General features: G+C 66.2%; 33 protein-coding genes (1 of these 33 running past the window's edge). 16 read left to right on the top strand and 17 right to left on the bottom strand.

Annotated elements, in window-relative coordinates; genetic code table 11:
- Positions 1 to 78: 78 nt before the first annotated feature.
- The 3 genes from VSR34_RS10190 to VSR34_RS10180 form a co-directional block, all read right to left on the bottom strand.
- On the bottom strand, positions 79 to 753 hold the full coding sequence (locus VSR34_RS10190) for a LysE family transporter (RefSeq protein ID WP_342962422.1): 675 nt from the start codon (positions 751 to 753) through the stop codon (positions 79 to 81).
- Between the two features lie 126 nt (positions 754 to 879).
- On the bottom strand, positions 880 to 2,349 hold the full coding sequence (locus VSR34_RS10185; protein WP_028211562.1) for an NAD-dependent succinate-semialdehyde dehydrogenase: 1,470 nt from the start codon (positions 2,347 to 2,349) through the stop codon (positions 880 to 882).
- 163 nt (positions 2,350 to 2,512) lie between these two features.
- Positions 2,513 to 4,096, bottom strand: coding sequence for a UbiD family decarboxylase (locus tag VSR34_RS10180; protein ID WP_028230520.1), 1,584 nt, complete (start codon positions 4,094 to 4,096; stop codon positions 2,513 to 2,515).
- 635 nt (positions 4,097 to 4,731) lie between these two features.
- Here VSR34_RS10180 and VSR34_RS10175 point away from each other — a divergent pair.
- Complete coding sequence (locus VSR34_RS10175; protein WP_028211564.1) at positions 4,732 to 5,964, top strand: lytic transglycosylase domain-containing protein; 1,233 nt, start codon at positions 4,732 to 4,734, stop codon at positions 5,962 to 5,964.
- 103 nt (positions 5,965 to 6,067) lie between these two features.
- Here VSR34_RS10175 and VSR34_RS10170 read toward each other — a convergent pair whose 3' ends face one another.
- The 5 genes from VSR34_RS10170 to VSR34_RS10150 all read right to left on the bottom strand — a co-directional run bounded on the left by VSR34_RS10170 (position 6,068) and on the right by VSR34_RS10150 (position 11,438).
- On the bottom strand, positions 6,068 to 7,261 hold the full coding sequence (locus tag VSR34_RS10170) for a pyridoxal phosphate-dependent aminotransferase (protein ID WP_342962421.1): 1,194 nt from the start codon (positions 7,259 to 7,261) through the stop codon (positions 6,068 to 6,070).
- 95 nt (positions 7,262 to 7,356) lie between these two features.
- Entirely contained in the window at positions 7,357 to 7,791 is a 435-nt protein-coding gene (gene nusB / locus VSR34_RS10165; RefSeq protein ID WP_342962420.1) for a transcription antitermination factor NusB, read from the bottom strand.
- Positions 7,788 to 8,303, bottom strand: a complete 516-nt coding sequence (gene ribH, locus VSR34_RS10160; RefSeq protein WP_028211567.1) for a 6,7-dimethyl-8-ribityllumazine synthase — start codon at positions 8,301 to 8,303, stop codon at positions 7,788 to 7,790. Before ribH ends, nusB begins: the two co-directional genes overlap by 4 nt.
- A gap of 57 nt (positions 8,304 to 8,360) precedes the next feature.
- A complete protein-coding gene (gene ribBA / locus VSR34_RS10155; RefSeq protein ID WP_028211568.1) occupies positions 8,361 to 9,527 on the bottom strand; it encodes a bifunctional 3,4-dihydroxy-2-butanone-4-phosphate synthase/GTP cyclohydrolase II in 1,167 nt (388 codons plus the stop codon).
- Positions 9,528 to 9,608: 81 nt separating this feature from the next.
- A complete protein-coding gene (locus VSR34_RS10150; protein ID WP_036018814.1) occupies positions 9,609 to 11,438 on the bottom strand; it encodes an ABC transporter ATP-binding protein in 1,830 nt (609 codons plus the stop codon).
- 59 nt (positions 11,439 to 11,497) lie between these two features.
- Here VSR34_RS10150 and VSR34_RS10145 point away from each other — a divergent pair, with 59 nt between their 5' ends.
- Positions 11,498 to 11,785: a hypothetical protein gene (locus tag VSR34_RS10145; RefSeq protein WP_342962419.1), complete on the top strand. Its 288-nt coding sequence runs from the start codon at positions 11,498 to 11,500 to the stop codon at positions 11,783 to 11,785.
- An 80-nt stretch (positions 11,786 to 11,865) separates the two neighbouring features.
- Here VSR34_RS10145 and VSR34_RS10140 read toward each other — a convergent pair whose 3' ends face one another.
- The 3 genes from VSR34_RS10140 to hemL all read right to left on the bottom strand — a co-directional run bounded on the left by VSR34_RS10140 (position 11,866) and on the right by hemL (position 15,076).
- A complete protein-coding gene (locus VSR34_RS10140) occupies positions 11,866 to 12,504 on the bottom strand; it encodes a riboflavin synthase (RefSeq protein ID WP_028211570.1) in 639 nt (212 codons plus the stop codon).
- A 34-nt stretch (positions 12,505 to 12,538) separates the two neighbouring features.
- Positions 12,539 to 13,657 carry a bifunctional diaminohydroxyphosphoribosylaminopyrimidine deaminase/5-amino-6-(5-phosphoribosylamino)uracil reductase RibD gene (ribD, locus tag VSR34_RS10135; protein ID WP_342962418.1) on the bottom strand — a complete coding sequence of 373 codons (1,119 nt, stop codon included), beginning with the start codon at positions 13,655 to 13,657 and terminating at the stop codon, positions 12,539 to 12,541.
- Positions 13,658 to 13,750: 93 nt separating this feature from the next.
- Complete coding sequence (gene hemL, locus VSR34_RS10130; protein ID WP_342962417.1) at positions 13,751 to 15,076, bottom strand: glutamate-1-semialdehyde 2,1-aminomutase; 1,326 nt, start codon at positions 15,074 to 15,076, stop codon at positions 13,751 to 13,753.
- A 451-nt stretch (positions 15,077 to 15,527) separates the two neighbouring features.
- Between hemL and VSR34_RS10125 the strand changes: the two genes are divergently transcribed.
- Positions 15,528 to 16,760 carry a Bcr/CflA family multidrug efflux MFS transporter gene (locus VSR34_RS10125; RefSeq protein ID WP_342962416.1) on the top strand — a complete coding sequence of 411 codons (1,233 nt, stop codon included), beginning with the start codon at positions 15,528 to 15,530 and terminating at the stop codon, positions 16,758 to 16,760.
- A 71-nt stretch (positions 16,761 to 16,831) separates the two neighbouring features.
- On the opposite strand, the gene VSR34_RS10120 is transcribed toward VSR34_RS10125, so the two are convergent.
- The 3 genes from VSR34_RS10120 to zwf form a co-directional block, all read right to left on the bottom strand.
- Positions 16,832 to 18,748 carry a bifunctional transcriptional regulator/glucokinase gene (locus VSR34_RS10120; RefSeq protein WP_342962415.1) on the bottom strand — a complete coding sequence of 639 codons (1,917 nt, stop codon included), beginning with the start codon at positions 18,746 to 18,748 and terminating at the stop codon, positions 16,832 to 16,834.
- Positions 18,729 to 19,430, bottom strand: a complete 702-nt coding sequence (gene pgl / locus VSR34_RS10115; RefSeq protein WP_028211575.1) for a 6-phosphogluconolactonase — start codon at positions 19,428 to 19,430, stop codon at positions 18,729 to 18,731. The genes VSR34_RS10120 and pgl overlap by 20 nt, the downstream gene beginning before the upstream one ends.
- 93 nt (positions 19,431 to 19,523) lie before the next feature.
- The gene (zwf, locus tag VSR34_RS10110; RefSeq protein ID WP_028211576.1) at positions 19,524 to 20,990 is read right to left on the bottom strand and encodes a glucose-6-phosphate dehydrogenase; all 1,467 of its coding nucleotides are present in this window, start codon (positions 20,988 to 20,990) and stop codon (positions 19,524 to 19,526) included.
- Positions 20,991 to 21,578: 588 nt separating this feature from the next.
- Between zwf and VSR34_RS10105 the strand changes: the two genes are divergently transcribed.
- The 4 genes from VSR34_RS10105 to ugpC all read left to right on the top strand — a co-directional run bounded on the left by VSR34_RS10105 (position 21,579) and on the right by ugpC (position 25,940).
- Positions 21,579 to 22,826 (top strand): ABC transporter substrate-binding protein, encoded by a 1,248-nt coding sequence (locus tag VSR34_RS10105; protein ID WP_028211577.1) that lies wholly within the window; start codon positions 21,579 to 21,581, stop codon positions 22,824 to 22,826.
- A 142-nt stretch (positions 22,827 to 22,968) separates the two neighbouring features.
- A complete protein-coding gene (locus VSR34_RS10100; protein ID WP_028211578.1) occupies positions 22,969 to 23,910 on the top strand; it encodes a sugar ABC transporter permease in 942 nt (313 codons plus the stop codon).
- Positions 23,900 to 24,757 (top strand): carbohydrate ABC transporter permease, encoded by an 858-nt coding sequence (locus VSR34_RS10095; protein ID WP_028211579.1) that lies wholly within the window; start codon positions 23,900 to 23,902, stop codon positions 24,755 to 24,757. The genes VSR34_RS10100 and VSR34_RS10095 overlap by 11 nt, the downstream gene beginning before the upstream one ends.
- Before the next feature lie 64 nt (positions 24,758 to 24,821).
- On the top strand, positions 24,822 to 25,940 hold the full coding sequence (gene ugpC, locus VSR34_RS10090) for a sn-glycerol-3-phosphate ABC transporter ATP-binding protein UgpC (RefSeq protein WP_028211580.1): 1,119 nt from the start codon (positions 24,822 to 24,824) through the stop codon (positions 25,938 to 25,940).
- Positions 25,941 to 26,033: 93 nt separating this feature from the next.
- On the opposite strand, the gene VSR34_RS10085 is transcribed toward ugpC, so the two are convergent.
- Complete coding sequence (locus VSR34_RS10085) at positions 26,034 to 26,804, bottom strand: Smr/MutS family protein (protein ID WP_028211581.1); 771 nt, start codon at positions 26,802 to 26,804, stop codon at positions 26,034 to 26,036.
- Positions 26,805 to 27,026: 222 nt separating this feature from the next.
- Entirely contained in the window at positions 27,027 to 28,022 is a 996-nt protein-coding gene (gene trxB / locus VSR34_RS10080) for a thioredoxin-disulfide reductase (protein WP_342962414.1), read from the bottom strand.
- 381 nt (positions 28,023 to 28,403) lie between these two features.
- Between trxB and VSR34_RS10075 the strand changes: the two genes are divergently transcribed.
- Positions 28,404 to 30,725, top strand: a complete 2,322-nt coding sequence (locus VSR34_RS10075) for a DNA translocase FtsK (RefSeq protein ID WP_028211583.1) — start codon at positions 28,404 to 28,406, stop codon at positions 30,723 to 30,725.
- Between the two features lie 121 nt (positions 30,726 to 30,846).
- Complete coding sequence (gene lolA / locus VSR34_RS10070) at positions 30,847 to 31,527, top strand: outer membrane lipoprotein chaperone LolA (RefSeq protein WP_042289200.1); 681 nt, start codon at positions 30,847 to 30,849, stop codon at positions 31,525 to 31,527.
- A 92-nt stretch (positions 31,528 to 31,619) separates the two neighbouring features.
- On the opposite strand, the gene VSR34_RS10065 is transcribed toward lolA, so the two are convergent.
- Positions 31,620 to 32,690: an MBL fold metallo-hydrolase gene (locus tag VSR34_RS10065; protein ID WP_028211585.1), complete on the bottom strand. Its 1,071-nt coding sequence runs from the start codon at positions 32,688 to 32,690 to the stop codon at positions 31,620 to 31,622.
- Positions 32,691 to 32,968: 278 nt separating this feature from the next.
- Here VSR34_RS10065 and VSR34_RS10060 point away from each other — a divergent pair, with 278 nt between their 5' ends.
- From VSR34_RS10060 to bioA, 7 genes are all read left to right on the top strand, one after another.
- Positions 32,969 to 33,409, top strand: a complete 441-nt coding sequence (locus tag VSR34_RS10060; RefSeq protein WP_028211586.1) for a MerR family DNA-binding transcriptional regulator — start codon at positions 32,969 to 32,971, stop codon at positions 33,407 to 33,409.
- 31 nt (positions 33,410 to 33,440) lie between these two features.
- Entirely contained in the window at positions 33,441 to 35,243 is a 1,803-nt protein-coding gene (gene aceK, locus VSR34_RS10055) for a bifunctional isocitrate dehydrogenase kinase/phosphatase (protein ID WP_342962430.1), read from the top strand.
- 44 nt (positions 35,244 to 35,287) lie between these two features.
- Positions 35,288 to 36,484, top strand: a complete 1,197-nt coding sequence (locus VSR34_RS10050; protein WP_028211588.1) for an acetyl-CoA C-acetyltransferase — start codon at positions 35,288 to 35,290, stop codon at positions 36,482 to 36,484.
- A gap of 87 nt (positions 36,485 to 36,571) precedes the next feature.
- Positions 36,572 to 37,249, top strand: coding sequence for an SDR family oxidoreductase (locus VSR34_RS10045; protein ID WP_028211589.1), 678 nt, complete (start codon positions 36,572 to 36,574; stop codon positions 37,247 to 37,249).
- Positions 37,250 to 37,362: 113 nt separating this feature from the next.
- Entirely contained in the window at positions 37,363 to 37,809 is a 447-nt protein-coding gene (locus VSR34_RS10040; protein ID WP_342962413.1) for a YchJ family protein, read from the top strand.
- A gap of 557 nt (positions 37,810 to 38,366) precedes the next feature.
- The gene (locus VSR34_RS10035; protein ID WP_042289154.1) at positions 38,367 to 39,767 is read left to right on the top strand and encodes a CocE/NonD family hydrolase; all 1,401 of its coding nucleotides are present in this window, start codon (positions 38,367 to 38,369) and stop codon (positions 39,765 to 39,767) included.
- 432 nt (positions 39,768 to 40,199) lie between these two features.
- Positions 40,200 to 40,403, top strand: partial view of an adenosylmethionine--8-amino-7-oxononanoate transaminase gene (gene bioA / locus VSR34_RS10030; RefSeq protein ID WP_028211591.1) — the 5' portion only. The gene runs 1,167 nt beyond the window's last position; the window shows 204 of its 1,371 coding nt (coding positions 1-204); it begins with the start codon at positions 40,200 to 40,202; its stop codon lies off the right edge, out of view.

Below are 40,403 nucleotides of genomic sequence, written 5' to 3'. Positions count from 1 at the left end.
CCAGAAACGGCGCAACGCCGGCGCACGCCGCGTTTCGCCGTTTCCTATTGCGCCCGAGCCGGACATGCCTGACCCCCATCACGTTGAGCCGGCGCCTTGCAGAATCAGATCGTGGTAGCCGTGCACGATCACGCTGTACGAAAAGTATGCGAACAACAGCGCCGAGAGCACGTGGCAGGCGCGCAGCAAGCCGGCGCCGGCGCGCTTGCGGCCATGACTCGCGAGGCTGCATAGGAAAAGCGTCCAGCCGAGGCCTCCCGCGAAAAAGCCCAGCAGGAAGATAGACGCCGCACTTGCGCTCGTCGCGCCCGACTTGGCGATGAGCGCGCCGCCAACGGCCGCAAACCAGAGAATCGCACTCGGAGACGACAGCGCGAGCACCACGCCGCGCACGAAGCTGCGCCACGGTTTCGGCAGCGGCGCGGCGCTATCGGCTTCGCCTTCCACGGGCGGCGCCGAGGCAGGATAGAGCGCTTCGCGTGCCATTTTCCAGGTCAGCATGAGCAGCAGGGCGGAGCCGCCGATCCACACGATCCAGCGGACCGCCGAAAACTGCAGCAGCGCGGCCATGCCCGCCAGCGCCAGCGCGGCATAGATGAGATCGCCGAAGCACGAGCCGAGGCCAAGCCAGAAGCCCGGCCGAAAGCCGTGTGTGAGGGTGAGCGAAATGATGGCGACGTTGACGAGACCAATGTCGAGGCAAAGCGAAAGCGACAGGAAAAAACCATCGGACAGCAGAGAAACGTGAGACATGAAAACGATTTCTTGTTGGTATGGATTGCATGCCGCGCCGGCCCACCCGCGCGAGCGAAAGCGGGCGACATGAACGTTGGCGTCAAATGCGGTTCAAGCGCGGCTCAAGCGCGCCTTAAACGTGCCTCAGACGCCAATACACAGATACTTGAGCTCGACATATTCGTCGATGCCGTACTTCGAACCTTCGCGTCCGAGACCCGACTGCTTCACGCCGCCAAACGGCGCGACCTCATTCGAAATGAGCCCCGTGTTGATCCCGACCATCCCGTACTCGAGCGCTTCCGCCACGCGCCAGACGCGACCAAGGTCGCGGCTGTAGAAGTACGAGGCGAGGCCGAACTCCGTGTCGTTGGCAAGGCCGATCACCTCGGCTTCGTCGCTGAAGCGGAACACGGCGGCGACGGGGCCGAAAGTTTCTTCGCGGGCGATCAGCATTTCGCGCGTGACGTCGGCGAGCACGGTGGGCTCGACATAGCGGCCCGAACTGGCCTTGCCGCCCGCGACGAGTCTCGCGCCCTGGGCCGTCGCATCGTCGATGTGCTGCGTGACCTTGGCGACGGCTGCATCGTCGATCAGCGGCCCCTGGTTGACGCCGCTCTCGAAGCCATTGCCCACCTTGATCTTGCGCGAAGCGGCCGCGAGTTTTTCGACGAAGGCGTCGTATACCTTGTCGTGCACGTAGAAGCGGTTCGTGCAGACGCAGGTCTGGCCCGCGTTGCGGTACTTCGAGATGATCGCGCCTTCCACGGCGGCGTCGAGATCGGCGTCGTCGAACACGATGAAGGGCGCGTGGCCACCCAGTTCGAGCGCGATCTTCTTGACTGTCGGCGCGCACTGCTGCATGAGGATGCGGCCCACCGGCGTCGATCCCGTGAAGGACAGATGGCGCACGACGTCGCTCTCGCACAGCGCGCGGCCGACCTCGATGGAGTTCGCCGAGTCGGCGGTGACGACATTGAACACGCCCTTGGGCACGCCCGCGCGCTGCGCGAGTTCGGCGAGCGCGAGTGCGCAAAGCGGCGTTTGCTCGGCCGGCTTCACGACGATCGTGCAGCCCGCGGCGACGGCGGGGGCGACCTTGCGCGTGATCATCGCGATCGGGAAATTCCACGGGGTGATCGAGACGCACACGCCGATCGGCTGCTTGAGCACGACGAGCTTGCGGTCGCTCGCGGGGCTCGCGAGCACGTCGCCGTTCACGCGCTTGGCCTCCTCGGCGAACCATTCCAGGAACGACGCGCCATACACCACTTCGCCGCGCGCTTCGGCGAGCGGTTTGCCTTGCTCGGCGGTCATGATCGCGGCGAGGTCGTCGGCGTGCTCGATCACGAGGTCGAACCAGCGCCGCAGCACGGCCGCGCGCTCCTTGCCCGTCTTCGCGCGCCACGCCGGCAGCGCGGCACTGGCGGCCGCGATGGCGCGCCTCGCCTCGTCGGCGCCGAAGTCGGGCACCTGGGCGATTTCGGCGTTGTCGGCGGGGTCGAGCACGGCGAACGTCGCCGCACCACCGCTCCACTCGCCGTCAATGTACGCGCGGGTCTTGAAGAGCGCGGGATCATTCAGTTGCGTCAGGCGCTCCGATGCGGACAACATCATCATCGTCTCTCCTCAGGTTCACCTGGCGTCGCGGCTCTTGCCGTGTGCGAGGCGCGATGCGGTAAGCGCGGCGTCGCGAAACAGGCGTCGCGGATGAATCGGCCGGCCCCTCGGGTGGGGCGCCGCGCCGGATCATGCCCGGTCGCGCGGCGCCTGAGCGCTAGCCGCGGCTCAAGCCCAACTCGTCGTAGAGACGGTCGACGCGGGTTTTCACGGCCGGGTCCATCTCGATTGCCCGGCCCCATTCGCGGTCCGTTTCGCCGGGCCACTTGTTGGTTGCATCGAGCCCCATCTTCGAACCGAGGCCCGCCACCGGCGACGCGAAGTCGAGGTAGTCGATCGGCGTATTCTCGACGAGCACCGTGTCGCGCGCCGGATCGATACGCGTGGTGATCGCCCAGATCACCTCCTTCCAGTCGCGGATATCGACATCATCGTCGACCACGACGATGAACTTCGTATACATGAACTGGCGCAGGAAGCTCCACACACCGAACATCACGCGTTTTGCGTGCCCGGGGTAGCTCTTCTTCATCTGCACGATCGCCATGCGGTAGCTGCATCCCTCGGGCGGCAAATAGAAGTCGGTGATCTCGGGAAACTGCTTCTGCAAGAGCGGCACGAACACTTCGTTCAACGCCACGCCGAGCACCGCGGGCTCGTCGGGCGGTTTGCCCGTGTACGTCGAATGGTAGATCGCGTCGCGGCGCATGGTGATGCGTTCGACCGTGAACACGGGGAACCATTCCTGTTCGTTGTAGTAGCCCGTGTGGTCGCCGTAGGGGCCTTCGAGCGCGTGCTCGTAGGCGGCGCTCGCGCCTCTGGCGGGGCGCGGCGGTGCGCCGGCGGGCGCCGGGCCGGGCTCGCCCGCCTGCGGGTAGATGAATCCTTCGAGCACGATCTCGGCGCGTGCGGGAATCTGGAGCGTGTCGACGCCGGGCGTGAGGCATTTCGCCAGCTCCGTGCGGGCACCGCGCAACAGGCCCGCGAACTGGTATTCGGAAAGCGTGTCCGGCACCGGCGTAACGGCGCCGAGGATCGTCGCCGGGTCGGCGCCGAGCACGACCGCGACGGGATAGGGCTTGCCGGGGTGCTTCAGCGCGAACTCGCGGAAATCGAGTGCGCCGCCCCGGTGAGCGAGCCAGCGCATGATCAGCTTGTTGCGGCCAATCAGCTGCTGGCGGTAAATGCCGAGGTTCTGGCGCGTCTTGTTGGGCCCGCGCGTCACCGTCAGGCCCCAGGTGACGAGCGGGCCGGCGTCGCCTGGCCAGCAGGTCTGGATGGGCAGCTTCGCGAGATCGACGTCGTCGCCCTCCCAGACGATCTCCTGGCAGGGCGGCGCGCTCACGGTCTTCGGCGCCATGTCCCAGACGGCCTTGGCAAGGGTGAGGAGCTTGCCCGCATCCTTCAGGCCGCGCGGCGGTTCGGGCTCTTTCAGCGCCGAGAGCAGGCGTCCGACGTCGCGCAGCGATTCGAGCGCGGCACCGTCGCCCTCTTTGGCGGTGTCGGGCGTGTCGATGCCCATGCCGAGCGCGACGCGCCGAGGTGTGCCGAACAGATTGCCGAGCACGGGGAACGCGTGGGTCGAACGGTTCTCGAAAAGGAGGGCGGGACCGCCGGCGCGCAGGACGCGGTCGCACAGTTCGGTCATCTCCAGCACCGGGGAGACAGCTTGCGGGACGCGGCGCAATTCGCCGAGCGTCTCCAGGCGACCAACGAAGTCGCGCAGGTCTTTGTATTTCATCGGGGTCGGTCGTGGCAACTGTAACTCGGTGGGCAACCGGCAGGCCCATTCGCACGGCAGGATTCCGGGGCCGTATCGGTGGCTGCGCATTACGGCCAGCAACAAGGGCGACCGTAACAGAAGGTTACGATTGTCGATTTTACCTGTGTCGGGTGGCGCTCGTTCGCGGCGAGTCCGCATAACCGGGCGCTGCGGCGCCTGGCGCGCGGTTTGGAGCCCGATGAACACCGTTTATCATAACAAATAGTTATAGATTTGAATTTCTATAGTATTGACGATCTATAACAGGCTGCTAGAATCCGTCCACATTGGTTGCAGGGTTTGAAATTTTTAGCCACCTTCCCGGTCCTTCAGACGCAACGCGTCGCCGTTTTGCCGAATCCCTGCACGGCTTGCATACGGTCTAGATTGGTTTTCCTCGTCAGCGCTCCTCATGCGCTGGCTGTTCGCGTGAGAACTCCCGCTGCGCGCACATTGCGTGCCTGATTGTCGAGAGGAGTTCCACCCACGGCATTCTTGCCGTTTTCCCGACGCCGCTGCCGCACCAGCCAGGGCGCGCGGTGTCTTGATCCTGCGATTGGCCGTCTGCTTCTGCCGACCCATCTGCCGGATCATGCAACATGGGAGATCTGTAGATGAATACCTGGTTATCGTGGTGGCGCGCCGATGAGCGTGTAGCTCTTGGATTCCGTGCGCTGCTGCGTCGTGGCACCCGCTTGAGCCACCACCTGTTCAGCATTGTTGGCGGTTGTGCCGTTCTGCTCGCGCTTGCCCTGTGGCTGCTACCCACGTGGCGCGGCACGCTGGCCGCGCGCCTGATGCCGTTCGTCTCGGCGGCGGTGCAGGCCGGTCCGGCACGTCTGCTGCAAGGCAATCCGCTGCCCTCATTCGCGCCCCCGGGCGTAGCCACTCACGAGGACAACGCCGATGGCGCGATGCTGCCGACGGCGCTCGTGCCCGATACGCGCAATCTGCCCAACGCGGTCAATGTGGCGGCTAATGCAGGCGTTTCGTCCGCGGGTTCGGACAGCACTGTCGCGAAGGTTGCGACCTCGGTGTCGAACGGCGGTATCGCCACGCTCGACGCCGTGACGCTCAACGGCCTCGATCCGCGCGCGCTGCCGAGTGTGGGTTCGCTCGCGCGCATGATTCCGCCCCAGCGCATCGCGGCCGACGCACGCGACGACCGCGCGCTCGTTTCGGCGCGCGAGCAGGCGCTCGTCGCCACGTATCTGGCGCGACGCTACCGCGTGGCGCAGGAGCCAGTGGGCGAGCTCGTGAAGGCGGCGTTCGACACCGGCCGCGAAGTCGGGATCGATCCGCTCCTGATCCTCGCCGTGATGGCGATCGAATCGGGCTTCAACCCGTTCGCCGAAAGCGGTGTGGGCGCGAAGGGCCTCATGCAGGTCATGTCGAAGGTCCACTCGGACAAGTTCCAGTACTTCGGCGGGCAGCGCGCGGCGCTCGATCCGCTCGCGAACATCAAGGTTGGCGCCCTGGTGCTGAAGGATTGCATCGCGCGCGGCGGCTCGCTGCCGGGCGGTCTGCGCCTGTACGTCGGATCGACCTCGCAGGACGACGGTGGTTATGGCGCCAAGGTGATGGCCGAGCGCGGCCGTCTGCGCGACGTCGCACGCGGCCGCAATGTGCCGGTCAACGCACCGCAGGCGCCGGTCACCAGCACGGCCAGCGCGCCCGCGCCGCAGAAAGTGGCCAGCATCACAGGCGACAAGCGCGTGCACGTGACGCTCGACAGCGCTCACGCGCTGGATGACAAGACGTCGTCGCCGAAGAGCGCGTCCGGTCAGGACGACGCCAGCGCGAGCACGGCGGCCCAGAAGCACGGTTCGTCCGAAATGGGCGCGTGAGCGTCGCGGGCGTCTGGCTGAAAGAGCGGTCAAACGAAAAAGCATGAAAAAGGCACCCGAGGGTGCCTTTTTCTATTGCTCGACCAGTTCCGATCGGTGCGGATCAGCGTCCGAAGAAGGTACGCAGCCGGCCGACCGCTTCTTCCAGGCGCTCGTATGCCGTGGCATAGGAGAGGCGCACATACTGGCGCGGCGCGGCCAGGCCGAAGTCCATGCCCGGCACCATTACGGTGCCTGCGTCGTGCAGCATCGCGCGGGTGAGCGCGTCGCTGTCGCCGGCGGCGGGGTGCGCGACGTTCGAGCAGTCGGCGTAGACGTAGAACGCGCCGTCGGGCATTACGGGCACCGTGAAGCCGAGAGATTCGAGCGCGGGCGCGATGAAGTCGCGGCGCCGCTTGAATTCGAGCCGGCGCGCTTCGTAGATCTTCAAGGTCTCCGGCTCGAAGCAGGCGAGCGCGGCATGCTGCGCGAGCGCCGAGGCGCAGATGAAAAGGTTCTGTGCGAGCTTTTCGAAGGCGCCCACGAGCGAGGGTGGCACCACGAGCCAGCCCAGCCGCCAGCCGGTCATGTTGAAGTACTTCGAGAAGCTGTTGACGGTCACGACGTCGTCGCCGAACGAGAGCGCGGAGACGGGCGGCGCATCGTACGAGAGCCCTTGATAGATCTCGTCGACGATCGTGAAGCCGCCGCGCGCACGCACGCTTTGCACGATGCGCTTGAGCTCGTCGGGCTCGATCGAAGTCCCCGTGGGGTTCGACGGCGAAGCCAGCAGCACGCCACGCGTGCGCGGCGCCCACAAGCGCTCGACGTCGGCGGCGGTGAGCTGGAAGCGCGCCTCCGGGCCGCTCGGCACGAGCACCGGCTTGCCTTCCGCGGCGGCCACGAAGTGCCGGTTGCAGGGATAGCAGGGGTCGGGCATCAGCACTTCGTCGTCGCGGTCCACGAGCGCCGTGCAGGCGAGCAGAAGCGCCGCCGAGGCGCCCGCCGTCACGACGATGCGCGCCGGGTCGACCGTAAGGCCATACGCGTGCTGGTAGTGCGCGGCAATCGCCTCGCGCAGCGCGTGGATACCGAGGGCGTTCGTGTATTGCGTGACGCCGCGGCGCAGCGCCGCGGCCGCGGCCTCGACCACGGGCTCGGGCGCCGTGAAATCCGGCTCGCCAATGCCCATGTGGATGATGTCGCGTCCTGCGCGTTCGAGCTTCGCGGCTTCCTTCGCCAGTTCCATGACGTAGAAAGGCTGGATTTCGTCGACGCGCGCGGCTAGCCGCAGGAGCGGTTCGGCAACGGTGTTCATGCGGGTATTTCCAGTACTGACAGATCACGCGACGCGCGGGGCGGGGCGCTCAGGCGCTTCCGAGCGCCCCCTTGTTGCCCCGGCTGCTCGCGTTGTTACGACTTGCGGGCGTTTTGCGCTTCGGGGGCGCGCAGTTGCGCCGCGAGCTTGTCGAGCACGCCGTTGACGTACTTGTAGCCGTCCGAGCCGCCGAAGGTCTTGGTGAGCTCGACCGCCTCGTTGATCACGACGCGGTACGGAATGTCGACGTGATGCTTGAACTCGTAGGTCGCGACGAGCAGCACCGCCCGTTCGACGGGCGAAAGCTGCTCGATCGGACGGTCGAGGCACGGTGCGATGGCGGCGGACAGTTCGTCCGACTCGCGGATCACGCCGTGCAGGATCGCATCCAGATGCTCGTGATCGGCCTTGTCGTAGCCCTGCGAACCGCGCAGCTGCGCGTCGATCTCGCCGGCGGGCACACCCGACAGCAGCCACTGATACAACCCCTGCGTGGCCAGTTCGCGGGAGCGGCGGCGCGCGCTCTTCATTGCTGTTCCTCTTCGTCTTCCTCGTCTTCCTCGTCGTCGTCGCCGCCGTCGAGCTGCTCCAGCGCCACCGTCAGGTTGGCCATTTCGACGGCCACGCGCGCGGCGTCACGACCCTTCTCGGTCATGCGCGCCACGGCCTGCTCGTCGTTCTCGGTGGTGAGCACGGCGTTCGCGATGGGCACGTTGAAGTCGAGCGAAACGCGCGAGATGCCGGCGCCGCTTTCGTTCGAGACGAGTTCGAAGTGGTACGTTTCGCCGCGCACGACCGCGCCGAGCGCGATCAGGGCGTCGAACTGGCCGCTTTCGGCGAGCTTTTGCAGCGCGAGCGGAATCTCGAGTGCGCCCGGCACGGTGACGAGCAGCACGTCCTCGCCCGTCACGCCGAGGCGCTCGAGCTCTTCGATGCAGGCGTCGGCGAGGCCGTTGCAGACGGGTTCGTTAAAGCGCGACTGGACGATGCCGATGCGCAGTCCGTCGCCGTCGAGGTTCGGTTGGTATTGTCCGATTTCCATGTGGTGTCCGTAGGTTCGGTTGAGCGTGGTGACGCGTAAAAGGAGCGCGACGCGACTTCAGGCGCGCGACGAAGCAGGATCAGCGGCTTCCGGCAGGCAGGGTGCTTGCGCTTCGCTGCCTGGCATCGGCACGAAGCCGGTGACTTCGAGACCGTAGCCCGACATGCTGCCGAGGCGGCGCGGCTTCGAGAGCACCTGCATGCGGCCCACGCCGAGTTCGCGGAGGATCTGCGCACCGATGCCGTAGGTCTTGAAGTCCACGGGCCGGCGTGCGAGCGCCTCCGCGCGCTCTTTCTGGTCGAACGCCTTGAAGACGTCGATCAGGTGTTCTTTGGTATCGCCGCAGTTGAGCATGACGATCACGCCCAGGTCGCGCGCGGCGATCTCGCGCATGGCGGCGTCGAGCGTCCACGAGTGCGTGGATGCGCCCGTTTCGAGCAGATCCAGCACCGAGAGCGGCTCGTGCACGCGCACGGGCGTGTCGACGCCCGGCTTGGGCGTGCCGCGCACGAGCGCGATATGCGGCGTGCGCGTGGGATGGTCGACGTACATGATCGCGCGAAACGCGCCGTGCGCGGTTTGCATGGTGCGCTCGGCCACGCGCTCGACGATCGATTCGGTGCGGCTGCGGTAGTGGATCAGGTCGGCGATGGTGCCGATCTTCAGACCGTGCTCCTGCGCGAACTCCATGAGGTCGGGCAGGCGCGCCATCGTGCCGTCGTCCTTGATGACTTCGCAGATCACCGCGGCCGGCGTCAGGCCCGCGAGCGCGGTGAAGTCGCAGCCCGCCTCGGTGTGGCCCGCGCGCACGAGCACGCCGCCGGGCTGCGCCATGATCGGGAACACGTGGCCCGGCTGCACGATGTGCTCGGCGCGCGCGTCGTGCGCGACGGCCGTCTGGATCGTGCGGGCGCGGTCGGCGGCGGAAATGCCGGTCGTCACGCCTTCCGCGGCCTCGATGCTGACCGTGAACGCGGTGCCGTACTGCGTGCCGTTGCGGTAGGTCATGAGCGGCAGGTTGAGCAGCTTGCAGCGCTCCTGCGTGAGCGTGAGGCAGACCAGCCCGCGGCCGTACTTCGCCATGAAGTTGATGGCCTCGGGCGTCACGAACTCTGCAGCGATGACGAGGTCGCCCTCGTTTTCCCGGTCTTCTTCGTCGACGAGGATGACCATCTTGCCGGCTTTGAGTTCGGCGATGATCTCAGGGGTGGAGGCGAGCGTCATGTTGGGATTCTGGCTGCGATTCTGACTGAAAGGCCACATTTTACGCCACGCGGACGGGCGCGTCGCCCAGAACGCGCCGCTTCAGCGCAGGATCACGTCGTCGGCCAGCCCCTTGGTCAGTTCCAGCGCCTGGCGCTCGAACAGTCGCCGGTACAAGCCGTTTTCGCGGCGCACGAGCGCGTCGTGGGTGCCTTCCTCCGCCACCCGCCCGCGCTCGAGCACGAGCAGCCGGTCGAGCGCGCGCACGGTCGAGAGCCGGTGGGCGACCACCACGGTCGTACGCCCCTCCATGAGCCGCTCCATGGCTTGCTGGATCAGCACTTCGCTTTCGCTGTCGAGGCTGGAGGTCGCTTCGTCGAAAATCAGGATCGGCGCATTCGCGAGGAATGCGCGCGCGATCGCCACGCGCTGGCGCTCGCCGCCCGAGAGCTTCACGCCGCGCTCGCCCACGAGCGTGTCGTAGCCGTGCGGCAGCGCCATGATGAAATCGTGGGCGCTCGCCAGTCTCGCCGCGCGCTCGATTTCGGCATGCGTCGCGCCCGGCCGCGCGTAAGCGATGTTTTCGGCGAGCGAACGGTGGAACAGCACGGGTTCCTGCTGAACGATGGCGATCTGCGAGCGCAGCGACGCCTGCTGGACGCGCGCGATGTCCTGTCCGTCGATCGTGATGCGGCCGCCGGTAACGTCGTAGAGGCGCTGGATCAGCTTGATCAGCGTGGTCTTGCCGGAGCCGGAATGCCCCACCAGTCCCACGCGCTCGCCTGGCGCGATGCGTAGCGTCAGGTTTTCATAGAGCGCCCTTTCGTCCGCGCCGTAGCGGAACGTCATGTTCTCGAAGCGGATGTCGCCCTGATCGATCACGATGGGCGGCGCGTCGGGCTCGTCTTCGATGCCGAGCGGCGCCGCGTCGAGCGTGACGAGTTCCTCCATGTCGTTGACCGAGCGCTGCAGGTTGCGCACGTGCATGCCGACGTCGCGCAGATACCCCTTGAGCAGGAAGAACAGCGTCAGCGCGAACGTGATATCGCCGACGCTCGCGAGGCCCCGCGCCCACAGCAGGAGGGCGGCCCCGAGGATGGCCGCCTGCATGCCGACGAGCAACGCGCCCTGCACGCCGCCGTTGAGCGTGCCGCGCCGCCAGGTGCGCCGCGTACGGCTGCTCCACTTCGACACGACGCGCGCGAGCCGCGCCTCTTCGCGCGCCTCCGCACCGAAGGCCTTGACGACGGCATTGCACGAAATGGCGTCGGCGAGCGCGCCGCCCATCCTCGTGTCCCACTGGTTCGCGAGGCGTGCCGAGGGCGCGACGTAGAAGAGCGAGAGCGAGACCGTGATCCCCAGATACATTGCGGAGCCGAGCCCGACCACGAGGCCCATCACGTGCCATTGCAGGGCGAGCAGGACCGTCGAGCCGACCAGCATGATGAGCGAGGGGAAGAGGGCGACGAGCAGCGTGTCGTTGAGCAGATCGAGCGCCCACATGCCGCGCGTGACCTTGCGCACGGTCGAGCCGGCGAAGCTGTTCGCATGCCAGTCGGTCGAGAAGCGCTGCACGCGGTGGAACGCGTGCGTGGCGATCTCGCTCATCATGCGCAGCGTGAGCGCGATGATGTTGCGGTAGGCCGCCTGGCGCATGATCGTGCCGCCGAGCCCCAGCGCCGTGAGCGCCCAGAACGCGACGACGGCCGCATGCCACGCGGCGGCGTTGCCGGCCGCGCCGTCCCGGCTCAGGGCGTCGACCAGCTGGCCCGCGTAGTGCGGCGTGAGCACGTCGGCGAGCGCGCCGAACAGCGAGGCGAGGGCCACGGCCGCGACGCGCACCGGCTGGCGGGACCAGTGCCGGAAGGTAAAGCCGAGGACCTTGCGGAACGTTTGTCCGCCGGAATCGGGTTGATTGTCTGGTTCTGTCATGGACAGCGTGTCCCGGACGTGACGCCCGAGGACTCTCCTGAACGGAATGAAGCGTTAACGTGAAAAAACGCGAAGAACGGGATTCGCGCGCCCGGGCCATTGCCCGGCGGCCCAACCTCGAAGTCGCGGATAAATTCGTGGAACTGCGGCGCGCGGCGTTCGAAAACATGCCGCGCCGCGCGCGCTATGGCAGCGCTGGGAGCGGGAACGTCGCGTTGCAAGACGCGACATGCAACATCACCCGGACCATCGGCATGGCGGCGCTCGTTTCAATTGTTGCCAACTGGGCCTCCTTGTTCGATTTGGGTGGTGAGTGGAACGCGGCGCGCCGTGCGGCGAGCGCGTGAGAAAGGCTAGATTCTATCAGCGCCCAGGCGAGCCTGCTTGCACTCGCCCAGGGCATGCGTGGCGCTGGGCCCGCGGTTCGTCAGTCTTGCGCGGCCGCGTTGGCGGCTTTCTCGGCTGAGAGCATCCGCTCCACATACCGCGCGATCAGATCGATCTCGAGATTCACCTTCGTGCCGGCCTGAAGATGCTTCAGCGTGGTCACTTCCACGGTGTGCGGAATCAGGTTGATCGAGAATTCGCAGCCGTCGGCGCGGTCGTCGACCGAATTGACGGTCAGGCTCACGCCGTTCACGGTGATCGAGCCCTTGTAGGCGAGATAGCGGCCGATATCGGCCGGCGCGAGAATGCGCAGTTCGTGCGACTCGCCCACAGGGGCGAAGCGCGTGACCGTGCCGAGGCCGTCCACGTGGCCCGAGACGATGTGGCCGCCCAGGCGGTCGTGCGCGCGCAGCGCCTTTTCGAGATTCACTTCGCCCGTTGCCGCGAGGCCCACGGTGCGGTTCAGGCTTTCGCGCGAGACGTCGACGTCGAAGCTCACCGCCGACTTCTCGATGACGGTCATGCATGCGCCCTGGATCGCGATGCTGTCGCCGAGCTGCACGTCGTCGAGGCCGAGGCTGCCCGCGTTGACGGTGAGGCGCACGCCGGCGTCGGCATCCGTGCCGAGCGGGCGGATCGATTCGATGCGGCCCACTGCCGCGACGATTCCGGTAAACATCGTGCTGTTCCTTGTGTTCAGTGCATCTGTGAGGTCAGGCGTCCTGCGTCGTGACGACGCGCGCCAGAATGCGCAGGTCGTTGCCGATGCGATCGACGGAATGGAAGGCGAGGCGCGTGCGCTCGTCGAGTGTCGCGGGTGCGGCGATGTCGATCATGCCGAGCGAGTTCGTGCCGAGCAGCGACGGCGCCACGTAGACCAGCAGCTCGTCCACGCAGCCTTCGCGCAGCAGTGAGCCGTTGAGCTTGTAGCCGGCCTCCACGTGCAGCTCGTTCACGCCGCGCGCCCCCAGCTCGCCGAGCATGGCGGGCAGATCGACCTTGCCGTGCTCGTTGCCGAGCGCGACGATTTCGGCGCCGCGTGCGCGCAACGCATCGGCGCGTTCTTCGTTGCTCGCGTCGAGCGAGGCGCAAAACACTAGCGTAGGCGCGCCCACAAAGATCTGCGCGAGCGGTGAGACGTCGAGCCGACTGTCGATCAGCACGCGCCTCGGCTGGCGCGGCGTGTCGACGGCGCGCACGGTCATGCGCGGGTCGTCTTCCTTCACCGTGCCGATACCCGTGAGGATGGCCGAGGCCCGCGCGCGCCAGGCGTGGCCGTCGGCGCGCGCCGCTTCGCCCGTGATCCATTGGCTCTCGCCAGAGGGCAGGCCAGTGCGGCCGTCGAGCGATGCGGCGACCTTCATGCGCACCCACGGACGCTTGCGCGTCATGCGCGAAACGAAACCGATGTTGAGCTCGCGCGCCTCGTTGGCGAGCAGCCCGCAGCGTACGTCGATGCCCGCGTCGCGTAACATCGCCAGTCCGCGCCCGGACACGAGCGGGTTCGGGTCCTCCATCGCCGCGATCACGCGAGCGACCTTCGCCTCGATCAGCGCGTTCGCGCAGGGCGGCGTGCGGCCGAAGTGGCTGCACGGTTCGAGCGTGACGTACGCGGTCGCGCCGCGCAGGTCGTGGCCGCGCGCCCGGGCGTCCTTCATCGCCTGGATTTCGGCATGATCCTGGCCGGCAGGCTGCGTGAAGCCTTCGCCGATCGCCACGCCATCCCTCACCAGCACGCAGCCCACGCGCGGGTTCGGGTCAGTCGTGTAAAGGCCGCGCTGCGCGAGGGCGAGCGCGCGCTCCATGTGGACGAAATCGGATTGCGAAAACATCGTCGGGCTTTCTCCCGGGCGGCGGTCAGGGTGGGGGGCGGCGGGGCGCGTCACCTCGCCTTCCGGCGATGGCGTGGCGCGCCTTGCTGCGCTTCATTGCGTCACGTTTTCAGCCGCGGCTTCCGCAGCGAACGCGCGGCGCGCGGCATCGATCGTCTCGTCGAGGAGCGCCTCGTCGTGCGCGCTCGACACGAAGCCCGCCTCGTAGGCCGAGGGCGCGAAGTAGACACCCGCATCGAGCATGCGATGGAAGAAGCGGTTGAAGCGTGCGATGTCGCTCCTCGTGACTTCGGCGAAGCTGCCCGGCACCGAGTCGGCGAAATAGAGGCCGAACATGCCGCCCACCGAATCCGCGACGAACGGGACTTTCGCTTCTTGCGCGGCTTCGGAGAGGCCTTTCGCGAGACGCGCGGTCTTCGCCGTGAGCTGCTCGTAGAAGCCGGGGGCCTGAATGAGCTGGAGCGTCTTCAGGCCCGCCGCGACGGCGATCGGGTTGCCCGAGAGCGTGCCCGCCTGGTACACCGAGCCGTTGGGCGCCAGGTGATCCATGATTTCGCGACGGCCGCCGAACGCCGCCGCCGGCATGCCGCCGCCGATCACCTTGCCGAGGCACACCAAGTCCGCCTCGACGCCATAGAGCGCCTGCGCGCCGCGCAGCCCGACGCGGAAGCCGCACATCACTTCGTCGAAGATCAGCACGCTGCCGTGCTTCGCGGTGAGGCTGCGCAATGCGCCGATGAACTCCGGCGTGGCCTTCACGAGGTTCATGTTGCCCGCGACCGGCTCGACGATCACGGCAGCGATCTCGTCGCCGAACGCCTTGAACGCTTCTTCGAGCGCCGCGACGTTGTTGTATTCGAGCACGGTGGTGTGCTTCGCGATATCGACGGGCACGCCCGACGAGGTCGGGTTGCCGAACGTGAGCAGGCCCGAGCCGGCCTTCACGAGCAGGCTGTCGGCGTGGCCGTGGTAGCAGCCCTCGAACTTCACGATGCGGTCGCGCTTCGTAAAACCGCGTGCGAGACGCAGCGCGCTCATGGTCGCCTCGGTGCCGCTCGACACCATGCGCACCTGCTCCATCGACGGCACGATCTTGCAGATTTCCTCGGCGATCTCGATCTCGGCCTCGGTGGGCGCGCCGAACGAGAAGCCATTGGCAAGCACGCGCTGCACGGCTTCGAGCACTTCCGGATGCACGTGGCCGACGATCATCGGGCCCCACGAGCCGATGTAGTCGATGTAGCGCTTGCCTTCGGCGTCCCAGAAGTACGGGCCCTGGGCGCGCTCGATGAAGCGCGGCGTGCCGCCGACCGAGCGGAACGCGCGCACGGGCGAATTCACGCCGCCCGGAATGGTGCGCTGGGCGCGTTCGAAGAGGGCTTCGTTGCGGTTGTGCGTGCTGGACTGGGTGTTGGACATGAGTGCTGGACCTGCGAAAGTGGTGTGGCGAGTGCTGGGCAGGCACGCGCGGACGTGGCCGGCGAGCGAGCGCTGTGCATCCGGGGTGCGCCGACGTTCGCGCCTGCAGTGCGCGGGGGGACGAACCCGTGCCGCGGCGCCAGGGCCCGCGCGACGGGGCCGATCTCACGAAATTGTACCGGAGTCACGCCGATCGGGCGGGGCAAGGGTTGGCGCAAGCTGCGAAGATGCCGCTTGTTGACTGGAGTCTGAGAGCCGATAGTCGTCAGGTACAATTCGGCGGCACCGTTGCCGCTTTTTCGCCGCCTCTCGTTCAGCCTCGCGCCGCTTTGCGCCGCCTGGTGCCGGGGCGGCAAAGAATCGGCCATGAATCGGCAAAGAATCGGCCACAAATCGGCCCACGACCTCAAGAGCGCGCGCGAGCCGAGCACCGTCCGCCGCCACCTACACCATGTCCCATTCCCCGCGCCGCCGGCCCGATGGCCGGCTGATCCTGCTGCTGGGCGCGCTCGCCGCCTGCGGCCCGCTCGCCACCGACATGTACCTGCCGAGCCTGCCGGCCATCGCGCAGTCATTCGGCGTGAGTGCCGCCGCAGCAGCTTCGACGCTCACGAGCTTCATGGCCGGCTTTTCGATCGGCATGCTGCTCTACGGTCCCATGTCCGATGCCTACGGCCGCCGCCCCGTGCTGCTGGGCGGCATCGCGCTCTTCACGGTGGCCAGCGTCGGCTGCTGGTTCTCGTTCTCGGTCGGCGAACTCGTGATCGTGCGCTTCCTGCAGGCGCTCGGCGCGGGGGCGGCCTCCGTGCTCGCGCGGGCCATCGCGCGCGATGCCCATGAGCCATCCGATGCGGCCAAGGTGCTCTCGATGGTCGCGATCGTCACGGCGATAGGGCCGCTGCTCGCGCCGCTCATCGGCGGACAGTTGCTGCTGATCGGCGGCTGGCGTGTGGTGTTCGGGGCGCTCACCCTGTTCGGCCTCGCGTGCGGCGTGGCAGCCTACCTGCGCGTGCCCGAGACCTGGCCGTCCGAAAAGCGCGAGAGCGCGGCCGTGCTGCGCTCGTTTGCGGCCTACGGGCGATTGCTGCGCGATCCGCTCGTCTGGGGGCATATGCTCTGCGGCGGCATGGCGTTCGCCGCGATGTTCACCTATATCTCGGCCACGCCGTTCGTCTACATCGAGTATTTCCACGTTTCGCCGCAGCATTACGGATTCTTCTTCGGCGCTAACGTATTCGGCATCATGCTCGGCAACTTCCTCAACACGCGCTTGATCGGGCGTCTCGGCACCTTGCGCATGATTTCGCATGCGGCGGCGCTGAGCGCGGGCGCGTCGCTCTTCGTCGCGTTGATGTGCGTGACCGGTTGGGGCGGCCTGTGGTCGATCGTGGCGGGGCTGTTCTTCGTCGTGGGCGTGGTGGGTCTGCTCGGTGCGAACTGCGCGACCGATCTCATGTATCGCTACCCGAAGAACGCGGGCGCGGCGGCGGCCGTGTTCGGCGCGACGCAGCTCGGCCTCGGCGCGCTCGCCAGCGCCGTGGTGGGGTCGTTTCCGGGGGTATCGCCGTTCGGCATGGGGGTGACGATCGGCGCGTGCGGCGTGCTGACATGGTTCGGGCGCGCCCTCGTCGTGAAGTGGCATGGCACGCCGGCCCCGGGCGCCGCGCAAACGGCAGCATCCTGAGTCGAACCGATCGCCGAAGAAAAATGGGACGCCGAGGCGTCCCATTTTTTATTGCCCCGATCGAGCCTGCCTTAGTCGCGCGCCGTGGACGACGCGCCGTGGCTCAGCCAGTCGAGCACGGCCGAGGCGTCGTCGTCGGCATGCTCGCGGGCCTTTTCGACGGCGTTGCTCAGGTCCGCATCGGGCGACGCGCGGCGGATCGCGACGCCCACCGCGAGGATGTCGATCATCAGCAGATGGAGGATGCGCGAGATCATCGAAAGCTGCGATTCGCGCATTTCGATGTGATCGGTTTCGAGCGCCACGGTCGCGCGCTTGGCGAGCGGCGTGTTGCTCGAGGTGATGGCGATCACCTTCGCGCCCGCCTGCATGGCGACGTCGAGCACGCGCAGCAGTTCCGGCGCACGGCCCGACTTCGAGATGGCCACGATCACGTCGCCCTTGCCGAGCAGCGCGGCGGAGGCCGCCTGCATGTACAGGTCGCCATAGGCGATCGTCGGGATGCCGAAACGGAAGAACTTGTAGTGCGCGTCCTGCGCGACGATGTGCGAGTTGCCGAGCCCGTAGAACTCGATGCGGCGCGCGCCGTTGAGCAGCGAGATGGCCTGCTCGACGTGCTCGAAGTTCAGGTGTTCGCGCAGCTGCAAAATCGCCGAGACGGTGTTGTCGAGCACCTTCGCGCCGAAGTCGGTGGCCGTATCGCCCAGGTGCACCTGGCTGTGGCTCACCGGAATCGTGCCCGTCAGGCCCGTGGCGAGCTTGAGCTTGAAGTCGGAAAGGCCCTGGCAGCCGAGCGAACGGCAGAAGCGGATGACGGTGGGCTGGCTCACGTCGGCCTTGCGCGCGATGTCGACGATCGGATCGTTGATGATCGAGCGCGGATGGTTGAGCGCGAGGTCGGCCACGCGGCGCTCGGCGGGCGTGAGCGCATCGCGCATCTGGCGGATGCGCTCGAACACGGCCGACGAACCGCCGCCCGCGCGGTTCGAAAGCTGCTCCGCGAGAATGGCCGAGACGCCGAGGAACGCCGGATACTCGGCCGTGATGACGTAGGTGGGCACGTTCGAGAGATAGGTGTCGAAACGGCCCTTCGCCTCGAAGCGCTGGCGGAACGACGAGCGCATGAAGAGTTCGCCCAGACGCGGCACCACGCCGCCGCCGATATAGATGCCGCCGAGCGAGCCGAGCGTCATCGCGATGTTGCCCGCGAAGCTGCCGAGAATGCCGCAGAAGCATTCGACGGTCTCGAGCGCGAGCGGCTCGCCATCATGGGCGCGCTTCACGACCTCGGCCGGGTCGATATCCGCGGGCAGTTTCTTTTTGTCGCGCGCGGCCAGCGCGCGATAGATGAGCTCCACGCCCGGTCCCGCGCACACGCGCTCGAACGACACGTGCGGCCACTTCTTGCGCGCGAACTGCAGCACGATGTCTTCGCGCTCGTCCTGCGGCGAGAAGCTGGCGTGGCCGCCTTCGCTGCCGAGCGCGATCCAGCGGTCGTCGGCGGGAATGAGGCCCGATACGCCGAGACCCGTGCCCGGCCCGAGCAGGCCGATCACGCTGTTCTGGCGGCGCTGGCCGCCGCCCACCTGCACGCGCTGCGAATCGGTAAGGCCCGGCAGCGCCATGGCGAGCGCGGTGAAGTCGTTCACGACGAGCAGCGTATCGAAGCCGAGCGCGCGGCGCGTCGCTTCGATCGAGAAGGTCCAGTCGTGATTGGTCATGCGCACCTGGTCGCCGTCGACCGGATTCGCAATCGCGATGGCCGCATGATTCACGCGGCCGATCTTGTTGTCTTTCAGGTATTGCTGGATCACGTCCGCGACGCCCGGATACTGCGCGCACGGATACACGCGCACCTGGCCGATTTCGCCCGGGCCCGTTTCCAGCGCGAAGCGCGCGTTGGTTCCGCCGATGTCGGCGAGCAGCCTCGGTCCGTCCGCGTGCTGGCCTGCGCCAGGGGCGTTTTTATTAGGCGCACCAGTAGACATCGAGTCTCACTCCCTTGTCGTTCGCCAGCTTCGAGATGGCGTTGTTTTGTTCGGCCGCGGCGGCCTGTTGCAGCACTTCGAGCTTGCGCTGTCCGGCGATCAAGAGGAACAGGCGATCGACCTGGCGCAGCGCCTGCATCGACCACGAGACGCGCGCGTGCGGCGCCGCCTGCGGATGCACGGCGACGAACGGGCGCGCGGTCGTGATGGCCTCGTGCCATTCGGGGGCGTCGGCGAAGATCGAGGCCGTGTGGCCGTCCTCGCCCATGCCGAGCACGGCGACGTTCGGCAGCATGCGGGCCGGATCGGCGTTGAGCGCGGCGACGTGCGCGTCGAGATCGTGCGCCACGTCCACGAGCGGCAGGAAGCGCGCGTGGGCCGCTTCGTGCGTGAGCAGCGTCTCGCGCGCGAGGCGCGCGTTGCTCGCGGGATCGGTTTCGGGCACCCAGCGGTCGTCGACCAGCGTGACGTCGATGTGCGCCCAGTCGAAGCGATGCGTCGAAAGGGCCTCGAGGAAGGGGCGCGGGCTCGTCCCGCCGGAGACAGCGAGCGTTGCACGGCGCGCCGTCGCGCCGGGCGCGGCTTGCTGGGCGGCGAGCGACGCCTGCAGCGCGTCGCCCACGGCTCGCGCCAGCGCGTCGGACTGGACGCGCGGGTCGTCGAATACGTGAAGCTCGATCACTTCTCCTCCATGCTGCTTTCTTGTAGGTCTACGGGGTCGTTCATCTTTGCGTTCCGGCGTCGCGCGAACCGGGCGCGCCGCCATGTCATTCCATCAGTTCTCTTCTTCGAGCCAGCAGGTGCCGTGCTGCGCGAGCATCGCGCTCGAAGCCGCCGGTCCCCACGTGCCCGCCGCGTACGGCTTGGGCGCGCGGGGCGTTGCGGCCCATTCGTTCAGGATCGGCTCGACCCACCTCCACGCCGCTTCCTGCTCGTCGCGGCGCACGAAAAGCGCGAGGCGGCCGTTGATCACGTCGAGCAGCAGGCGCTGGTAGGCCTCCATCTGGCCTTCGCGGAAGAACCGGTCGAACGCGAGATCCAGATGCACGCTCGCGAGATTCATGCCTTCGCCGGGCTGCTTCGCGAGGCAGTAGAGGCGGATGTTCTCGTTCGGCTGCAGACGGATCACGAGGCGGTTCGCGCCCGGGCGCAGCGCCGGCGCGCCGAGCGCCGAATGCGGCACGGGGCGGAAGTTCACGACGATCTCGGCCACGCGGTCGGCAAGCCGCTTGCCGGTGCGCAGAAAGAAGGGCACGCCCGCCCAGCGCCAGTTCTCGATCTCCACCTTGAGCGCGACGAAGGTCTCGGTGTGGCTGTCGGGCTTCACGCCTTGCTCGGTCGCATAGGCCGGCACCGACTGGCCGCGGATCACGCCCGCGTGATACTGCCCGCGCACCGCGACCTTGCCGATATCGAGCGGGTTGACCGGTTTGAGCGCGCGCAGCACGCGAAGCTTTTCGTCGCGCACCGAATCCGAATCCATCGAATGCGGTGGCTCCATGGCGACGATCGAGAGCAACTGCAACAGGTGATTTTGCACCATGTCGCGCAGCGCGCCAGTGTTGTCATAAAAATCGCCGCGCGCTTCGACGCCCAGTTCCTCGGCAATCGTGATCTGGATGCTCTCCACCCATTCGCGGCGCCACAGCGGCTCGAAGAGCGCGTTGCCGAAGCGCAGCGCGAGCAGGTTCTGCACCGGCTCCTTGCCGAGGTAGTGGTCGATCCGGTAGATCTGGCCTTCGGCGAAGATCTCGCCCACGGCGTCGTTGATGGCATTCGACGACTTGAGGTCGTAGCCGAGCGGTTTTTCCAGCACGATGCGCGCGTTCTCGTTCAGACCCACGGCGGCGAGCGCGCGGCAGATCGGCACGAAGAGCGAGGGGCCTGTGGCCAGATAGAACACGCGGATGCCGGGCAGGGCCGCGATGCCGTCGCGCAGGTGCGTGAAGTCTTCGGCGCGCGAGAGATCGAGCTTCACATAGACAATGCGCTCGAGAAAGCTGGCCCACGCCTTGTCGTCGTAGCCGCCGTTTTTGGCGACGTGCGGCTTGACGTGGTCGTCGACCCACTGGACGTATTCGGCACGATCTTCTTCGTGACGCGCAACGCCCACGATCTTGCCGGTTTCCGCGAGCATGCCTGAACGGTGCGCTTCATACAGGGCCGGGAGAATCTTGCGCATCGACAGATCGCCGGTGGCGCCGAAGAGCACGAACGTGAAACCTGAATCGGTGTTTTGCATGAGTCTCCGTCACTGTCCTGAGGGGCCGCAGCAGGGTACATCGGTTGCCCTGAGAGTGGGCGCGATGGGGGCGATCGGGCGGCCGTAGTCCGATAAAATTTTTTTTGACACTGAATTGTAGTTTAACTACAATCCAAATCAAGAGGTAACGTTCAATCGATGAAAAAAGCGTGAGGCGCGGCCTTCAAGGCGGTCTGGTGCGGTTTCCCGAGCGGACGGAATGCCCCCTCATGGTAATGGAGAACATCGCGGGACAAAGCCCGGCTAGATACTGAGTCGTGCGCCCGGTTCGCCACGTGATGGGGCTTCAACGCCGCGTGACGCAAGCGGCACCTCGGCCGGCCAGATGGCCGGTGAAAATCAAAAGAGGAGACAGTCAAGTTGCATTCCGAACCACTCATCTCTTGAGCGTCCTGCGGCCGGTAACCGGCACGCGGCCCGCGCGCATCTAATGAAAAAGCACGCGCGCGGCACTCCGGCTCCCGTCCGTCCAGTGTTTTGCCTGTTTTTTGCCTGTTTGACCAACCACCGCACCCTGGCGATCAGGGGCCAATCGTTTTTTGTTCAGGTGTCTGGAGGAGATAAGCAATGAAATTCCGCGCGATCATGGGCGCCCTGTGCGCCGCAGGTCTGATGGGCGGCGTCGCTACGGCGCAAGCAGCAGAGTCACTCGAAGTCCTGCACTGGTGGACTTCGGGCGGCGAGTCGAAGGCCGTCGGCGTCCTCAAGGACGACATGCAGAAGCAGGGCTACGTGTGGAAGGACTTCGCGGTCGCCGGTGGCGCGGGCGCGGCGGCCATGACCGCGCTGAAGACCCAGGTGATCTCGGGCAACGCGCCGACGGCCGCCCAGATCAAGGGTCCGCTGATCCAGGAATGGGCCGAGCAGGGCGTGCTGGTCAACGTCGACTCCGCCGCAACCGACTGGAAAGCCAACCTCCCGCCGCAAATCGACAAGATCATGCACGCCGACGGCCACTACGTCGCCGCGCCGTTCTCGGTGCACCGCGTGAACTGGGTGTGGATCAACAAGGCAGCGCTCGACAAGGTGGGCGGCAAGGCGCCGACCACGTGGCCGGAATTCTTCGCGCTGGCCGACAAGATGAAGGCCGCAGGCATCCAGCCGGTGGCAGCGGGCGGCCAGCCGTGGCAGGACCTGACGCTGTGGGAAGACGTGGTCCTCTCGCAGGGCGCGGACTTCTACAAGAAGGCGCTCGTCGACCTCGACCAGAAGACGCTCACGTCGCAGCAGATGGTCAACGTGTTCGACACGGTCCGCAAGATCGAGTCGTACATGGATAACGGCCGCACGGGCCGCGACTGGAACCTCGCCACGGCCATGGTCATCAATGGCAAGGCCGGCATGCAGTTCATGGGCGACTGGGCCAAGGGCGAGTTCGCGAACGCGGGCAAGCAGCCGGATACGGACTACGTTTGCGCGGCTGTGCCGGGCACCGCGAAGGCCTACACTTTTAACGTCGACTCGTTCGTGTTCTTCCAGCAGAAGGGCCAAAAGGCCGCGACGCCTGGCCAGATCGCACTCGCGAAGACGATCATGAGCCCGTCGTTCCAGGAGCAGTTCAGCCTGTACAAGGGCTCGATTCCGGTGCGCCTCGGCGTGGACATGAGCAAGTTCGACGCGTGCGCCAAGAAGTCGTACGCGGATGAGCAAATCGCGATCAAGGCCGGCGGCTATGTGCCGTCGCTCGCGCACGGCATGGCTCAGCCCGACGCCGCGGCGGGTGCGATCACCGACGTCGTGACGAAGTTCATGAACTCGAACCAGGATTCGAAGAGCGCGGTGGAAGCGCTCGCGAAGGCTGCGAAGACGAAGTGAGCGAAGTAATGTTGTGAAGCAAGACGGGGTGTGCCGCTCGCGGCGCGCCCCGGGCATGACGGTTCACCTCTGAGCCCCATCATCGTGCGTAAGGACGCTTTGGGCCATATGCGTCCTTTCGCACCGTACCAGGAGTTGCGCAGTGACTGCTTCTCTTAGCGGCAAAGGCAAGGCGGCGACGCCTGCTACACGCCGCGCGTCGCCGATGGCGGCGCTCGCAGACCGCTGGATCCCGAAGCTGGTGCTTTCGCCCAGCATTCTGATCAGCCTCATATTCGTCTACGGTTTCATACTCATTACCGGCTACCTGTCGCTCTCGACTTCGCGACTGATGCCGCGCTATGAATTCGCGGGTCTCGACCGTTATCGCGAGCTGTTCGCCAACGACGTCTGGTGGACGTCGGCGCAGAACCTCGGCTGGTTCGGCATCCCGTTCATCGCGATTTGCGTGGCACTCGGGCTGTTCCTCGCGATCCTGCTCGACCAGCAGATTCGCCAGGAAGGCGCGCTGCGCGCCGTGTTCCTCTATCCGATGGCGCTTTCGTACATCGTGACGGGCACGGCCTGGCAGTGGATCTTCAATCCCGACCTCGGCATTCAGCAGGTGATGCACAGCATCGGCTGGACGAGCTTTCAGCTCGACTGGCTGAACAACCCGGACAAGGCCATTTTCTGTATCGTGGTCGCCGCCGTCTGGCAGTCCACGGGCTTTTGCATGGCGCTCTTCCTGGCAGGCCTGCGCGGCGTGGACAGCGAGATTTTCAAGGCCGCCCAGGTGGATGGCGCGACGCTGCCCACGATCTACCGCAAGATCGTGATTCCGAGCATGCGTCCGGTCTTTTTCTCGGTGCTGCTGATCCTCTGCCACATCACGATCAAGACGTTCGACCTCGTCGTCGCGCTGACCGCGGGCGGCCCGGGCACCTCGTCGTCGCTGCCGGCCATCTTCATGTACACGTTTTCGTTCAACCGCGGGCAGCTCGGCGTCGGCGCAGCTTCGTCGATGATGATGCTTGCCACTGTCGTGGCCGTGCTCGTGCCGCTCATGTATCTGGAATCGAGGAGCACGCGCAATGCAGCCTAAGATGAACGTGAGCCGCGTGGTCATCTATGCGGCGCTGATCCTGTTCGCGTTGTACTTCCTGTTTCCGCTCTACGTGATGCTGTCGACGTCGTTCAAGTCGCTCGACCAGATCCACACGGGCACCATGCTCTCGCTGCCCACGAGCCCGACCTTCGCGCCGTGGGTCAAGGCGTGGAGCGAAGCCTGCACCGGCGTGCGCTGTGACGGCATGCAGCCGTTCTTCATGAACTCGGTGAAGATGGTGATTCCGGCCGTGCTGATCTCGTCGATCATCGGCGCGTTCAACGGCTACGTGCTCACGCACTGGCGTTTTCGCGGCGCGGATGCGCTCTTCACGATGCTGCTGGTCGGCTGCTTCATTCCGTTCCAGGCCATCCTGCTGCCGATGGCGCGTCTGCAGGGCTATTTCGGCCTTTCGAACACGATCGGCGGCCTGGTGCTGGTGCACGTCGTGTACGGCATCGCGTTCACCACGATGTTCTTCCGCAACTTCTACGTGAGCGTGCCCGCCGAGCTCGTGAAGGCCGCGCGCATCGACGGCGCCGGCTTCTTCATGATCTTCACGCGCATCATGCTGCCGATCTCGCTGCCCATCTTCATGGTGTGCCTGATCTGGCAATTCACGCAGATCTGGAATGACTTCCTGTTCGGTATCGTGTTCTCGGGCGTCGATTCGATGCCGATCACGGTGGCGCTGAACAATCTCGTGAACACGTCCACGGGCGTGAAGGAATACAACGTCGACATGGCCGGCGCGATCATCGCCGCGCTGCCCACGCTGCTCGTCTACGTGATCGCCGGCCGCTACTTCGTGCGCGGCCTCACGGCGGGCGCGGTGAAGGGCTAACCGCGGGGCTAACTGCGGGGCTAACCGCGCGATAGTGCGCGCATTCGATTAAAGGATTCATAGCATGGCAAGCCTTTCCATTCGCGACGTCTACAAGACCTACCCGAACGGGGTGCCCGTCCTCAAGGGCGTGAACATCGACATCGAAGACGGCCAGTTCCTGATTCTGGTCGGCGGCTCGGGCTGCGGGAAGTCGACGTTGCTCAACATGATCGCGGGTCTCGAAACCGTGACCAAGGGCGAGATCGCCATCGACGGCAAGGTGGTGAACAACCTCTCGCCGAAGGACCGCGACATTGCGATGGTGTTCCAGTCGTACGCGCTGTATCCGTCGATGACGGTGCGCGAGAACATCTCGTTCGGCCTGAACATCCGCAAGGTGCCGAAGAACGAGCAGACGGAGATCGTCGGCCGCGTGTCGAAGCTGCTGCAGATCGAGCACCTGCTCGACCGCAAACCGGGCCAGCTCTCGGGCGGCCAGCGCCAGCGCGTGGCGATGGGCCGGGCGCTCGCGCGCGATCCCGTGATGTTCCTGTTCGACGAGCCGCTCTCGAACCTCGACGCGAAGCTGCGCATCGAGATGCGCTCGGAAATCAAGCTGCTGCATCAGCGCGTGGGCACGACGATCGTCTACGTGACCCACGACCAGATCGAAGCGATGACGCTCGGCGACCGCATAGCGGTGATGAAGGACGGCATCGTCCAGCAGTTCGGCGCACCGCAGGAGATCTACGATTCGCCGTCGAATCTCTTCGTCGCGGGCTTCATCGGCGCGCCGCCGATGAACTTCATCGAAGGCAAGCTGGTGGAGCAGGGTTCGGGCATCGGCATCGAGCTCGATACGGGTATCGCGCGCAGCGTCCTGAACCTGCCGTTCGAGGCGAACAAGGTGCGCGGCCATATTGGCCAGGAAGTGGTGCTGGGCCTGCGTCCGGAACGCATCACCGACGCGCGCAGCTCGCACGACGGCCATGGCCACGAACTGCAGCGCCACGCGGTGAAGGTCGACGTGATCGAGCCGACCGGTCCGGACACGCTCGTATTCGCGCAGGTCAATGGCAAGCGTATCGTGAGCCGCGTGCACCCGGGCGCGAATCCGCAACCGCTCAACAACATGGACCTGCTGTTCGACGTTTCGAAGGCCGTACTGTTCGACCCGAAGACGGAAGAGCGCGTCGCCTGATCGTCGCGCGCATCGCCCGATGCGAAAAACCCCGTGCGCTGCGTGAGCAGCGTGCGGGGTTTTTTACGTCGCGAGGCGCAAAGACTGCGGCGCTCAGGGCACGCGATGCTGCCCGTGCCCGACCGGATGCGGCTGCAACAACACGAGCACCGCACCCGCGCCGCCGTCGTGCGGCCGCGCCTGGCAGAACGCGATGACTTCTTCCTTCTGCACGAGCCACGCGCGCACCTTGCCCTTGAGCACCGGCTCCTTGCCGACGGACCCGAGGCCCTTGCCGTGAATCACGCGCACGCAGCGCAGCCCGCGTTTGCCCGCCTCGCGGATGAAGTTTTGCAGCGCCTCTCGTGCTTCTTCGCGGCGCATGCCGTGCAAATCGAGCTGCGCCTGCACGATCCACGTGCCGCGCCGCAGCTTCTTCACGACTTCTTCGCTGATGCCGGGGCGGTGGTAGTACAGCGAATCGTCGGTGTCGAGATACGCTTCGGGGTCGAATTCGTCGGAGATCGCTTCGTGGAGCACGGCCTGCTCGTCGAGCCGCGTTTGCAGCGGCAGCGGCACGGGCGTTTCGCGGCGCGGCTGCGCGCGCGGCGGCTGCTTGAGCGGCGCGACCTGGCCGATCTCGCGGCGAAAGAGGTCGCTGTCGGCGGCGGCCTCGACGCGGGCGGCTTGCGCGGCCGCGCGTTCGCGCTCGCGCTGGCGCGTCTGCACCTTGAGCGCGTCGCGCAGGCTGCCGAGACCGGCAAAGCCGGAAGCTGTCTTGCCGGTGGCGGCTTCTTCGGCCACCGGAGCAGCGGCGGGCGCCGGAGCAGGGCGCGCGGGCGTGGGGCGCTTGGGCTCGCCCGGGTGGGGCACGTTCTTGGGCATGACGAAAGACGCTGGTAAATCGTTTGGCTACGCACGTGAGCGGGATGCTGCGCGGCTCGCATGCGCCGCTACGAACGACCAAAACGAAGGGCCGCAGGCTGGCTGGCCGCGGCCCTCGTTGCTACTGTGCCGTCGGGCGTGAGGCCTCCATTTTAGCGGAGCGACGCCCAAGGCTCGATGCGTGGGATCGGCCGCCCTCGCAGGCGGCGCTCCCGCATCGCTTTAACGTTCGGCTTCGGCGCTCATCACGTGCGCCTGGCCAAGCTCGTTCACGGTCTCGAGGTAGCGCTGCGCGTCGAGCGCGGCCATGCAGCCCGTGCCCGCGCTCGTGATCGCCTGGCGGTACACATGATCCTGCACGTCGCCGGCCGCGAACACGCCCGGCACGCTGGTGCCGGTGGCATTGCCGTTCAGGCCGCCGTTCGTGATGATGTAGCCGTTCTTCATCTCGAGCTGGCCTTCGAAGATGTCCGTGTTCGGCTTGTGGCCGATCGCGACGAAGAGGCCTTGCAGGTCGATGTCGGTGGTTTCGCCGGTCTTCACGTTCTTGATACGCAGGCCGTTCACGCCGCCTTCATTGCCCTTGACTTCGTCGAGCACGTGTTCCCATTTGATCTCGACCACGCCTTCCTTTTCCTTCTCGAGCAGGCGGTCGATCAGGATCGGCTCGGCGCGGAACTTGTCGCGGCGGTGAATGACCGTGACCTTCTTCGCAATGCCGGAGAGGTACAGCGCTTCTTCCACGGCCGTGTTCCCGCCGCCGACCACGGCGACGTGCTGGTTGCGGTAGAAGAAGCCGTCGCAGGTCGCGCAGGCCGAGACGCCGCGGCCCATGTACAGCTCTTCGCTCGGCAGGCCGAGGTATTGCGCCGACGCGCCGGTCGCGATGATGAGTGAGTCGCAGGTGTACTCGCCCGAGTCGCCGATCAGGCGGATGGGTTTTTCGTTGAGCTTCGCCGTATGGATGTGATCGAACACGATTTCCGTGTTGAAGCGCTCGGCGTGCTCGAGGAATCGCTGCATCAGTTCGGGGCCTTGCACGCCATTCGGGTCTGCGGGCCAGTTCTCGACATCGGTCGTGGTCATGAGCTGGCCGCCCTGGGCCAGACCCGTGACGAGCAGCGGCGAGAGGTTCGCGCGCGCCGCGTAGACGGCAGCCGTGTAGCCGGCGGGGCCGGAACCGAGAATCAGGACTTTGGCGTGTTTGGTTGCAGACATGATCGAATTCCGTAGAAAGGCGCTGCTTGGCGCGGGCCGCGCGTGCGGCGGGCCTCACGCAGGTAATTGGGCATCAGCCCGCAATTATAAAGGCCGGGGGGACCGGGCGCTCGATGAAGCTTACTGATCGGCGCGATAGTCTCGGCCCCGCAAGGACGGGTGCGCGCGGCGGCTCGACGAGCCCGGCGCGGGCCGATCTCGCCGCGCGCCGAGGCGTTGTCAGTTACCGTCATTTACAGCGAGGGGCCGCCGGGGCCGAAACAACGCGTTTACAATAGGCCCGATCTGACGAAGGCGGCCGCGCGTCCGTCTGCCCCGCGCTGCCGGGCAGGCGAGTGGACTGGCGGACCGCGAACGCATCAAGAATCAGCCCAGGATTCAATGGCCAAAGCTCCCTATTCCGCGCAGGCGCAGGCATTGCCTCACCGCATGTCGCGCCTTTTCACCGAGATCCGCTGGATTCTGCAGGTCGCGCTCGGCGTGTTCCTGCTGATGGCGCTGATCAGCTACAGCCGCCATGACCCGAGCTGGACGCACGCGGCCCAGGTCGACCACATCTCGAACTGGGCGGGGCGCGTCGGCGCGCGCGTCTCGGACATCCTGCTGCTGCTCTTCGGCCTTTCTGCGTACTGGTGGATCGTGCTGCTCGGTCGCCTCATTTCCGCGAACTACCAGCGCATCACGCGCCACGAGGCGATCGACGCCGACGACGAGGACCCGCCGCGCGACATCGGCTGGGTCGCCGAAGCCCTCTCGTTCGTGCTCGTCATGCTTTCGAGCTGCGGCATCGAAGCGCTGCGCATGTGGTCGCTCAAGGTGCAACTGCCCCAGGCGCCCGGCGGCGTGCTGGGCGGGGCCGTTGCGCGCGGCGTTTCGCACGCGCTCGGTTTCACGGGCGGCACGCTCGCGCTGCTGCTCGCGCTCGCCATCGGCCTCTCGCTGTACTTTCGCTTCTCGTGGCTCTCGCTCTCGGAAAAGGTCGGCGAATACATCATCAACGCCGTGACCATGGCGAGGCTGCGCCGCGAGGCGGGCCGCGACCGCAAGCTCGGCGAAGCCGCGGCCGTGAAGCGCGAAGGCAAGGTCGAGCGCGGCCGCGTGAAGATCGAGGAACACGAGCCGGTCACGATCGTGCCGCCCGTGGTCACGCCGCAGCGTTCCGAGCGCGTGGAGAAGGAGCGCCAGGTGCCGCTCTTCAAGGATCTGCCGGGCGACTCCACGCTGCCCGCTATCTCGCTGCTCGACCCGGCGGCGGCCACGCAGGAAACCATCTCCGACGAGACGCTCGAATTCACCTCGCGCCTCATCGAGAAAAAGCTCAAGGACTTCGGCGTGGACGTCGCCGTGGTGGCCGCCTATCCGGGCCCGGTCGTCACGCGCTACGAAATCGAGCCGGCCACGGGCGTGAAGGGCAGCCAGATCGTGAACCTCGCGAAGGATCTCGCGCGTTCGCTCTCGCTCGTCTCGATCCGCGTGGTGGAAACGATTCCGGGCAAGAATTTCATGGCGCTGGAGCTGCCGAACCAGCGCCGCCAGACCGTACGCCTTTCCGAGATCCTCGGCTCCGCGGTTTACGCCGACGCGCCCTCGGCGCTCACCATGGGCCTCGGCAAGGACATCGGCGGCAAGCCGGTGTGCGCCGATCTCGCGAAGATGCCCCACCTGCTCGTGGCCGGCACCACGGGCTCGGGCAAGTCGGTGGGGATCAACGCGATGATCCTGTCGCTCCTCTACAAGGCGAGCGCCGAGCAGGTCCGCATGATCCTGATCGATCCGAAGATGCTCGAAATGAGCGTCTACGAGGGCATTCCGCATCTGCTTTGCCCGGTCGTGACCGACATGCGCCAGGCCGGCAATGCGCTGAACTGGACCGTGGCCGAGATGGAGCGCCGCTACAAGCTCATGAGCAAGCTGGGCGTGCGCAATCTCGCGGGCTACAACAACAAGATCGAAGAGGCGAACAAGCGCGAGGAGAAGATCCCGAATCCGTTCAGCCTCACGCCGGACGATCCCGAGCCGTGCCAGAAACTGCCGCACATCGTCGTCGTGATCGACGAACTCGCCGATCTCATGATGGTGGTCGGCAAGAAGGTGGAAGAGCTCATCGCACGTATCGCGCAGAAGGCGCGCGCGGCGGGCATCCACCTGATCCTCGCCACGCAGCGCCCCTCGGTGGACGTCATCACTGGCCTCATCAAGGCCAACGTGCCCACGCGTATCGCGTTCCAGGTTTCATCGAAGATCGATTCGCGCACGATTCTCGACCAGATGGGCGCCGAGTCGCTGCTAGGCATGGGCGACATGCTCTACCTGCCGCCGGGCACGGGCTTGCCCGTGCGCGTGCACGGCGCATTCGTCGGCGACGACGAGGTGCATCGCGTGGTCGACAAGCTCAAGGAACAGGGCGAGCCGAACTATATCGAGGGCATACTCGAAGGCGGCGTCGGGGGCGAGGGCGACGAGGGCACGGCTGCGGGAACCAGTGGCACCGGCGACGAGTCCGATCCGCTGTACGATCAGGCCGTCGAAGTGGTAATCAAGAATCGCCGTGCGTCGATTTCGCTCGTGCAGCGGCACTTGCGCATCGGCTACAACCGCGCGGCGCGGCTGCTCGAGCAGATGGAGCAGTCCGGGCTCGTTTCGGCGATGTCGTCGAGCGGCAACCGCGAGATTCTCGTGCCCAATCGCGGCGAGGCCGAATAAGCCTCGCCGGGCCTGCGCGTCGCTGGCTTTGCTGGCCTGCCCGGCTTCGTGAAGGCCAACGCCCCCTCCTGGAGAACGATAGATGCAGTATCCCGCTGGACAACCGACCCGCTTTGCGCGCATGGCGCGCCGCGCGTTTTTCGCCACCGTTTTTGCCACACTCGGCGCGTCGGTCCTGATGGTCTCGCAGGCCTATGCGAGCGGCACCGATCAACTCAAGCAGTTCGTCTCGCAGGTCCACTCCGCGCGCGGCAGCTTCGTGCAGCGCGAACTGAAGGCGCCTTCGGGTGCGAAGAACGCCAGCGACGCCATCGCCACGGCCACGTTGAACGCCAAGACTTCGAGCGGCACGTTCGTGTTCGCGCGGCCCGGCAAGTTCATCTGGTCGTATGAGAAGCCGTATCAGCAACTGCTGCAGTCGGACGGCGACAATCTCTACGTCTATGACAAGGACCTGAACCAGGTGACCGAACGCAAGCTTGGCGGCGCGCTCGGCGCGAGCCCGGCGGCGATCCTGTTCGGCAGCAACGATCTCGAGAAGAACTTCACGCTCTCCGATGCGGGCGTGAAGAACGGCATCGACTGGCTGGAGCTGATCCCGAAGTCGAAGGACACGCAGTTCAAGAGCGTGGGCATCGGCTTTCGCGACGGCAGTCTCGAAGCCATGGAGCTGCACGATGTGTTCGGCAACGTGACACTGCTCACGTTCTCCAACATTGAAAAGAACCCGTCGCTGCCGGCTTCGACCTTCAAGTTCGTGCGACCCAAGGGCGCTGATTTGATCACCGGCGGCGGCAACTGACACTTCTCATGCCTTGCGCCAGGTGAAAACGGGCGGCCCCGAAAGGAGCCGCCCGTTTTTCTTCCTGCGCACGCGTTTTTCAAGTCGCGATATCAGGCCGCGAACCGCAGTACGCCGTCCGCGCCGCTCGCGCGCTTGACCTTGCCAGCAAGCCACAGCAGATGCAGATGCGCGAGCGCCTCGCCCATCGCGAAGGTCATCTGGTGGATGTCGAGTTCGCGCTTGAACATCATCGGCACGATGTCGGCGGCACTTTGCGGCGCCCGCTCGCATGCCTCCATCACTTCGGCGAGGCGTGCGTCGTGGTGTGCGCGCAGCTGCGCGATGCGCGTGCGCACGCCGCGAAACGGCCTGCCGTGCGAGGGCAGCACGAGCGTGTCTTCGGGTAGCGCTTCATAGCGGCCGAGCGATTCGAGGTAAAGGGCCAGCGGATTGCCTTCGGGCTCCATGTCGAATACCGAGACGTTGGTCGAAATGCGCGGCAGCACCATGTCGCCTGAGATCAGCACGCCGGTCGCTTCGCAATGGAGCGCGCAGTGCTCCGGCGAATGGCCGTAGCCCGTGATGACGCGCCAGTCGCGCCCGCCGATCGCCACCGTATCGGCTTCGCGCAGGCGGCGGTACTGCGGGGGGAGCGCCGGCACGAGGCTGCCATAGTAGTCGCGGCGATTGCGCAGTTTGTCGAGCGACGTTTCATCGCGCAGACCATGGCGCGCGAAATGGCGCGCGGCACCTTCGCCGCCCGCGTTCGAGCCGTCGCCGGCCGCCATGACGCGCGCCTGCATGTATTCGCCGAGCGTCGTCCACAGGCGCACGTCCCAGCGCTTCTTTTCGCCGCCCGAGCAGATCCAGTGCGCGAGCCCGATGTGGTCCGGGTGGCAGTGCGTGACGAGCACGCGCAGCACCGGCAGGCCTTCCAGCTGATTCTCGAACACCTCTTCCCAGCGGGCCTTGATGGTGTCGTTGGTGATGCCGCAGTCCACCACCGTCCAGCCTTGCCGGCCGTCGATTTCGTCGCGCAGCAGCCAGAGGTTGATGTGGTCGAGCGCGAACGGCAGCGGCATGCGCAGCCATTTCACGCCGGGCGCGACGTCGAAGGCGACGCCGGGCTCCGGCAAGGTGTCGGCGTAGGGATAGTCGAGCTGGTGTTCGAGTGCGTTCATCGGTGGTGTCTTCTCCTGTCGACCAGAGTTAGGCGCTTCCTCTGGTCCCACGTAAAACGGTCGGCCGGAGTGGGTGCTTCAGCACTTTGCGATGCGGAGTTGGCGCTTTGGCGCCTACTCCGGTCTCACGCAGCGCGCTCCGGCCCCATGCAAAGCGAGTCTCCTGCGTTTTCGTCGCCGGTTGCGCAACCGCGCACTTGACGATAACGTAAACGTCGATTCTATCGCCCCTCGCGTCGTCGTGCAGACAACGCCGGGCCAGCCGCTCTTCGCTCATCATGACGACCCAGTACACGATTACCGAACTTGCCCGGGAATTCGACGTAACGCCGCGCGCGATCCGCTTCTACGAAGACCAGGGCCTGCTGGCGCCGAGCCGCGAAGGCGCGGGCGGGTTGAAACGCGTGTTTTCGGGGCGCGATCGCACGCGCCTGAAGTTGACGCTGCGTGGCAAGCGCCTCGGCTTCACGCTCTCGGAGATCCGCACGCTGCTCGACCTCTACGAGTCGCCCACCGACACGCTCCCGCAGCTCCAGGCCTTCCTCGACACGGTCGTGCACCACCGCGAGATCCTCGAGCGTCAGCGCGCCGACCTGGATGCGACGCTCGAAGATCTCGCGCAGTACGAGGCCCAGGCGCGCACGCTGCTCGACAGGAGCGCGGCGGGAGAGACGGCGGAGCACGACGGTGGTGCGCCGGCCGCGCGCGCGAAAACCTGACGCTCGCGAGTGGGAAACGGGCATGGCCGCCATGAAACACTTCCCGAAACTGCTTTCGTCGCAAATCGGTTTCGATGTCGCGCAGACCATGCTCGACGGCTTCAACCGCCATTACCGCAACTTCTGCGACGCGGCGGTGAGGGCGAGGACGTTCTTCGAGGCGGCCGACTGGCACGCCCTGCAGCAGCTCGCGCGCGAGCGCATCGCCTCCTATGACGACCGAGTGAAGGAGTGCGTAGCCGCGCTCGAAGACGAATACGACGCTGAATCCATCGACGACGAAGTCTGGCAGCAGATCAAGCTCCATTACATCGGCCTGCTCACGACGCACAGACAGCCCGAATGCGCGGAGACGTTCTTCAACTCCGTGTGCTGCAAGATCCTGCACCGCTCGTACTTCAACAACGATTTCATCTTCGTGCGACCCGCCATCTCGACGGAATACATCGAGAACGACGAGCCCGCCGCGAAGCCCACCTATCGGGCCTACTATCCGGGCAAGGACGGTCTCGCGGCGACGCTCGAACGCATCGTCACGAACTTCCAGCTCGAAACGCCTTTCGAGGATCTCGGGCGCGACGTCGACTGCATCATGCAGACGATGCTCGATAACTTCGGCGTGGTGGAGCCCAAGCCGAACTTCCAGATCCACGTCCTCTCGTCCCTGTTCTTTCGCCACAAGGGCGCGTATATCGTCGGGCGCATCATCAACGGCGATCTGCTCGCGCCGTTCGTCGTGCCGATCCGTCACGTGGGAGCGGGCAGGCTTGCGCTGGACACGGTGCTGCTGGGCACCGAGCAGCTGCTCATCCTGTTCAGCTTCTCGCACTCGTACTTCCTGGTGGATATGGAGGTCCCATCCGCCTACGTGGAGTTTCTGCGCAGCATCATGCCGCGCAAGGCAAAGGGCGAGATCTACACGTCGCTCGGCTTGCAGAAGCAGGGCAAGAACCTGTTCTATCGCGACTTGCTGCACCACCTCTCGCATTCGAGCGACCGGTTCATCGTCGCGCCGGGCATCCGCGGCATGGTGATGATCGTGTTCACGCTGCCCTCGTATCCCTATGTGTTCAAGGTCATCAAGGACAGCTTTCCCGCGCCGAAGGAGACCACGCGCGACCAGGTGGTGGCCAAATACCAGCTCGTGAAGCGCCACGACCGTCTGGGGCGGCTCGCCGATACGCTCGAATATTCGAGCGTGGCGCTGCCCCTCGCGCGGCTCGACGAGGCGCTCGTGCGCGAGCTGCGAACGCTCGCGCCCTCGATGATCGAATTCGAGGGCGACAACCTCGTGATCCGGCATGTGTACATCGAGCGGCGTATGGTGCCGCTCAACCTCTATCTGCAGAACGGCAGCGACGAAGAAATCGAGCACGGCATACGCGAATACGGCAACGCGGTCAAAGACCTGCTGCGCGCGAACATTTTCCCGGGCGATATGCTCTACAAGAACTTCGGCGTGACGCGCAACGGCCGCGTCGTGTTCTACGACTACGACGAAATCGAGTACCTGACCGATTGCAACGTACGTGCCGTGCCGACCGCGCGTCATGAGGAAGACGAACTATCTGGCGAGCCGTGGTACCCCGTCGGCACGCACGACATCTTTCCCGAAACCTACCGCACCTTCCTGCTAGGCGATCCGCGCGTGAAGCGTGCATTTCTCGCGCAGCACGCGGACTTCTTCGAACCCGCGCTCTGGCAGGAATGCCGCGCGCGGCTCATCGCGGGCGAGGTGCCGGACTGCTTTCCCTACGACACATCCATACGCTTTAGCGTGCGCTACCCCGAACGCTTCGCGCGCGACGAGGCGCCGGCCGTGCGCGTCGCATGAGCGCGGCAAACACGTTCAACCCGGATTCATCAAGGAGCGGAAACATGAGTGAGACACAAAAGCAGGACGCCATCGTGATCGTTTCGGCGGCGCGCACGCCGATGGCGGGCTTCCAGGGCGACTTCGCGACGCTCACGGCGCCGCAGCTCGGCGCGGTTGCGATCGCGGCGGCGGTCGAGCGCGCAGGCCTGACGCCCGGGCAGATCGACGAGGTCGTGATGGGCTGCGTGCTGCCCGCCGGGCAGGGGCAGGCGCCCGCGCGCCAAGCGGCGCTCGGCGCGGGGCTGCCGCTCGCCGCGGGCGCGACGACCGTCAACAAGATGTGCGGCTCGGGCATGCGCGCGGCGATGTTCGCCCACGACATGCTGCTGGCGGGATCGGCCGATGTGATCGTGGCGGGCGGCATGGAGAGCATGTCGAACGCGCCTTATCTGCTGCCCAAGGCGCGCGCCGGCATGCGCATGGGTCACGGCCAGGTGCTCGATCACATGTTCCTCGACGGCCTCGAAGATGCCTACGACAAGGGCCGTCTGATGGGCACGTTCGCGGAGGAATGCGCGGGCGAGTTCGGCTTCTCGCGCGAGCGCCAGGACGCATTCGCAATCGAGTCGCTCAAGCGCGCGAAGCGCGCCAACGAAGACGGCTCGTTCGCGTGGGAGATCGCGCCGGTGAAGGTGGCCTCGCGCGCGGGCGAGACGACCATCGATCGCGACGAGCAGCCGTTCAAGGCCAACCTCGACAAGATTCCCGCGCTCAAGCCCGCGTTCAGCAAGACCGGCACGGTGACGGCGGCGAACTCGTCGTCGATTTCGGACGGCGCGGCGGCGCTCGTGATGATGCGCGAATCGACGGCGCAACGACTCGGCATCACGCCGCTGGCGCGCGTCACGGGCCATTCCACCTTCGCGCAGGAGCCGGCAAAGTTCACGACGGCGCCGGTGGGCGCAATCGCGAAGCTGTTCGCGAAGACGGGCTGGAAGGCGAGCGACGTCGACCTCTACGAGATCAACGAGGCCTTCGCCGTGGTCACGATGGCCGCGATGAAGGAGCACGACCTGCCGCACGAGAAGGTCAACGTGAACGGCGGCGCGTGTGCGCTCGGCCATCCGATCGGCGCGTCGGGCGCGCGTATCCTCGTCACGCTGATCGGCGCACTGCGTGCGCGCGGGGGCAAGCGCGGCGTGGCGACGCTGTGCATCGGCGGCGGAGAGGCCACGGCGATGGGCATCGAACTGCTGTAGGCTAGCGCCTGAAACAGCGCGCCGCTTTGCACGACGGGGCAGCGGCGCGCTCCAGCGGTTTCAGGCACACATGGCAAGGGTGACGGGATGAAAACAGCGTTGATCGTGGGCGCGTCGCGGGGCCTGGGTCTCGAGTTCGTGCGGCAATATGTGAAGGCCGGCTGGCGCGTGCTGGCCACGGCGCGCGACCCCGAAGCGCTCGAAGTCTTGCGTGAGATCGGCGCGCAGACCTTCGAGCTCGACATCACACGGCCCGAGGACATTGCCGCGCTGGGCTGGAAGCTCGACGGTGGGCGCCTCGACGTCGCGCTCGTCGTCTCCGGCGTGTACGGTCCGCGCACCGAGGGCGTGGAAACCATCTCCGCCGAAGACTTCGAATACGTGATGAACACCAACGTGCGGGGCCCGATGCAGCTGATCCCGATCCTGCTGCCGCTCGTCGACGAGGCTCATGGCGTGCTCGGCGTGCTGTCGAGCCGCATGGGCAGCATCGCGGAGACCACGGGCACGACCGGTTGGCTCTATCGCGCGAGCAAGGCCGCGCTCAACGACGTGCTCAAGATCACCTCGCTGCAAACGCGCCGCGCCACTTGCGTGGCGCTCAATCCCGGCTGGGTGCGCACGGACATGGGCGGCGCGCAGGCGGCGATCGACCCGGCCGTGAGCGTGGCCGGCATGCGCGAAGTGGTGGCCGAGGCGGCCGCCGCGCGCGAAGTCTTCAACGGCCGCTTCTTCCAGTACGACGGCACCGAACTCGACTGGTAAAGCGCCACTCGTCTGCGCTACGCTTGCGGCCTCGCGTAGCGGGGCGATGGCGCTCCGCACGTCATTCGCCTTCCCCGCGCACCCGCGCGGCCTGCGAACGGAGCCCCGAACCGATGAACGCTGACACCCCTCGCGCCGCCCGGCCCGTTGATTGCCCGTGCGGCGGAGCCGCGCCCAACCAGAAGCCCGCCGCCAGGGCGCCGCGCTACGCCGACTGCTGTGGCCGTTTCATCGACGGGGCGGCCGTGCCCGCCACGGCGCTCGAACTGATGCGTTCGCGCTATACAGCCTATGCGCTGGGTGCCGAAGCATATTTGCGCGCGACGTGGGCGCCGCAGACTTGTCCCGCCGATCTCGACGTCGACCCCGCAGCCGAAGGCGCGCCGCGCTGGCTGGGCCTTTCCATCAAGCGCCACGAGCAATGCGACGATGACCATGCGATCGTCGAATTCGTCGCGCGCTACAAAACGGGCGGCCGCGCGTTCCGGCTCCATGAAACGAGCCGCTTCGAGCGTGGCGGCGACGGTCGCTGGCGCTATGTCGACGGCGATGTTTCGTGACTGACGAAGTTTCGTGACTGACGAAACCTGATCCGGCGCGATAACGCCGTTCCACACACCTTTGCAAACAGGGACCTACTGCACAAGCCTGCGACCGTTGGTCACACGCAACGCCCCCAACCGGACCTTTTTTCTTCATGCCCCTGCGGGCGCACGACGGAAAGGCGCACGCCTGCCGCGCCTCAAGGCCTGCGCGATTGTGGCACGCGTTATGCCGGGTTACCCCTCAATTGCACAATAAATATTTGTCGTGCGAGTATCTAATCACGGTGCCCCGCGCGATACGTAAGTGCATAGTGAAAAGAGCCTTTTCCCATGCACCCTTATCGACTGCCAATGGGCGCTGGCGGCGGGTCTGATCGACGATAGAACTGCGCCGCGCAGGTGTTCCGATCGAAGTACTCCCCCGTTACGGGTCACACGCCCGCACCTGGCTTCGCGGCCAGGCGCAACGGTGTCTCGTTGTGCCCTGAGAGGGCAGTGGCAGCAAGCGGGCTGGAGTGCGGACCGGACGTAAGTCGGATTCTCGGCAGGTCTTTTGCAGGTGGGTGTTGCGTATGGCGTTCAGAAAGCTCCTTTCCGGATGGGTTGTAGCCGGCACCGCGTGTGTGCTTTCGGTTGCGCACGCAGCGTCGCTCTCCGAACCGGCAGGTGCGAACGCAAATCCGCAAGTCGGCGCCCACGCCACGGCAACGCATTCCTCCAGCGCTTCACAATCGGACCTCGCGGGCGGCCCGCTCGGTAGCGCCAACGTCCCGCGCATTGCGCTCGACGATTCCTGGCTGCCCGTCGTGCGCGCCGACATGAACGAGCAGGTGATCCGCGTGCCGGTGGACGCCGCCGGCGACGTCACGCTCGAAACCACGATTTACCGTCCGAACGGCCCAGGCCCGTTCCCGATGGTGATCTTCAATCACGGCAAGATCCCCGGCGACCCGCGCCTTCAGGCGCGCAGCGATCCGCTTTCGTTCGCGCGCGAATTCGTGCGCCGCGGCTATGTCGTCGTCGCGCCGAACCGCCAGGGCTTTTCGGATTCGGGCGGCTCGTACCAGCAGAACGGCTGCGACGTCGCGAGCAATGGTCTTAGCCAGGCGGCGGATGTCGCCGCGACCATCGCGTACATGTCGAAACAGTCGTATATCGACGCGAGCCAGATCATCGTCGCGGGCACCTCGCATGGCGGCCTCGCCACCATGGCCTACGGCACCGAAGCGGCGAAGGGCGTGCGCGCGCTCATCAACTTCTCGGGTGGCCTGCGCCAGGATGCCTGCACGGGCTGGCAGAACAACCTCACCCAGGCGTTCGGCGACTACGGCGGCAAGGCGCGCGTGGCCTCGCTCTGGCTCTACGGCGACAACGATTCCGTGTGGTCGCCCGATCTCGTCACGAAGATGTTCGCCGCGTACCGCGATGCGCAAACGGATGCGGATCGCCCGGCCGCGATGGCGAAGCTCGTTGACTTCGGCGCATACAAGAACGACGCGCATCGCCTCGTGGGCGATCGCGACGGCGTGAAGATCTGGTGGCCCACGGTCGAGGCGTTCCTCGCGAACCGTGGTCTCCCGACTGCGGTGCAGTACCGCGTGGCCACGCCGGTGGCGCCGCACGGCACGGGCTACGCGGCGATCGATTCAGTGGGTGCGGTGCCCTTCGTCGATCAGGCAGGCCGCGACGGCTATCGCAACTTCCTCAAGCAGTATCCGAGCCGCGCATTCGCGGTGTCCGACTCCGGCGCGTGGTCGTGGGCCGAAGGCGGCGACAACCCGATGGCCGTGGCCATCGCGAACTGCGAAAAGCACAGCTCCGATCCCTGCCGCCTCTACGCCGTGAACAACTCGGTGGTCTGGAACAACGGCGGAACGCAAACCGCGCAGAACGGCGAGAGCGGCGACGACGCACACGCCACCGCGGACAACGACAACACCGGCGGTAGCGGCCACGCGCTGGCGAGCCGCTAAGCCTCTCCCTCCGGCGCGCGCTGCCGCATTCAAGCTGTTTCCGTTTGTTCTCGCCCCGCAGCGGCGTACGGCCCCATAGTGGGCCGTTTTGCTTTTTGCGCTGCGCGCGAGATTCCGCAAACGCGCCTCTGGCGCCGGGCCTTCGCGTCCCCCTCCCACCCCTTTTCGATTAGCAGCGCGGCGCCAAAAATGCCGCGCCAGCCGCTACATGTTCTGCAATTACGCACCGGCGCGCAGATTTTTTGCGTAAGGCGGGTTCACTTTGCCGTCGACATCTCCGCGCATTTCAGGTCTTCATTTCCGATCCGTTTCCAGCTGTGCCCAACCGCGCCAAACGCCGCGCCGGCGCAGCCTGGAGGGCGTTTTTCGGGGTAGTGCATTGCAGCGGCGAAAACGTTAATCTCGGTCCCGCTGTCGTATCAGGAGCCGTACTTGAATTCGCAATCGCCCTTTACCCGCGAAGATCGCGCCGCGACCGACTGGGTCGCACGCAGCCTGCGCGCCGTGTGGCACCCCTGCACCCAGATGAAGCATCACGAGCGCCTGCCGCTCGTGGCCGTCGCTCGGGGCGCCGGTCCGTGGCTTTATGACCGCGAAGGCCGACGCTATCTGGACGCGATCAGTTCGTGGTGGGTG

The organism is Paraburkholderia sp. JHI2823, from assembly GCF_038900695.1.
Taxonomy (GTDB): Bacteria; Pseudomonadota; Gammaproteobacteria; order Burkholderiales; family Burkholderiaceae; genus Paraburkholderia; species Paraburkholderia mimosarum.
This window is presented reverse-complemented; position numbering and strand designations above follow the sequence as displayed.

Bases quoted from the DNA above. Each gene is read 5' to 3' on its own strand.
- hemL (WP_342962417.1), bottom strand. From the start codon at position 15,076: ATGTCCAACACCCAGTCCAGCACGCACAACCGCAACGAAGCCCTCTTC.
- lolA (WP_042289200.1), top strand. From the start codon at position 30,847: ATGGCGCGCCGCGCGTTTTTCGCCACCGTTTTTGCCACACTCGGCGCG.
- VSR34_RS10185 (WP_028211562.1), bottom strand. From the start codon at position 2,349: ATGTTGTCCGCATCGGAGCGCCTGACGCAACTGAATGATCCCGCGCTC.
- VSR34_RS10060 (WP_028211586.1), top strand. From the start codon at position 32,969: ATGACGACCCAGTACACGATTACCGAACTTGCCCGGGAATTCGACGTA.
- VSR34_RS10140 (WP_028211570.1), bottom strand. From the start codon at position 12,504: ATGTTTACCGGAATCGTCGCGGCAGTGGGCCGCATCGAATCGATCCGC.
- zwf (WP_028211576.1), bottom strand. From the start codon at position 20,990: ATGCAAAACACCGATTCAGGTTTCACGTTCGTGCTCTTCGGCGCCACC.
- VSR34_RS10120 (WP_342962415.1), bottom strand. From the start codon at position 18,748: ATGTCTACTGGTGCGCCTAATAAAAACGCCCCTGGCGCAGGCCAGCAC.
- nusB (WP_342962420.1), bottom strand. From the start codon at position 7,791: ATGAAGAGCGCGCGCCGCCGCTCCCGCGAACTGGCCACGCAGGGGTTG.
- VSR34_RS10065 (WP_028211585.1), bottom strand. From the start codon at position 32,690: ATGAACGCACTCGAACACCAGCTCGACTATCCCTACGCCGACACCTTG.
- VSR34_RS10040 (WP_342962413.1), top strand. From the start codon at position 37,363: ATGAACGCTGACACCCCTCGCGCCGCCCGGCCCGTTGATTGCCCGTGC.
- VSR34_RS10075 (WP_028211583.1), top strand. From the start codon at position 28,404: ATGGCCAAAGCTCCCTATTCCGCGCAGGCGCAGGCATTGCCTCACCGC.
- VSR34_RS10180 (WP_028230520.1), bottom strand. From the start codon at position 4,096: ATGAAATACAAAGACCTGCGCGACTTCGTTGGTCGCCTGGAGACGCTC.
- VSR34_RS10095 (WP_028211579.1), top strand. From the start codon at position 23,900: ATGCAGCCTAAGATGAACGTGAGCCGCGTGGTCATCTATGCGGCGCTG.
- VSR34_RS10045 (WP_028211589.1), top strand. From the start codon at position 36,572: ATGAAAACAGCGTTGATCGTGGGCGCGTCGCGGGGCCTGGGTCTCGAG.
- VSR34_RS10150 (WP_036018814.1), bottom strand. From the start codon at position 11,438: ATGACAGAACCAGACAATCAACCCGATTCCGGCGGACAAACGTTCCGC.
- VSR34_RS10190 (WP_342962422.1), bottom strand. From the start codon at position 753: ATGTCTCACGTTTCTCTGCTGTCCGATGGTTTTTTCCTGTCGCTTTCG.
- trxB (WP_342962414.1), bottom strand. From the start codon at position 28,022: ATGTCTGCAACCAAACACGCCAAAGTCCTGATTCTCGGTTCCGGCCCC.
- ribD (WP_342962418.1), bottom strand. From the start codon at position 13,657: ATGTTTTCGCAATCCGATTTCGTCCACATGGAGCGCGCGCTCGCCCTC.
- VSR34_RS10105 (WP_028211577.1), top strand. From the start codon at position 21,579: ATGAAATTCCGCGCGATCATGGGCGCCCTGTGCGCCGCAGGTCTGATG.
- aceK (WP_342962430.1), top strand. From the start codon at position 33,441: ATGAAACACTTCCCGAAACTGCTTTCGTCGCAAATCGGTTTCGATGTC.
- VSR34_RS10050 (WP_028211588.1), top strand. From the start codon at position 35,288: ATGAGTGAGACACAAAAGCAGGACGCCATCGTGATCGTTTCGGCGGCG.
- ribBA (WP_028211568.1), bottom strand. From the start codon at position 9,527: ATGACGCTCGCCTCCACCCCTGAGATCATCGCCGAACTCAAAGCCGGC.
- VSR34_RS10170 (WP_342962421.1), bottom strand. From the start codon at position 7,261: ATGAACACCGTTGCCGAACCGCTCCTGCGGCTAGCCGCGCGCGTCGAC.
- VSR34_RS10125 (WP_342962416.1), top strand. From the start codon at position 15,528: ATGTCCCATTCCCCGCGCCGCCGGCCCGATGGCCGGCTGATCCTGCTG.
- ugpC (WP_028211580.1), top strand. From the start codon at position 24,822: ATGGCAAGCCTTTCCATTCGCGACGTCTACAAGACCTACCCGAACGGG.
- VSR34_RS10085 (WP_028211581.1), bottom strand. From the start codon at position 26,804: ATGCCCAAGAACGTGCCCCACCCGGGCGAGCCCAAGCGCCCCACGCCC.
- VSR34_RS10035 (WP_042289154.1), top strand. From the start codon at position 38,367: ATGGCGTTCAGAAAGCTCCTTTCCGGATGGGTTGTAGCCGGCACCGCG.
- ribH (WP_028211567.1), bottom strand. From the start codon at position 8,303: ATGGAAATCGGACAATACCAACCGAACCTCGACGGCGACGGACTGCGC.
- VSR34_RS10175 (WP_028211564.1), top strand. From the start codon at position 4,732: ATGAATACCTGGTTATCGTGGTGGCGCGCCGATGAGCGTGTAGCTCTT.